The organism is Stenotrophomonas sp. STEN240, assembly GCF_056756175.1.
In genome coordinates, this window is sequence record NZ_JBRRBO010000033.1 from 1 (window position 1) to 47,495 (window position 47,495).

The following is a 47,495-nucleotide window of genomic DNA, read 5'->3' on the forward strand; positions in this document are numbered from 1 at the left end:
GGCTTTGCCGGTAACGCTGCCGAGCATGGCTCGGCACTACAATGCTCGTCGGCTTCGCGGCTCGCGCTGCCCCTACAAGACACCGTAGCCGCGGCAGCGTTCCCTCAGGCGCCAGCCATCCACTTCAGCATCAGGCCGGTCATGTAGGCGATCACCGTGCCGGTGGCATAACCCACCGTGCCGAGCAGCACACCCACCGGCGCAAGCGTGGGATGGAATGCCGCCGCCACCACCGGTGCCGATGCGGCCGCGCCGATATTGCCCTGCGAACCAATGGCGAAGAAGAACAACGGCGCCTTCAGCAAACGACCCACGATGTACAGCAGGCCGATATGCACGCCCATCCAGATCACGCCCAGCAGGAACAGCCACGGACGGTCGGCCAGCGACAGCAGATCCATCTGCATGCCGATGCAGGCAATCAGGAAATACAGGAACAAGGTGCCGATCTTCGATGCACCGGCCGCTTCCAGGTTGCGCGCGCGGGTGAAACTCAACAGCAGGCCAGCAAGCGTGGACAGCATCACCACCCACACGAATGAAGAATCCAGCGACGCCTTGCTCGCCCAGCTCACGTTCTGCCCGAACCAGCCGGCCAGCGGCGTGGCCAGTGCATGGGCAAGACCAACGATGCCCAGGCCCACACCCACGATCACCATCAGGTCGGTCAGGCTGGGGTTGCGCGCGCTTTTGGCTTCGTATTCGGCGATGCGACGCTTCATGTCATCAATAGCCGAAGTGTCGGCACCGCTTTTGGTATCAATCGACTGCGAACGGCCAGCCAGCCAAAGCAGCACCGCCATCCACAAACTGGCGCAGGCCACATCGACCACGGCGATCTGACCAAAGGTTGTCGCATCGACGTTGAAGGTCTCGCGCATGGCGGCCATGTTGGCGCCACCGCCGATCCAGCTGCCGGCCAAGGCGGCCATGCCGGCCCAGGTATCACCGGCCACGGTTTCCGGGTGGATGAACTTCATCACCTGGAACGACACCGCCGCGCCCAGCACGATGCCGACGGTACCGGTGACGAACATGATCAGCAGTTTGGGGCCCAGCTTTGCAATGCCCTTCAGGTCGATGGACAGCGTGAGCAGGACCAAGGCCGCCGGCAGCAGCACATCGCGTGCGATCGGGTTGTAGAGCTTGGTGCTGTGGCCGTCGATCAGACCGGTGGTGTTGTAGATGGCGGGGATGAAATAGCACAGCAACAGGGCGGGCACCCAGCTGAAGACCTTCTTCCAAAGCGGGGTCGGGCCACTGGCCAACCAGAAGATCAGGGCCAATGTGGCAGCAATCAGGCCGAGGCCGACGATGTCATTGGTGATGAGGGCGGTACTGGGTTCGGTCGGCATAAGGCCTGTTCCTGTCGATCGAAGGGAAATAAAAACGCCACGTTGGTGACGTGGCGTGGGAGGGTGGAGCCTAGCATGGTGGTGGATGCGGGTCTTGCTTGGGGAAAGCAGCGCTACGCGCTCCCCCTCTCCCCAACCCCTCTCCCGCAAAGGGGAGAGGGGCTTTGAAGCTGCAATTGCTGACGTTGCTGGCGCTCGCCATGATTTGAGCCCCTCTCCCCTCGCGGGAGAGGGGTTGGGGAGAGGGGAGCGCGCGAAGCGCGCACCAGAACTCACCCAGCCCCAGCCATCGCCCTCAAGGTAATCCCCACCACATACGCCGCACCGGTACCCACCGCATAACCCAGGGTACCCAGCAGTACACCTACCGGCGCCAGCGCAGGATGGAACGCCGTAGCCAGCACCGGCGCCGAGGCCGGGCCACCGATATTGCTCTGCGAGGCGATGGCGAAGTAGAAGAACGGCACCCGCAGCAGGCGGCCGGCCAGCCACAGCAGCACGATATGCACGCCGATCCAGATCACCCCCAGCGCGAACAGCCACGGCTTTTCCAGCAGCGCCAGCAGGTCCATCTGCATGCCGATGCAGGCGATCAGGAAGTACAGGAACATCGACCCCCACTTCGATGCGCCCACGCCTTCCAGCTCACGCGCGCGGGTGAAACTCAGGCCTAGGCCGATGAAGGTGGCCAGCAGCACCACCCAGACAAAGGGCTTATCCATGCTCACCGCGCTGGACCAGCTGACATGGGCCGCAAACCAGTCCGCCAACGGCGCAGCCAGACCATGCGACAAGGCCACCGCACCAAATGCCACACCGGCCATCACCATCATGTCGCCCAGCGCCGGGATGCGCGCATGCTGGGCCTGGTAGCTGGCCACGCGATCGCGCAGATCATCCAGCGCGCGCGTGTCGGCGCCACTGCGCTTGTCCATGGCCGGTGCACGTGAGGCGAAGAAAATCAGCACCGCCATCCACACGTAACCCACGCCAACATCCACCACCGCAAACTGGCCGAAGGTGGTGGCATCAACTTCAAAGATCTCCTTCATCGCCAGCATATTCGCGCCGCCGCCGATCCAGCTACCAGCCAGTGCCGCCATGCCGCCCCAGGTTGCACCGGCAACGGTTTCCGGATGCAGCCAGGCCATCAGCTGGAACGCGACCACCGCCCCGAGCATGATGCTCAGCACCGCCGCCACGTACATGGCCAGCATCTTCCAGCCCAGGCCGAGAATGCCTTTCAGGTCGATGGACAGCGTCAGCAGCACCAAGGCGGCCGGCAGGAATACATCGCGCGCGATCGGGTTGTAGAGCTTGGTGGTTTCGCCGTCGATCAGACCGAAGGTGTTGTACACACCGGGAATGAAGTAACACAGCAGCAACGCAGGCACGAAGCTGTAGAACTTCTTCAGCAGCCGGTTGCTGCTGCCGGATGTCCAGAAAATAACGCCGAGCGTGGCGGCAATCAGGCCGAACACGATGATGTCATTGCTGATGAGTGCGCCTGTTGCGGCTGCCGTCATCGTCTATCCCCTTGTTGTGCGTATGCGGGCAAGCCCCCTTGCCCAAGAATGAAACCTGCAGCCGCACCGCACCGTTAGGGAGACAGCAATTGCGCAGGACTGGATACGATGGCGCGTCCTGCACCTTTCCCCGGCCTTCCCGGCCTGGGATACAACACGCCTGCTTGCCGGAGCACCACGCCGCCGGCAGGCATCAAAGCCGGGTCACCACCGCCGCACGTTGCCGTGCGCATTCTTCGTCGGTGATCAGGCCCTGGGCCTTGAGTTCTTCCAGCTGCCGCAGGCGTTGTTGCGCCGTGGCAACCGGGTTGCCGGGAGCACGCGAGGCACGCACCGCCAGCCAGACAATCAGGCCGACCACACTGGCCGCAAGCGCGGACACAAACAGCAGAATCAACAAATACCAGATGCTGAACATTCCCATCGCACCCTCTCCTTGGCGACTGCTGCAGTGATGGCCCCGCGAACAACGCCGTCACCTTGAAAAAAGGGGCGCGCCACCGGCACGCCCCTTTCCATCCGCTTACTGGCCGATGTGCTGCTTCAACCAGCCATTGACCGTGTCATGCCACTGCACGCTGTTGTGCGGCTTCAGCACCCAATGGTTTTCGTCCGGGAAGTACAGGAACTTGGACTCGATACCCTGGCGCTGCAGCGCGGTGAATGTGGCCAGGCCCTGCTCCACCGGGATGCGGTAATCCAGCTGGCCCTGCACCACCAGCATCGGCTTCTTCCAGTTGCCGACGTGGTTGACCGGGTTGAACTTCTCGTAGTTCTGCGGCACGTCGTACGGCGTACCGCCCTGTTCCCACTCGGTGAACCACAGTTCTTCGGTGGCATAGCCCATGGCACGCTGATCGAACACACCGTCGTGGTTCACCAGGCACTTCCACGGCTCGTTCCAGTTGCCAGCGATCCAGTTGACCATGAAGCCGCCGTAGCTGGCGCCCAGCGCACAGGCCTTGTCGCCATTGAGGAAGCTGTAGTTCTGCTGCGCCGCGGCCCAACCCTTCTGCAGGTCTTCCAGCGGGCGGTCGCCCCAATGCTGGCTGATTGCATCGGTGAAGGCCTGGCCGTAACCGGTGGAACCGTGGAAATCGATCATCACCACCGCATAGCCCTGGCCTGCGTAGGTCTGCGGGTTCCAGCGATAGCTCCAGCCATTGCCGAAGCTGCCCTGCGGGCCGCCGTGGATCAGGAACGCCACCGGGTACTTCTTGCCTTCCTGGTAGTTGTGCGGCTTGACCACGTAACCGTGCACGGTCTCGTCGTTCCAGCCCTTGAACGAGAACTGCTCGAAGTCACCGAAGTTCACGCCGTCCAGCATTTCGCCAGCGCTCTGGGTGATGGCGCGCTGCGGTGCGCCGGCAGCGGTGCTGCTGGTGAACACCTGGTCGCCACTCTTCAGCGAGTTGCGGGTGAAGGCCAACGCGTCACCGGCGATATCGAAGGAGGAAATGCTGCCCTCGCCCACCAGCTTGGTCGGCTCGCCATTGGCAACGCTGACCGCGAACAGCGGGTGTTCGCCCATGTCCTGGGCGGTGGTGTAGATGGTCTGGCCATCGGCCGACAAGGTGATGCCATCGGCGGAACGGTCCCACTGCGCGGCGATTTCCTTGACCTTGCCGCTGGCCACGTCCATCGCCATCAGGCCGAAGCGGTCAGCCTCGAAACCCGGGCGCTTCATCGCGCGGTAGAACAGGGTCTTGCCGTCGGCGCTGAACACCGGGCCGGCGTCCCAAGCAGGGTTGGCTGCGGTCAGGTTGACCGGTGCCTGCTTGCCGGCAGCATCGAGCTTGTACAGATCGAAGTTGGTCGACCACGGCTCCTGGCTGCCCTGCACGCGGATGCTGGCCACGACGGTCTTGCCATCCGGTGCCCAGGCGAAGTCTTCGTTGCCGCCGAACGGCTTGGACGGTGCGTCACCGGCCAGCGTGGCGCTGATCGCCGAAGCACCCTTCACCGCAGCCGCGCCAGAAGCCGGCAGCGGTGCCACGAACAAGGTGTTGCGGCGGCCGTCAGCCCAGGTATCCCAATGGCGGACGAACATGCTGTCGTAGACCTGACCGCTGCTCTTGTCGGCCTTGTCCTTCTCCAGACGCTTGCTGGTGCAGGCCAGGTCCGAACCGCAGTCCTGGAACACGCCGGTGCTGAACAGCACGCGGTCGCCCTGCGGCGAAACCCGGTAGCTGTCCACGTCGAGTGCGAAATCGGTGAGCTGGCGCGGCTCGCCCCCCGCCAGCGGCATCACGTACAGCTGCTGGCTGCCGTTCTTGGCGCTGAGGAAGTAGACGTTCTGGCCTTCGATCGAGGCCGAGTTGACGTTCCAGCCGGCCGGGGTGAGCTGCTTCGGCGGTGCCATGTCGCGGGTACGCAGGTCGCGGATCCACAGGCTGCTGCTGGCCTTGAGGTCGGCATCGACAATGCGCTTGGCGAACACCACCTGCGCGCCATTGCCGCTGAGCAGCGGTGCGGACGCACGGTCCAGCTTGACCATGTCGCGGACTTCAAAACCGCGCGCACTGGCCAGTGACGGCAAGGCGGCCAGCAGGCATAGCGGCAACAGGGCGTGACGAAGCTTCATGGGCAACTCCCAGGCAAAGGCAAACCCCGATGGTAGGCGGCCAGGGCATCCGGCTGCAAAGGCTTGAAGTCATGGCTGGGCAACCGCCGAAAACAGCAAAGCCGCCCAAGGGCGGCTTTGTTGGTGTTGCTTTGCCTCGCTTCTGCCTAAGCCCCTCTCCTGCGAAGCGGGAGAGGGGTTGGGGTGAGGGCGCTCTGGCTTGGGCTTTAACCCCCTCCCTTTGGCCGCAGGCCAAGGGGAGGGTTGGGGAAGGGTGCTTTTGCTTTTGCTTTGGCTCTGAAGCTCTAAGCCACCAGCCAAGTCAAGATCAAAAACTCCCCCCATCCGCCCTTCGGGCACCTTCCCCCGCAAGCGGGAGAAGGGATTGCAGTCAAAAGCTGTCAGTCAGCCCTTAAGCCTTCGCCGCCGGCTCGCCCTTCTTGCCGATGCGGTACATCATCAGGCCAACCAGGAACAGCACGAACAGGCCAACCCAGGCCGACAAGCTCGCCCAGGTGTCAGCAAAACCACCCAGCGGCAGTGCCAACACATCGCCCTGCCCGCTGACCACGATCGGCACCGCAATGGCGATACCCATCAGCGCCTCACCGGTGATCAAGCCGGCAGCGAACAGCACGCCCGGGCGGTGCACACGGTCACGGCCTTCTTCGTCGTCGGCACGCAGCTTGTGGAAACGCTCGACCAGGTGGGCCAGCAGGCCACCCAGGAAGATCGGCACCATCAGTTCCAGCGGCAGGTAGATACCGATGGCAGCAGCCAGCACCGGCACGCGGAAGCGCTTGCCGGTCTTCTTCAGCCACTCATCGATGGCAATGATCACTGCGCCAACACCAGCGCCCAGCGCGATCATCCCCCACGGCAGTTCGCCGCCGAACAGGCCACGTGCAACCGAGGCCATCAGGTTGGCCTGCGGTGCCGCCAGCGAGTTCGGGTGCTCGGCGGTCGGTGCGCCGATGCCGTAGGCATGGGCCAGCAGGTTCAGCACCGGCGCCATGATCAGGGCACAGGAGAACGCGCCGATGCCCAGCATCAGCTGCTGCTTCCACGGGGTCGCGCCGACCAGGTAACCGGCCTTGAGGTCCTGCAGGTTGTCACCGCCGACAGCGGCCGCACAGCAGACCACCGCACCGATCATGATCGCGGCCACCGCACCCAGCGGTGCACCGCCCACGCCAACCGGAATCAGGCCGTCCTTGCCCAGCAGCAGCACCAGCACCACCGAGGCGAACAGGATGGTGGAAATGGTGATACCCGAGACCGGGTTGTTGGACGAACCAATCAAACCGGCCAGGTAGGCCGATACCGACACGAACAGGAAGCCGGCGACGATCATGATGATGGTCATCGGAATCGACACATGCCACTGGCCGACGATGGCCTGGTACAGGCCCAGCAACGGCAGAGTGAAGGCGATCAGGGCGATCAGCATCCACTTCATCGGCAGGTCGCGCTCGGTCTCGGCCAGGGCCGGGCCGCTGCTCTTGCGGGCTGCGGCAAAACCGCTCTTGACGCCGTTGAACAGCGACTTGCGCAGCGAGAACAGGGTCCAGACGCCGCCGATCAGCATCGCGCCGACGCCCAGGTAACGGATCTGCGAGCCCCAGATGGCGAAGGCCGATTCGGCCGAGCCGGCATTGGCCAGCGATGCCGCCAGGTCCGGGTTGCCGCCCAGGAAGAACGCCTGGTACAGCGGAATGGCGATGTGCCAGGACAGGATCGAGCCGGACACCACCACGATGCCGACGTTCAAACCAACGATGTAACCCACGCCCAGCAGCGCCGGCGACAGGTTGGTACCGATGAAGGCGGTGATCTTGGAGCTGCCGATATACGCCGACTGTGCCCAGGCATCCGGGAAGATGCGCAGGCCCGAGGCCGCAGCCAGCTTGACCAGGCCGCCGATGGCCGCCGAAATACCGAGGATCTTCATGCCCGGGCCGGGGTTTTCACCGGCCTTCAGCACTTCGGCCGCGGCCTTGCCTTCCGGGAAGGGCAGCGGATCTTCGACGATCATCGAGCGCCGCAGCGGCACCGAGAACAGCACGCCCAGCAGGCCGCCCAGGCCGGCGATACCCAGCACCCACCAGTACTTGAAGTCCGGCCAATAGCCCATGATCACCAGCGCCGGGATCGTGAAGATCACGCCGGCGGCAATCGATGAACCGGCCGAGGCACCGGTCTGGACGATGTTGTTTTCAAGAATGGTGCCGCCACCGAGCAGGCGCAGCACGCCCATCGAGACGACGGCCGCCGGAATGGCGGTCGCGATGGTCAAGCCTGCGAACAGGCCCAGGTAAGCATTGGCGGCAGACAGCACCACAGCCAGCACGATGGCAAGAACCACCGCGCGGAATGTGAGCTGCGCAGGCGCAGCGTTGTTCATGGAAAGCCCTTGAATGGCAAAAAAACCTTCGCCACGCTAACGCCCGCTTAACGGCAAGTCCAGCCTGAACGCCGGGCCAAAGCCCCGCATGCCCGCAATTCCACGAATCCGCACTTGTTGCAGGCCATATCGGCAAAGTCGCCCGTACCCAGCTCAAATGTTATGTTATATCTTTCCGTAAGACATCCACGCATGCCCCCTGCCCCCACAACCCGCCTGACCTCCATCGACCAGCTGCGCGGCACCGTGATGCTGCTGATGCTGATCGACCATGTCCGCGAGACCTTCTACCTGCAGCATCAGGTCAGCGATCCGATGGACGTGACCTCGGTTTCTCCGGCGCTGTTCAGCTTCCGCGTGCTGGCCCATCTATGCGCCCCGGTGTTTGTGCTGCTCACCGGCCTGTCGGCATGGCTGTATGGCCAACGCCAGTCAGATCCGCGTCGCGCCACCGCCGCCTTCCTGCTCAAACGGGGGCTGTTCCTGGTGGTACTGGAGCTGACCCTGGTCAACTTCGCCTGGACCTTCCAGTTCCCGCCGAGCACGCTCTATCTGCAGGTGATCTGGGCCATCGGCCTGAGCATGATCGCGCTGGCCGGCCTGCTGTGGCTGCCGCGCAAGCTTCTGCTGGCGCTGGCAGTGATCATCGCCGGCCACAACCTGCTTGATCCGCTGCAAGCACAAGGCAATGGCGTGCTGGCCACGCTGTGGAAAATCCTGCACCAGCGCGACTGGATCGAACTGGGCGACAGCCTGCGGCTGCGCACCTCCTATCCGGTGTTGCCATGGATCGGCGTGATCGCTTTGGGCTATGTGCTGGGCCCTTGGTACGCCAGCAATCGCCCGGCGCCGCAGCGCCAGCGCTGGTTGCTGCACGCTGGGTTGGCGATGCTGGCTGGCTTCGCGTTGCTGCGTGCCGCCAATGTCTACGGTGACCATCCCTGGCTGCGCTTTGCCGACGTCCAGTTGACGCTGATGAGCCTGCTCAATGTCACCAAGTACCCACCTTCACTGCTGTTCCTGCTGCTGACGCTGGGTATCGGCATGTTACTGCTGCGCCTTTATGAACAGCCCCGCGTCGCAGCTCGGCTGCAGCCGCTGGCATGGATAGGCGCGGCGCCGATGTTCTTCTACCTGCTGCATCTGTATGTGCTGAAGCTGTTGTATGTGGCCGCGATGGCGTATTGGGGTGCGAACCACGGCCCTTACTTCGCGGTTGAATCGGTATCGGCATTGCTGCTGATCAGTGTCGCGCTGGCCGTGCTGCTCTATCCCGCCACCCGCGCTTTTGCCCGCTTCAAGGCACGCCGCCGCGACCTGGCCTGGCTGCGCTACCTCTGAGCACGCAGCACCGGGGCAGCGGTCCTATACTCGGCCGCTGTCCCTGCCGGCACCATCGATGACCGCAACCGCCCTGCACAGCGCTCGCACCGACGACTTCCTCGGCCACCCCAAGGGCGTCTACGTCTGCTTCTTCACCGAGATGTGGGAGCGCTTTTCCTTCTATGGCATGAAGGCCCTGCTGCTGCTGTACCTCACCAAGTACCACCTGTTCGGCGACAAGGCCGGGCTGGACCTGCTTGGTGCCTATGGCGGGCTGGTCTATTGCATACCGGTATTTGGTGGGCTGCTGGCCGACCGCTGGCTGGGCATGCGCAAGGCGGTGGTGTTCGGCGGCATCCTGCTGGTGCTCGGCCATGCCGGCATGGCGTTTGAAGGCCATGCCGCACAGCGGGTGGCCGGCGAAGTGGTCCGCGACGAGGCCGCGCTGTCGGTCACCTACCTGTCGCTGGCGCTGATCATCATGGGCGTTGGCTTCCTCAAGCCCAATATCTCCACCATCGTCGGCAAGCTCTATCCGGAAAACGACCCGCGCCGCGACTCGGGTTTCTCGCTGTTCTATGCCGGCATCAACCTCGGTGCGCTGTTCGCCTCGCTGGTCTGCGGCTTCCTTGGTGAGGCCTATGGTTGGAAATACGGCTTCGGCGCGGCCGGCATCGGCATGCTGGTCGGCCTGGCGATGTTCCTGTGGGGTCAGAAATACCTGCAAGGCCATGCCGAGCCGGCGCAACCGGCCAGCCTGCGCGAGCGCGTGCTTGGCATGCCGCGCGAATGGTTGATCTATGCCGTGGCCATCGTGGGTGTCGTTCCGGTGGCCGCGCTGATGTGGGCCGCCGCCAATGGCGCCTTTGCCCTGGGCGGCGAGATCAGCCTGGCGCTGATGCTGATGATCGTGGTGCTGGGCGGCGTGCTGCTGTGGTTTGCCTGGTTCACCGGCACGCAATGCACAGCAGAACAGCGCCAGCAGATGATCGCGCTGATGGTGCTGATCTTCATGGCGCTGGTGTTCTTCACCTTATACGAGCAGACCTATGGCTCCTGGGTCACCTTCACCGACCGCCTGCTGACCAAGGATCTGGTGCCATCACTGGTCATCCGCGATGGCACGCCACTGCCGTGGTCCATCGTCTCGCTGCTGCTGGCGCCGCTGGGCTTTGTAGTGGCCGCGCGCCTGTCTGACCGCGATCCTTCCTCGAACGCGCCGCGCCTGCTGTTCGCCGTCATCGTTGCCGCAATGCTGGTGATGCTGATCCGCGACTGCCTGGTGTTGCCGCAGACCGCCGGCTCCCTGACCTATCTGGGCGCGCTGTTCCTAGTGTTGCTTGCGCCCTTGTTCGCCGCACTGTGGGCATGGCTGGACAAGCGCAGCCTCGACCCGTCCAAACCATTGAAATCCTCGTTCGGTCTGGTATTTGGCGCGCTGTCGTTCGTGCCCTTGGCCCTGGCCGCCCAACAGGTGGGCGCGACCGGGCAGATGGCCAGCGTGTGGTGGCTGGTACTGGCCTATCTGATCCTGGAAATTGGCGAGATGTGCCTGTCGCCGGTCGGCCTGTCAGCCGTCACCCAGCTGGCCGCACCGCGCGTGGTCAGCCTGATGATGGGCACCTGGTTCCTTGCCACCGCGTTCTCCGAAACCCTCGCAGCGTTGTTCGGCAAGCTGGCCGCCATCGATGTGCCAGAAGGCGAAGTGATGAATATCGCCGAAGCCGCTGGCCGCTACGAACACCTGTTCTGGCTGCTGATGTGGATTGGCCTGGGTTGCGCGGTGGTAGCGCTTATCGCCTCGCCGCTGCTGAAGCGGATGATGCACGGCGTGCGCTGACCTCGCGTACCGCCACAACCACGCCACTGCCTTGTAGTGCCGAGCCATGCTCGGCAGCGGCGTCACCGGCAATGCCGCAGCGGAACATGGCTCCGTCCTACCGCTGTGCTCGTTGCTCCGAGGCCTGAGCGCAAGCCCAGCTCAACCAGAAGCAACTCCCAACCACGTTCTACCCACATCCCACAACAGCCGCAGCGCAAAGCCCAGAAACACCAACGCCATGAACGCCTCCAGCCGCCCACCCATGCGCAGGAACTTCTGCCGCACACCGGGCTGGGCGAAGACCAGGCTGACCAGCACAAACCAGGCCGCATTGACGAAGCACATCCACGCGCCGTAAAGCGCCTGGATCTTCAGCGGTGTGGTCGCACTGACCACCGTGGTGAATATCGCCAGGAAGAACAGCGTCGCTTTCGGATTGGTGGCATTGGTCATGAAGCCCAACGCAAACGACCGCCACGCGCTGCCATCGGCTACCGCGCCCTGCTCCACTTCGACAACCGGCGTTTCCCGCCTGGCGCTGCGCAGGAAAGCAAATACCAGGTAGAGCAGATACGCCGCGCCAGCGATCTTGGCCACTGCCATCAACGACGGATGGGCATGCAACAACGCACCAACGCCCAGCAAGGTGTACAGCACATGGACCGAGATGCCGGCGCCAATGCCGATGGCTACCCAGATGCCGGCCAGCCGCCCCTTGCGCACGCTTTGCTGCACCGTGACGGCGAAGTCCGGCCCTGGCGCAATGACCGCCAACAGGTGGATAAGCGCCAGGGAAATGAATTCAGGGTAGTAGGCAGTCACGGCAGCGTTCCAGGATGCATTGGTTGTTGTAGCGGGAGGGGCTTGTGGGCGCGTTGTCCGGCTTGGCGTGCACGCCGCTCAGTACCCGGCCTTGTCCCGAACCAGATCCGACGGGGAAAGCTGGCCGTTGCGCACTGCGCCCACCGCCAGCACCCATTGGCGTGCCACAGCGCACTTCCGGCTGGAAAAAGTCTATTGCGCGGATCAGACTCGCGGAATCACCCGAAAAACCAAATCATTTTTGCGCCATGAGCACAAATAGCACCATCGGCCTGATGGCCGACATGGTCACCTTCGTAAAGGTGGTGGAAACCGGCAGTTTCTCCGAAGCCGCACGCCAGCTCGGTGCCACGCCTTCGGCTACCAGCCGCTCGGTTGCACGCCTGGAGAAGGCGCTGGGCATCCGCCTGCTGCAGCGCTCCACACGCAAGCTGCGGCTGAGTGATCTGGGCCAGCAGGTCTTCCAGCGCTGCAGCGACGTTTCCAGTGCCGCACAATCGGTGATGTCGATCTCGCACCAGCTCAGTCCAGAGCCGCAGGGGCTGGTGCGCGTCAGCGTGCCCAAAGCCGTCGGACGAGCCTTGATTCACCCGCACGTAGCCGATTTTCTGGCGCGCTACCCCAAGGTCGATCTGCTGCTGCGCTTTGAAGACCGGCAGCTGGATCTGATTGATGACGAGATCGATCTGGCCATACGCATTTCCGATCACCCCGCGCCGGGGCTGATGGGCCGCCCGCTGATCAGCATCGATCATCTGTTGTGTGCATCACCGCAGTACCTAGCAACACGGGGAAACCCCGTGCAGCCGCAGGATCTTCGCGAACACGACTGCATCTATCTGGGCGAGGAGCCCGGCGACGCCCGCTGGAAACTGCAGCGCCAAGGCAAGATGGCTAGCGTCACCGTGCGCGGCCGCTATGCGGTCAACCACACCGGCGCACGACTGGACGCCGTGCTCAACCACCTGGGCATCGGCAGTCTGCCCTACTTCACCGCCAAGGAAGCACTGCAGCAGGGCCGCATCGTGCAGGTCCTGCCCGACTGGAAATTTCACAGTAACTACGGCGGGCAGGCCTGGGTGCTGTATGCGCCGACGCGGCATTTACCGCCCAAGCTGACCGCCTTCATCGGCTTTATGGCCGAGCGCCTGGCCAAGGAACCGACGCTCAGCGAACGTCTGCGCAGCACGCCCTCAATCACAGCAGCAGGCTGAGCAACAGCTGCGACTTTGGCCGCGTGCTTTCACGCAGCCGGGTAGATTTCCAATGCGGCGCGTGCCCGCACAACGCAACTGCAGGCCTGGCAGCGCAGCCTGATGACGTCATGCGGAGACGAGCGTCAGCCCTTCTCCGCAGGTCACTCCGAAGCAGCTACTTGGCCTTCTCACCACCCAGATGCTGCGACAGAAAGCTCAACAGCCTGCCGTAATACTCGCGCTGGTGCGGCTCGGTATAAAAGCCATGCCCTTCGGTACTGAAGTACAGCGACTCCACCGGCACGCCGGCCTTCTTCAACCCGGCTTCCATCATCCGGGTGTGCTCGATCGGCGCGATCTCATCCTCGCCACCAGCGGCGAGAAACACCGGAATATTGATGCGCTCGGCAAAACGATTGGGTGAAGCTGCAGCCAGTGCGGCAGGATCCTCGCCCACCCAATCCTTGGACCAATTGCCCAGGCTGCGCGCGGTGCGCACATCCCCACGCTGCATCATCGGCAGGTCATACACACCGACGTAACCGGCCGCACAACGGTACAGCGACGGCTCCTTGGCCGCGCCCATCAAGGCGGCATAGGCACCATAGCTGGCACCGTAAATGCAGACTTTGGCTGCATCAGCCTGACCTTCGCGGATTGCCCAGCGGGTGGCGTCGCTGAGATCGTCCTGCATTGTTCCGCCCCATTGCTGCGCACCCGCACGACGGAACGCCCAGCCGTGATTGCCCGAGCCTCGATAGTTCACCTGCATCACCGTATAGCCCGCCGCCGCCAACATCTGCGCGTCGCGGTCGTAATGCCACTGGTCATAGATGCCGTAGGGGCCGCCGTGCGGCATCAGCACCATCGGCCGCGCGCCACTGACACCGCGCGGTTTGGTCAGGTAACCGTGGATCTTCAATCCATCGCGCGCCGTGAACTGGAACGGCTCCACCACCGCAGCGGCGTCCGGATCGATCCAGCTACCGCTGGCCACCACGAACGCCAGTTTCTTCGCGGCAGGATCGTACAGATAGAAATCGCCCGGATTGCTGCCAGACCACACTTTCACCATCAATAGCTGGCCGTCCCTGGTGCTGGACGTAATACGCACCGACTGCCCGGGAAACGCCGCTTCCAGGCTGCGGTACAAACGCACTTCAGGTGCCGCCTCATCGAAAAACACGCTGCGGTGGCGCCCATCCATCACCAGCGAACCGACAGGCACGTTGGTGCCGTTGCGGTAGATGATGGACCACGGGTCGGCGGCGTCGTCGCGCAGCACAGTGGTGCGCGCATTGGTGGCCGGGTTCCACGCCACGATGCTGTCCGGCCCCTGCCCGTCACCACGCACCCGGAGATACGCCACACTGTTGTCTGCCGAGAACCCCAGGGGTTCCTCAATGCGACCAAACGCATTCTGGTCGTTGATCAACCGCCATTCGGCACCTGCAGCGTCGCGGTAATACAGCTTGCTGACGTTGTCCATGCCCGAGCCCACCGCCAGCCGCACCTCGCCGGTGTTGTCCGTAGCAAAGCTGGCATTGCGCACTGGTGCCGTCGCTGCCATGGTCCGGCGGCCGCTGTTGACGTCCAGTTTCTCCGCACGGGTGAATGGCTCCATCGAACCCAATGGCCAGGTAGCGACCACTATGTTGCGGTCTTCAGCCGGCAGCGGATCCACCAGAAATGCCGCGATGCTTTCGACCTTCTTGGGCTGGATACGCGTACCCGGCCCATTACCCTGCACGCGGAACCCCACCAGCAACTCTGCCTGCCCGCCATCGGCATTGATGGCGTACAGCTCACCGGTCAAGCGCGGTTGATCCAACAGGCCGAATTTCTCGGCGAGCCCAATCAGTATCCGCTCGTCGTTCACCCAGTCAAAACTGTTCACATGCGCATTGCGCCCTGGCACGAAGGTGCCGGACTGTTTGTTGCCATCGCGAGTGAAGATTACAAGAGCGGTCTTGTCTTCAAGCGGCACGGTCGCCGCGTAATATTTGCCCGAGGGCGATAGCTTGATGTCGTTGAACTCATCCTTGCGAACGAACTGCCCCAGATCCACAGCAGCCCAGCTGCTGGCCGAACAACAGGACAGCAGCAACGCCATCCCAAGCTTCATCATCCGCATCGTGCCCCTTTGAACGGGCGTCCGGCCCGCGTTGGGCGATTCTAGCCGTCCGTAGCCAAGTGTTGCCACTGCCCCGTGCCCATCCCCGGGCACGCAGGAAACCGGGGTGCAACGCAGGGGTGAGCGCAGATGAAGCGCTTGTCCGAACAGTTGCAACGGTGCCGCGCATCAACGCTTCATCGCGCAACTGAGCTGTACGTTGGAGGCCGGCAAACTGTGCCCACCAATTGCTACAGCGTGGGAAAGTGTTTGCCGGGAATGGGATCGGCAGCGTCATAGACTGTAGTTCCTCTACCAAGCGCGCCGTGCCATGCCACAACAAACCTGGTCGCCGCCAACACACGCAGTGATGCATTGCGGGCAGAACCATTGCGCCTGCGCCAGAGCCACTTCATTCCCACCGTGCAGTGCTGGCCAACTGAAGTCCACACAGCGCTAAGAGCCGAACGCCACTCAACTCGCCCTGCCAACTGTCGAGGCCACATGGAAACCATTCATCCAATCGAAGGCAATCCCATCCTTGAGTCCATCGAACTGAGCTGGCCTTGGGCGACCATTGATCCCTTCCTGCTCTGCTCACCACAGATCGATCATTACCCGCCCGGCAACACTGCACAGAAACTCGATGCGGAGCATCTGCAAGGCCATAGGCGGGGCAACGATTTCGCAAACGCCGATGGCTTCAGCCTGTACTTCGGCAAGGACGGACTGCCCGGCTTCCCAAGCCACCCGCATCTGGGCATGGAAACCGTATCGATCCTGCGCAAAGGCTATGTGGACCATGCCGACTCGCTGGGAAACAGCGGCCGCTATGGTCCCGGCGATGTGCAATGGATGACTGCCGGCGGCGGCATCCAGCACGCGGAGATGTTTCCGCTGCTGCATGACGACCGCGTCAACGAATTCGAACTGTTCCAGATCTGGCTGAACATGCCGGGCCGCAGCAAATACGTCGCACCGGAATACCGGATGATGTGGGCGGAGAAAATTCCTCATCACTTGCATGACGGTGCGGATGTCACCATCATCGCCGGCGCCTACCAGCCGATGGAAGCGCCGGGGCTTGCGCTCATCCAATCGCTGGCGCCCACGCAAAGCACCTGGGCCGCCAATCCGGATTCGGAGCTTGCCATCTGGGTGATCACACTGCAGCCCGGCGCCCGCCTCACCCTACCCCCGGCGCTGCTACCGGCCAACCAACGCACCCTCTACACCCTTGCCGGACGCGGCATGTTTGTCGCCGAGCAGGATGTTGGCGGCAACCACCGCGTCAGGGTGGTCGCGCAACAAGCGCTATTGCTGGAGAACCGTGGCGCCAAGGAAAACACGCTGATCCTGATGCAAGGCGTACCACTGCAGGAGCCCGCGATCCGCTCAACGGTCTATGTCACCAATACGATCGCCGAGCTGCGCCAGGCCAAACTCGACTTCCAGCAGACCGAGTTCGGCGGCTGGCCCTGCCCAGGCCGCGAGCCCATGCACGGACCGGGCTTCCGTCGCTTTGCCAGATACGCGGAGGATGGAAGTGAGGAAGATCCGGCGGCTTGATTTTTGCTGGGTGAAGCGATGTTGGTGTTGCAGTAGGACGGCATGCATAGCAGCAAGCGGCTGCGTGTGCGGTGCTCGCGTGCTGATTCAGGTGGCTTTGGCTTTAATAACAAACATGCGGCCAGCTCCAAGGTCGACCGTCAGTGGCAATATCCTATGACGTAGGAATATGGGGCACGACACATGCAAACAGCGTCCACGCGCAAAAAAACAGAAACAGCTCCAATGCCCACCATTTCCGACGGACGAGCATTCGCACGAGAAAGACCAGTGTTAGAACAGGCAAAGAAATGCCAGCAATAACGAAATATTGGACTATAAATGGATCCACCAATCTACATACGGCTGCGACAATGGCGATCCGACCGTCGCACCCAAGAAAACCAAAACTCATCCGAAAGCTAAGAAGAACTGCCGCCCAGCTTAGGCAGCATACCGACCAAGCCAAGATATATAGATTCTTCAGCATTATTGCACCTTAAACCCTTGCAAAGATTTTCCCCATCGGCATCAAGGTCAGTGACCTGAAGCGATTCTGATTTACCCAATCGCTTCCGTGCAAATTTATTAGATGTAAACCAGACTTCACTAGCAAACTAATGCATGTCACCCCCATGGAAATCCAAAAGTTTCTGACTCTTGCCAGCAGCGACGGAATTTGCAGGACCAAGCTTCGCTCTACGATAATTGCAATAACCATCTAAAAACCGTTAGCGAATTTCAAATTTAGTTAAACGACCTTCCATTACTAGCTGGACGAAGCATGAAATCCTTGCTGTCAAATATATTTACTGTGACACTGGGATACCTAGCTTTAAACCATTCAACCACGCCCAATAAGCGTGCACAAACATGCTATTCGGTCAAATTCAAGTTACCCAACAACATAAACACCCCTCAGGTCCGCGCCATCTTTCATAACTCCATTCTCAACTATCATTAAATTGGCCAGCTCGACAGCGTAATCAGATAGATCCTCCCCATCCAATCGATCTACAACAAACTCATCAAGGCGCCATTTCTCCCCTTCCAATACTGCGATCGCATAAATGAGAACGGGAACACCTTCATCAACCGCAACCAGCTCCACAGGGAGTCGACTTGACTCTCCGCGCCCCCTGGAGAACGAAAGAGTCAACCCCGATCCAAATTCCTGAACCAACGAATCATCAAGGCCGTCCTTAAGTGACGACATCACGCGCGAAGGGAGGTTACTATTGACATCCAACAGATATCCTAAAAGACGCCTCTCCCTTTCTCTCATCCTCCGCTTAGACATATCAATACTCCTTGATAACTTCTGGGTCCGGTTCTGACGTGGCGTGCTGGATATGCACGTCTTCCACAATCTCGGAGAAGTACGCTAACAAGCGGGGCAGTGGCTGGCCGATTACAACACCGAGATACCGCACGACAGCCTCGGCGGGCTGACGCCCGCGGAATTCCGCCAATACCACGAACCGGAAACCTCTAATTTTGCCTGGCATTGAAATACGGGGAGTCGACACTACCACGCAGTGCGTCCAGCCAAGTACCCGCGGCGTTATCTGGCCGAAGCCGCCTATCGGTTCAATCGCCGATTTCATCTGGAGCAAATGTTGCCGCGACTGGCAACGGCGGTGATCCGCTGCAAGTCTTGTCCAGAGCGGCTTTGGGCGTGGCAAGCAACTTTCATCATTGAGTGATGGGGCTAATCAAGATATCTTTTCAAATAGGTCCCCACCACCACAATCGACCAAGGAACTAACGCAAAAATGGCAAAAAGAAGCAGATAAAGCCTAGTGTTATATACAGCGCCTTTACATTCCTTAAAATACATAAAAATACCAACAACGGCACACAGAACTCCGCACATTAGCCATAAGGAAAAACCCACCTGAATCCACCCTCGACCAATAAAACGGTAGACAACACGAATCAGCAAACTGACCTGTGCAACACACAGTATTGAATAGGAATAAAAAAGAAACCTTCCAAGCCATCTAATACTGTCATCCCTCACCAACAAAGCCATCAGAATCGCGGCAATACCGACAAAGCAAAGCAACACCTGGAAGAGTATTAAAAATATCTCCCAACCAATGCCCCCCATGATCACGGGTGTACTCCAATATAAGAATACAAGTTACTTATCACAAGAATCCTCCATCCCCATATTTCTGCACCCGGTCTTTACGCGCTCATCGGGACTCAACACATCTTTAACCCCACCGACAACCTCCATACCAAGCTTGGTCCCAACAGCCATTTTTGGAACAAATTTTTCGTGAATCCCCTGCAGCAGAGCATCCCTCTGCTCATTCACTAGCTGCTTAATACTCCATCCAATCGGACTCAGGGTCGAATCATAGTAAATATCTCTAAAATTAGCTAAACCGCTTTCCATAATCCTATTGCCCGCGGCGGATCTCCACTCCCCCATCACCTCACCTGCACCTAACCACCGATTAACCATCATAGCGGCATCGAACTTTGCCCCGCTCAGGTTATTTCTCGACTGACTTTCAGCGGCCTCAAACCAAACCGCATTGGTATGCGAATACATGGCACCAAAAAAATCCGATCTTGCATCAATATCATTTATAGCCCCATAGATCTGACTATCGCCGAATACGAGATCCAAAACCAGCTTTCGCGAGCTATCAACATCACCGTTCAACTGATAAATGCTCTGGAGGGCCACCTCCCTATCTATGCCTAGTGGCATGGAGGTGTACGACTTCCAAGATTTATCACCCACATAGTTCATCGCCTCCCTAATGCCATCCTGACAAGCACTGCCAGTCGGACTCTGCGCGCATGAATATGCCAGTTCAACATCATTGCTCCTCGATATGTCCAAATATTTTTTACTTACACGATCCAGGCAATTCTCGTCAAAATTGCATCTTCCAAGCTCCGACTGCAGGTCCGCAATCTGCTGATGCTTCAAGTAGTTGTTGGAAACCTCATTAATACCTGCGGCAGCTCCTGTTACGCCCCCAGCAGCAGCACCAGCTGCTGTTGAAGCTACCCCTGTCAGCACATCAGCCAACGGCCCGGTCACCCCTGCTTCGCGTAATACCTCGGCTACCTTGGGCGCGGTCAACGTACCAGCGGCTGCACCTGCCGCACCACCAACACCACCGGTGAGACCGCCAATCACGGTATGTGCGAGCACGCGCAAACTTCCGCTTTCGCCCCACTGACTATTCAGTTGATCGGCCAAAGCGTTCAACGCGTCCCTCTCAGCGGGATCAGTCGCCGTTGCGGCCTCCTGGCGCTTCTCCGCAGCAAGCTCCATCTGCTTCTGTGCATAGTCGCCAACCGCCTTACTAGCCTGCTGCCCGAACATCGCCGTGATCTGCGCCTGCGCTTCCACCTGCTGCTGCAGCTTCTGACCGTCCCAGGCCTTGGCTAGGCCATTGGCATCATCACCGGTGAGCACTTCACGGTTCAACGCGGCAAGCGCTTCTTCTGCGGTCTTGCTGGTCAGTGCCTGCTGGCCCGCCTGATCTGTGATGACTACCGTCCCGCCACTGATACCACTGGCGGTGGTCGAGCTCTCCTTTCCTTTCTCACTGCCGTAACCGGCGGCTGCGCCTTGCGCGCCTGTGTTGTAGTTCTGCCACGACCAGTTGCTGCCGTTGTTGGTGGTGCTCGGGCTGCTCTCGGCTCCACCACCTTCGCCAGCAACGCTGTAGCCGCCTGAAAGGCTGACGCTCTTGGCGCTGTACTGGCTGTGGTTCTCGATATCCGAGGACGTCAGCGTGCCGGTCTGCAGCCGATTCAAACCCGCATCGATTGCTTCCTGCGAACTGGCAATCACCGCACCCTTCAAATCGGTATTGCCCGCAACAGTGATATCGAAACCGCCTGCGCCGGTCTGGATGCCGCTCTGCTCGGTAACGCTGGCGTAGTCGCCATCGACCTTGCTGCTGCTATAGCTGGCACTGCCGCTGAACCCTGCACCGACGGTAACGCTGGCGCCCATGCTCTTGTTCTTGCTGTCATAGGTACTGGTGTCCTGCAGGCTCTCGATGTTCAGATCACCGCCGACATTGGCCACCACTCTATCTGCCGACAGCTGTGCGCCCTTCAACGTGGTGTCACCGCCGCTGATAACAGTGGCGGTATTGCCAGCGCTTACATGCGTGTTGCGCTGGGTGACATCCTTACCATCGGCATTGCCTCGCGATGCACTGGCACTTGCGGTTACGCCTATGGCGCCACCATCGCTACCATAGCTGGCAGCCACGCCCAGCGCCCAGCTACTGCTCTTGCTGCTGCTGTGTTGTTCGGCGGTGTTCTGGGCTGCTTCAAGCGTGATGTTGTTGTCAGCAGCAAGCAGCACATCCTTGCCGGCGGTAATGTCGCTCCCGCGAATCAGGATATTGCTGTCTTCGCCACCGCCGGTTGCGATCAAGCTGACATCACCACCTGCCTGCAGGCTGGAGCCCTTGGCTTGGCTACTGCTCTGCGTGCTCTGGCTTGAGCTCTTGCTGGCACCAATGGTGGCCGAGATGCTGACGTTCGCCCCCTTGGCCATGTCTGCCGGGTTGCCGCTGGCAAGACCATCCGCAAGCTGCCCCATGGCACCGGCCGAGTTGTAGGCGTTGAGCGCCGCTGTCCCCGCTGCCAGTGCCTGCATACGGCCGTCACCGCCGGATTGCTTCGCGGCTTTGTTCAGGTCATTGGCCGTTTCCAGCAAGCTCAGGGCCGGCGCACTGACTGCAACCGTCAAACCCGCCTGCTTGAATCGGGTCTGTTGCTCCGCCGTAGTTGTGTCGTGCACCTCGGTGATGGAGATGGACTTGGCCTTGCCGGTGATATCCCCCTGCAGGGCGATCACATCGCTGCCTTCAATCTTCAGTGCATTACCTGCCAACAGAGTCACGTCGCCGCCCAGGCTGCCTACCGTGCTGCCTGTGTGGCTTACCCCGGTGGTATCAGCCTATCGGTGCGCTGCTTACCTACAGTGAAACCGATGCCCCCGCTACCAAACAGACCAGACTTGGTCACGGTCTTGTCGTGCACCTCGGTTGAGGTGCTTTCTGCCGTACCGAGCGTAAGGTCACGCCCTGCTGCCAGCACCACATCCCCCGTACCCGCAATCTGCGCCCCCTGCGAGGTCAGGTCACGGCCGGCTGCCACGGTGACGGTCTCACCGCTCAACGTGGTGGTAACTGCAATGCTGTCATGCCACTCATCGTGAGTGGTGGTGGTCTTGGTCTTGAGGAAGCCCTTCTTCTTGCGCTGCTCGTCGATGGTCAGGTCGTGCTCTTCCTGCGCCGCAGTCAGGTTGACGTCGCGGCCAGCAGAAACACCGATGCCTCCGTCATCGCTGGCAACGGTTGTTGCCTGCAGCGTGACGTCGCGCCCTGCCTGCATCGCAATGTCACCGCCAGCAGTAATCTGCGTACCCTGCACGGTTTCGTCACTGGCTGATACCGCACGCGAGGACTTCTTGCCTGCATATCCGGTGTCGAAGGTGCTGACATCCACAGCAACGCTGCTGTTGATATCCCGCCCGGCCTGCACAGCCATCGCATTGCCGGCGCTGACGTTTGCGGCGGTCAGGTTGACGTCGTTGCCGGCCTGCAACACCACGTTGCCGGCGCCGCTTACGGTGCTGCCAACATGCGTGGTTTGGCTGGTGCGCAGGTAGTTGCGGCTGTCGGCGGTGAAATCCAGGCTTTGTTTCTGCGCGATGGTGTCCAGGTTGAGGTTGCCACCGGCCGCCAGCACGGTTGCGCCGTTCGTGCCGGCGTTTACCACCTGGGCACCGGTCAGGGTGACATCGCCCCCGGCATTGACGGTGAGTGCACCGATACCGCTGGGACTGGTGACGTACAGCCCGGCTACGCGGTCGATGCTGGTGCTGCTTTGCGCGTGAGTGCCACCGCTCTCCCAGCTGCGTGTGGTGCTGGCAACAGTGATATCGCCACCCGCCTTGACGCTGAGTGCATCGGTAGCGGTCACCTTGCTGCCGATGATGTCGATGTTCTGCTTGGCCTGCAGCCCTACCTGCTGGCCACTGATATTGGCACCAGCAAGATTGCGGATGTTGCCTGCGTCGATGGACACCAGCTTTCGACCAGCCACATCGCCTTCATTGACGAAGTCGCCGCGCAGCTTCAGGTCAACGTTGGCACCAGCCAGCAGCGCACCGTTGTTGGCGAGGTCACCCGGCTGCACGCGCAGATAAACCTGCGGCACCAGCGCGGTGGTGGTTGAGCCATCGGCGAGGGTGATGGTCTGCTCAACCAGCCAGACGATGTCGCTGGTCAACTGCGCCATCTGCTCGGCGGTCAGCGCGATGCCCGGGCGCAGGCCCCAGCCGCTGGCGACGGTAGCCCCGGCTTCCAGCAGGGCACGGTACTGATCCTCATCACTGGCATAGCCATCAAGGAAACGACGACCGGTGAGTTCGCCAATCTGCTCACGCACCAGCTTCTGCTCGTAGAAGCCATCGCCCAGGCGCTTCTGCGTGGTGACCGGGTCAAAGCCCATCTGCGCGAGCAGGTGGTCAGAGCTCAGCCAGTTGCGGTAATCCGCAAAACGCGGATCGGTTTCCACCAGGTGCTGGCCGCGATTGGCGTCCACCTTGAACAGGCTTCCGGTGGGTGCCTTGCCATCGATGGCGGTAGTCACGATGGTATCGGCGCCATCGCCGATGGCGCGCACCGCGGTGGTGCCGCCCAGGCCGGTTGTGCCCTGTGTATTGACTGTGCTGGCGTTGCCGGCTTGTGCGGCATCCGGGCCGTTGGCATTCGCGTCCGCGACAACCTGCCCCTTCACGACGCCAGGCCCCTGCACCTGGCCAGCGCCCGGTCCCACTGCGCCCGCACCCGGCCCTTGGGCATTCAAATTGGCAAGCCCAGCGCCATCCTGGACATTTGGCGCATCGCGGCCATTGTTGAGGTTGCTCAGGTCACCAACGTCCACGCTGAGCGTGCCACCCGCAGAAAGTACGCCGCCAAGTTCCCCCACCTTCTCGGAGATATCGGAGTTTTTCCAGGAACTGGAAGCGCCCCGATAGGTGTAGGACGTGTTGTTGAACGAATGCGTGCGGTAGAGCGACAAGCCTATGTTCTGCACGCTGGCGGTATCGCGGTTGATACCCACGATATCGAGATTCCCGCCCGCCGCAATGCGGCCATACTGGTTCAACAACGCATCGGTATCGATGCGCATATTGCCGCCGGCATTGATGGTCGCATCGGCCCCGGCTGAACTCACCACATCTTCAACAATGCTGTGGGTGGCAATACGGTACTGCTCGTTGCCAGAGGTATTGTTTGGATCACGCCGCATCTCGATCAGCATGTGATCAGGGTCGGTGTACTGGTACAGCGCAGTCAGCTGGACACAGTTGGTGGTACACGTGCCGTAGTTGCTGGAATAGGTGAGGTTGTCCTCTTCGTACCTGAATGCAGGCGCCCCCGGCTCGGAGGGAATGAGTTCGCGGAAGGGATCATCCGCACCTGTGGTCACAAGGTCGGGATTGGCTTGGCCATCCTGTCGGCCGGTGTAATAAATCGTCACCGTGCCATCGCTCATCACCAAGCGCGACCGCCCGCCTCTGGCACCGTACAAGCCGCCACGGCCAAACAGATAGGCAGTTGTCTGCGCATTCACGCGCAGCACTGCGCGGCGCACGACATAGCCGTCCGGGGTGATGTAAGGGGTGTCTTCCAGAATATCGTCGGGGCTTAGATAGTAGATCTCGTGCGCGACGTAGTTGCTGGTGGTCTTGTAGTCGGAGTTGCCGTTGCTGCCGTTCTTGAACCAGCTTGGCTGATCCAGGCGCACAGGAGCATTGACCGTCTTCACCTGCTCCACGACGACGTTCTGGCGGATGTTGTTGACCGCCAGCGCGTTGATATCCAGGTTACCGCCCACCTCGATGATGGAGCTGATGTTGTCTACCTGCTGGGCGGTTCCTGTCGCCAGCCGGTTTACATCCAGCACCTGGCCGATGGCAGCATCACCTCCGCTGTAAATCAGGCTTTGGTCGCTGTTGATCAGATGACCGGCGCCAAGATCGAGCCGGTCACGCGCAGCGATGGTTGCCGATGTCGCCACGCCCGCCAGGGTCTCGGCGCGGTTGAGCAGCTCCCTGGCCTGGATGGCAACGTGGTCGCCGTAGATTCGGCCGCTACCGGTGTTCTCCAGCGTATCCACCACAATGTGCGTGGTTCCACCATCAATCAGGCCACGGTTGACCACCTTGCCATCGGCCGACAGCTGGGTCAGCCCAAGGCTGCTGATCTCACCTTCGACGGCATTGCTGATGTTGGCTGCGCGCACTGCCACCGCGCCGCCCTGGATTTTGCCGTGGTTGTTCACATCCCCCGCAGTGGTGAGGCTGAGCGCGCCATTTGCCACCAGCTCCCCGGTATTGGTGAAGCTCTCGCCCAGCACAAGGGTCGCGTCGCCTTGTGCCAACACCTTGCCATCGCCACTGAGATTGCGAGCGGCCAAGCTTTGATCGCCGCCCGATACCAGCGTGCCGGCGGTATTGAGCACGGTATCTGCACTGATATCCAGGCGGTTGCCGGTAGATACCTGGCCGCCAGCGTTGTTCAGACCCGCCGTGAGTGTCAGCGTTGCGTTGCCATCGGCAATGACCTGGCCCTGACGATTGTCCAGCGACTGCGTCGTCAGCTGCATCGTGCCCGCCTGCAGGCCGAGGGCCTGGTCCGCTACAGCGGTGCTTCGGTTATCTACGCTGCCAGCGTTTAGTACCAGCGTACCGTTGGCGGCAACCAGGCCCGCTTGGTTGTCCAGCGTGTTCTGCACATTGAGGGTGGCATTGTTGCCCGCCTTGGCCACACCGCCGGCGTTTGCCAGCGATTGCGTGCGCACGGCCAAATCCGCCGCACTCACCAAGGAGCCGCCCTGGCTGTTGTCGATGCTGCTCGCATCCAGCTGTGCATTGGCTTGCGCGAACACGACACCGTTGCGGTTGTCCAAGGCACCGCTGCGGATATCCAGGGTGCCGGCACTCACGATGCCAGCACTGCCGGAGTTGAGGTTGAGCAAGGCGTTGCCTGCTGTATCCACAACCAGCGCCGCCGCGGATTGAATCAAGCCAGCATTGTTCTGCAGCATTCCGCTGTTGATGGTGAGCCCAGCTTCCAGGCTGGCTATCGTGCCGCCGTTGTTGTCGAGCAGTTGCCCACGGGTGTCGATGGCGGCCTTGCCGCCCAGTACCGTACCGCCCGCATTGCTGAGGCCACTGCTGGTCAGCTGCAAGTCCGTACCCGCCTGAACAATGCCGCCACTGTTGTCGATCCCCGTCTGTACGGTGAGCGCCAACGCTTGGCCTGCGGCTACGGTGCCTTGATTGTTGTTCAATCCGCCGGCTGCCACCACTGCATCGCCGCCGCTGGAGACCATGCCTTTTTCGCGGTTGTCCAGCAAGCCATCAACTGTCAGTTCGAGCGTGGAGGTACCTGCCACATGCAGGCTGCCGCCTCGGTTATCCAGGCTTGCCGCATGCACATCGGCGTCCCCTGCCGTCACCACGATGCCGCCGCGGTTCTCCATTGCACCGGCAACCGCAATAGCGCTTGCCGCCGCACCAGCACCCTGCAACTTGCCTTGGTTGTTCAGGAATGTTGCCGCGCGCAGATCAACCGCGCCGTTGCTGCCAATGCTGCCACCGCTGTTGTCCAACCGGTTGCGGACCTGCAGCAGCAGCGCATCGGCACCGGTTGACACCAGCTGCCCACCCGCCGTGGTCAGATCACCGGTCTGCACATTGATACGCTGCGCCGAAGTCGTGCCATCACGCAGGTCCGTCACCTGCCCGCTGATGTTCAGGCTGCCATTGCTGAGCAGGCTGCCGGCCTGGCCGGCGAGCGTGGCGGCAGTAATGGCCAGCGTGCCGGTGCCGGCGTGCTGCACGGTACCTGCCGCATTGCCGAAACTTGCTGCACGAATCGTCAAGTCGCTGTTGCTGGCAAGCGTGCCGCCATCGCCATTGTCCAGTACGCCCTGCACATCCAGCGTATTGGACTGGTCGCCGGTCATGACCACCGTGCCACCGCGGTTGTCGAAATCCACTGCATTCAACGTGAGCTGATTGGCGTTCAGCGTTGCGGCGCGATGGTCCACCACACCGGCGGTGAGCGTGAGCGCGCCACCCGTGGCAATGGTTCCCTTCTGGCCGTCCAGCCTGCCGGTGCTCAGCTGCAAACCTTGGGCACCTGCATGACTGATCACACCTTGCGTGTTCACCAGACTGCCTGCGCTCAGGTCCAGCATATCGGCGTTACTGGAGATGTTGCCCGAGGTGTTGTCGAGTTGACCTGCCACCTCAATATTGCTCGCCGATGTACCCGCTGAACTCAGCTTTCCTTCGCGATTGGACAGCGCGCCTGCGCTGAGCTCCAGGCCACCGTTGGCTGCAATAACGCCGCCGTCATTGTTCAAGCCATCGCGCACCTGCAGCTGCAGCGCGTCACTACCGGTGGACACCAAGGTGCCGTCAGCGGTGGTGAGTGCGTTCGCCTTGAGCTTCAGCTTCCGCGCTTGCGTGGTGGCGCCCTGCAGATCGACCGCATCGCCTTCCAATGTCAGGCTGCCATTGCCGACAATGCTTCCACCAGCGCCCAACAGCTCGGCAACCTCAACGCGGAGCTCTCCCTCACCGGCGTGCTCGATCGAGCCGCTGCGGTTGTCCAGGCGGGCAGCCTCCAAACGCATGTCACCCCCGGCTGCCAGTCGCCCGCCGCCGCTATTGTCCAGCAGCGCATCCACCTTCACCCGTAGGTCGGCGCCTTCGGCAACCACCACCGAGCCACCCACGTTGTGCAGCTGGCCCGCGTCAATCTGCAATGCGCCGTTGCTGGACACCGTACCGCCGCGGTTCTCCAGCGATTGCGCGATACGGATGCTTGATGCGGCATTGCCGGCAGCAATCAGCTTGCCTTGGTTGTTGATGAAATTGGCTGCACTCAGCGCAACCGCGCCATTGCTGCCGATGGTGCCGCCGGTATTGTCCAAGCGGTTCTGCACCTGCAGGTTCAGGGCATCGGTGCTGGTGGCAGCCATCTGGCCGCCGGCGGTGATCAGCTCTCCGGTCTTGATGGCGATGCGCTGCGCGGAAGTGTTGCCATCGCGCAGATCCGTGGTTTGCCCGGCGATGTTGAGGCTGCCGTTGCTGACCAGGCTACCGCCGTGCCCGCTGAGTTGGACGGCGTTGATTGCCAACGTGCCCTCGCCTGCGTGCTGCACGGTGCCGCCGGCGTTACCGAGCTCGGCGGCAGTGATGGTCAAGTCACCGTTGCTCGCCAAAGTGCCTTCACTATTGTCCAACGTCGTCTGGACGTTCAGGACATTGGCCTGTGAGCCGGTGGCAACCACCGTACCGGCCCGGTTATCAAATGCAGCGGCGTCCAGCGCAATCTGCGTGGCATTGAGCGTGGCATTGCGGTGATCAACCGCCCCTGCTGCGAGAGTGATCATGCCACTGCTGACAATGCTGCCACCCTGGCCAGCCACATTGCCCGTGGTCAACCAAAGGCCCTGCGTACCGGCGTGACTGATTGTTCCCTTTTCGTTGGCCAACGAAGCGGCGTTCAAGCGCAACGTGCTGGCATTGCTGGCCAGCGTGCCGCCGCTGTTGTCCAATGCACCGGCAACCGTCCATATGCCTGCATCAACGCCGCCATGCGCGATGCTGCCGCCGCGATTCATCAACGCGTCGGCGGAGAGTTTGAAACTGCCGGCAACGTTCAACTGCCCTTGGCTGTTGTCCACGGTGGCAGCACGCAGGTCAGCATCATGTACCGCCAGATTGCCGCCGATGTTGCGCAGGTCGCCGCCCTCCAGCTGCAGCGTGGCTACACCCAGTTTGCCGCCACTATTGTCCAGGCCTGCGCGCGCACGGATGTCCACAGCGCCCAGCGCGTCGATCCGGCCGCCATCATTGTTCAACGTGTTGCCGATGTTGAGTGCGCCGGCCGCCAGCGGCGTAACAGGCGGCGTGACCGTGCCGCCCGTACCACCGCCGCCTTCGCCTGGAGCTGGGCCACCACCGCCCACGGTGCCGCCGCCATTGCCACCTTCGGAGCCACCACCCGTGCTGCCGCCGGTACCGCCACCTGAGGTAGCGGCCTCCACCACGCCAATGCGGCCATCGTTGCGATTGCTGAGGGTTCCGGCCGAAAGATTGAGCTGCTGTGCGCCAACCTGTTCGATGGCGCCGCCTTGATTGCGCAGGGCATCCGCATTGACCTCGATACGTCGCGCATTGAGGGTGCCGCCGCTATTGTCCAGATCCGCAGCGGTACTGATGATGGCTTCGCGTGCTGCACTCACGGTGCCCCTGTTGGCAACGCCGCCGGCGGCGGAGAGCTTCGTATCCTGCTGTGACTGCAATGAGCCGCTGTTTTCAAGCCTGCCCTCGGCCGTAACCACCAGCTCACCGGCCTGCGCACCGATCTTGCCGGCGTTGCGCATGCCGACGCCGTGTTCGTTGCCGACCAGCCAGATCTTGTTGGCGTACATGCCGCCCAGTGCGCCCACGTCCAATGCGAACACCGGCGCATTGCCGCTGGCGGTCTTTGCGTTCACCTGGCTGTGGTCGGCGCTGACCACGTTGCTGCCAAGGCTGGCGTGCAACTGCTGTGCCCAGATGCCGGCATTCACTTCCAGCGAGCGGCTGATGATGTCGGTGTAGTCGCTGTCGGTCGCATCCAGACCCGCGCCGCTGATCCGCACCGCGCCGCCATCGACGCGATAACCATCCAGAACGCCGGCGTTGACGATGGCCGTACCGGTAGTCAGGGTGACGCGGCTGGCATTGAGGAAGCCGCCACCGTCCACCGAAATGCCGGCTGGGTTGGCGATCACCACCTGGGCGCGGTCACCGGCTACTTCCACATAGCCACGCAACTGGCTGGGGTTGGCACTGTTGACCTCATTGAGGATGACCCGCGCGGTGCCCTTGGCCAGCCAGGGATTACCCTGCACCCAGCCGCCAAGCTGGGTCTGCACGTTGCCGCGCGAATTGTTGAGGATGGCGCCGTCGCTGCCTACATCGAACTGGCTATACGTATTACGCGACACACCGGCCGCACTGGGCGTAGTGATATTTACCTGCGGCGTGCCGTTGGCCGAGGTCACCACCGTCGGGCGCTGCCGGTCCGGCGCGCCGGGATCGGCAACGATGCGGCCGGCCTGGGCGGTAGGTGCCTGCTGTGCGGTCACCGGCTGTACCAGCCCCACCCAGCCCATCAACAACCACAGGCCAAAGCTCATCGGATGCAATGCCGCCGTGGACAGGCCGGTGCCGCTGCTGCGGCCGCCCTTCGCTGCCTTCACCAGTTCCGACGCCACCTGCCACACACCCAGGGTACGGTTATAGACCAGACGGTAGACACGATTCATGGCATTGCTTCCTTTCGATGCTTGGATGTTTGATCTGCTGCCTTTCCGGTACGGATAACGGCAGCAGATTCCATTTGTAGGCGGCCGAGGTGACCGCCGGATATCAGAACGAGGCGCTCAGGCTGAAGCCGAACGTCGTGTATGCAGTTGGGAAACCCGCCGGTTTGTGCAGCGGGCTGCCGACAAAGACGTCCCATTGCGCGTGGGCAACGCCGCCGCGCAGGCCGACGGCCGCGCCCGCCAGGTAGTCACCCATCTGCCAGCGCGTGGCCGGGCCACCGACATGGCCGTAGTCCGCGCCCAGATAGGCCTCCTGCCCACCGCCGAGCGCAAAGCCCAGTTCGTTGCGCAGTACCCAGCCGCGTTCGCCACTCAGGGACATTTCGCCGTCAAAACCGCGCACGGTGTAGCGGCCGCCGATGGAGAAACGGTCCTGCGGCACCAGCAGGGAACGGTTCCACTGCGCACGCCAGCTGCCGGTGTAACGCACGGGCTGCTTGCCGAGTTTGAAAGGCAGCATCAGCTGCGCATCAGCGGTGATGATGCGGCCACGCGCGGTGCCTTCGCTGAAGGCCTCCTCCGGTGCAGGCAAGGCACCGAATGCTGCGGTACCTCGCCGGTAGGCGAGCCCGGCATCCAGCGTGTTGTTGCCGAAGAAGTGCTTGTGCGCCAGCCCCAACTCCCAGCCTGCCATGCGCCGGCGCTGCACTTCGATCTCGGTGTCGTCGATGAAGTTGTTCGAATCGCGGTACCAGGCCCGTGCATAGCCACTGGTCTTGAAGCTGGCGTTGCGGAACAGCATGCGGGTCAGGCGCACTTCCGCGTTGCGGCTGGCGCCGCTGTACACATAGGTTTCGTAGGCACCGGCAACGGACTGGCTGTAGTCGTACTTGCTGGCGTTGACGCCCACCAGCCACTTGCCGACCGGCACGCTGTAGTGCGCGGCCCAGCTCTCGGTGTCGCGGCCACTGCCGTTGAACACCGACTTGCCGGCGTTGAGATAGAACAGGTCGTTCAAACCGGCCAGGTTGTCCAAGGACACAGTAGCGCCGGCCTGCAGCTTGCCGGTGGACTGGCTGCCGGAATCGTCCAGGGTCAGGTTTGCGCGGACCTTGGAGCGCTGCTTCCAGCTGATAAGCAGATCGCTTTCACCCGGCTTGGCATCGGCCCCTTCGGCCGGCGGAGCAATCTGGATATCCACGGACGCGGTTGGCACACGCTGGAAATTCTCCAACGCCTGTTCGATGTCACGCAGGTTCAACAGGTCGCCAGGTGCCGCCGGCATCGCATTCCACAACGCAGGAGCCGACTGCGCGCTGTCGGCAAAACGAATTGCATGGATCCGGCCCGGCACCACGGTCAGCTGCAGGGCCCCGCTTTTCAGATCCTGCGGCGCGGCGAGGATACGGGTGGTGACATAGCCACGGGCGATGATCGCGTTCTGCACGCGCTTCATCACGATATCGACGCCGGCCGTACCCAGACAGCGACCGGTAACAGGATCGTCCTTGGGATCGGCGGCCTTCAAGGCCCAGCGGAAGCGATCAGCCTCTTCGCCGTCCAGGGTGATGTGGTTGATGACGAAGCAAGGCGCTTCATCAACGGGCAGGCGTCCGATGTTTTCTTCCGGCGTGGCTTGCAGACGCGCATCTGGCTGCGCTTCCTGCTGCTCACGCAAGACGCGCTCGCGCTCTTGTTGCCGCAGCAGTTCCTGCGCGTTTACGTCTGCTGTCTGCGCCTGTGCGGCGCCAGTTCCGAGCACGGCTGCACATGCAACCACCAACAACCGCGCACGCGTCATCAACGCGCCACGCACCCGCATTCCTTTGCCTTGCATATGAACCAACCGTCCTTGAGCAATTGCGGCCAGCGGCCGCGCGGAATGATTGGGGCCTGCGCACCATTCCGAAAAACATCGGCTGCACAACCAGAACCGGAAACCTCCCGTCCGCCCTGATTGCGCCTGCCCCCTGTAAGCACAACTCTGCCAGTTATTTTAGCAAACCCGCAGATTCGATTTGGTCACAAATAAGGAAATGTATTTTCGGACCAGATCCAATTGACATGTGGTCATAGCCACCTGTAATGCCGAATGTCTTCTTCGGGCATTGCATAAAAAAAGGCCATGCAGTGCATGGCCTTTGGCAAACAAACGCGCAAGACGATTATCAGAACGGAATATCGTCGTCGGCAAAGTCGTCCATCGGCGGAGCCGACTGCTGCTGCGGGGGTGCCTGGCGCTGCTGCTGGCGCTGACCGCCGCCGTAGCCACCGCCACCGCCGCCGCCCTGATCCTGGTTGCCGTAACCGCCCTGGCCGCCGCCCTGCTGCTGGCGCGGGGCCGACTGGCGCTGCGGACGATCGCCGCCCATGCCGCCACCACCACCGCCGCCTTCACCACGGCCGCCGAGCATCTGCATTTCGTTGGCGACGATATCGGTGGTGTACTTCTCAACACCGTCCTGGCCGGTGTACTTGTCGTAGCGCAGTTCGCCTTCGACATAGACCGAGCTGCCCTTGCGCAGGTATTCGCCGGCGATCTCGCCGAGCTTGCCGAAGAACACCACGCGGTGCCATTCGGTGCGCTCCTGCTGGTTGCCGTCCTTGTCCTTGCGCACGCTGGTGGTGGCCAGGCTGATGCGGGTGATCGCCATGCCGGCCTGGGTGTACTTGGTGTCCGGGTCGTTGCCGAGATTGCCGACGAGGATGACTTTATTGATGCCGCGGGCCATAGGTTCCTACTCTTCCGTTGGGGTCCACCCGCCGGATGCGGGCAATAGCCCACGTATTATATCGTTCCTGCGGCAGATATCAGTCAATCCGCAGATGCCTTGGCACGTAAGGCTTGCGCTCGCCCCGGAGCAGCTGAAGCGGCCCCCAGCCCACGCTCTGCCCGGGCCAGGCCGGGACCTGCCAGCGGTGCCGCCCATCCCGGTCCCGCATGGCCCATGGCATGATGCCTGACGTCTTCACATCACCAGGCATGATGGTCATCAAGGGCAAAGCCACCTCATTGGATATCGCACACATGGCGGGCGTTTCGCAGCCCACCGTGTCGCGAGCGCTGCGCGGCAGCCCGATGGTCAACGCCGAGACCCGCCAGCGCATCCTGGATATCGCCAGGCAGCTGAACTACAAGGTCGACAAGAACGCCTCCAGCCTGCGCTGCCAGCGCTCGGGCACCCTGGCCCTGCTGTTCTTCGAGGACCCGACCACCGATGACTCGCTGATCAACCCGTTCTTCCACTCGATGCTGGGCTCGATCACCCGCGCCTGCGCCTTGCATGGTCGCGATCTGCTGGTGTCCTTCCAGCAGTTGTCCAGCGACTGGCACGCCGATTTCGAGGACAGCAACAAGGCCGACGGCATCATCCTGCTGGGTTATGGCGATTACCACGAGTCGGTGGAGCGTCTGCAGCGGCTGGTCGAGCAAGGCACCCACTTCGTGCGCTGGGGCGCCGCCCTGCCCGGCCAACCGGGGGTGTCGGTAGGCAGCGACAACTTCCAGGGTGGCTACGACATCACCGCGCATCTGCTTGAGCAGGGCTGCCGGCGCATCGCCTTCCTTGGCCATGCCTCAAGCCATTACCCGGAGTTCGAAGAGCGCTATCGCGGCCACGCGCAGGCACTGCGGGACCGGGGACTGGCAGCGGATGCCGGCCTGCAGCACGACGCCATCACCACCGAGGAATCCGGCCATGCCGCCTGTCTGGCGCTGCTGGACCAAGGCATGGCGTTTGATGCGATCTGCGCGGCCAGCGACCTGATCGCCATCGGTGCCCTGCGCGCCCTGCGCGAACGCGGCCTGCAGGTGCCACAGGACATCGCGGTGACCGGTTTTGATGATATTCCGCTGGCAGCCTCGGTATCACCGGCGCTGACCACGGTGCAGCAGGACACCAAGCAGGCCGGCCAGCTGCTGGTCGACAAGCTGCTGGGGCTGATTGCCGGTGAAGCTGTGGACGGGCTCACCATTCCGGTGAAGCTGGTGGTGCGCGAATCTTCGCGACGGGGCTGAGCCAAGCGGGAATGCGGCACGCCTTGTTGCCCGGGCAAGCAAAGCACACCCGGGAAAAGCAGGACGATCAAATTGAAGCCGGCAACCACTTGCGCGATCAGGCACAAGCCCCGGGTGCGCTGCGCTTACCCGGGCTACGTTTGCTCGCGTAGCTGGGGCAGCGGCTCTATCAGGTGAAATCCTTGAGAATTTCGCCCACGCCCGATGGTGCGATTTCAAAGCCCAGCGGCGTGCCGGGATTGATCACCACGCCGTAGCCGCCCGGCACGCGCCGCAGCACCTCCAGCATCAGCATGCGGATGTTGTGCGGGGCCTGTTGCTGATGAAAGCCAACCCGCGCCATATCGGTGAACACCGCCACGTGCAGCACGCCCTGTTTGTCGAACAGCAGTGGATCAAAGCCGCTGCCGTCGGGCGTGACCAGGCTGCCGGTCAGCAGCACCACCTCGGACGCCACGAAGGCCTGCATGAAGGCGCGGATCGGCAGCTTGCCGTCCATTGCGGTCTGCAACAGGATTTCGATGGGGGTCTGCGGGGGGAGCTGGTTCATGGGGTGCCGCCGGGAATGCCTGGGGGCGGATTGTAGCGGGTGGGGCTGGTGGAGTCGCAAAGGCGGGAGCTGGAGGCTGGGGCTGGGGCTGGGGCTGGGGCAGAGGCAGAGGCTGATGCAGAGGCACGAGCAGAAGCAAGAGCTCTACCCCTCCCCAACCCTCCCCTTGCCTGCGGCAAAGGGAGGGGGCTTGGCTCCCTCCCTTTTGCGTAGCAAAGGGGAGGGTTGGGGAGGGGTGGCTTTTGGCGCGAAGCTGAAGCTGCCCTCACCCCACCCCCTCTCCCGCACGCGGGAGAGGGGCTTAAGCAGGCTTTACTGCGCCAATCGCTTATCCCGCGCGATCTGGTCCGCCATCGCCGCATCCAGCTGCGCCTGCAGCTCGCTCTGATTCACCTGCGCATCCAGCACGAACACCTTGACGCCATGCGCCGGCACCTCGGCCTTCAGTGCGTTCTTCACCTTTACGTTGCCGCCATCCAGCACATCGCGCCACTGCCCGGCCTGCAGGTAACGGCTCACCTCGAACGTGCGTGCCGCATCGCTCTTGTTCAACAGCACCAATACCGTCTGTGCGGTATCGCCCTGCTGCAGCACGCGGTAGAACACCGCTTCATCGCCCAGCAAGCGCTCGTTGACCTGCAGGCCGCGCTGCAACGCAGGCGTCGCTTCGCGCAGCTTGGCGATGCGCTGCAGGGGCGCGAAGATCGGGCTCTGCCCTGCAGCATCCACACGCTGCTGACCGAAGTACGCACGGTTGCCCGCATGCTCGGCACGGCCGCGCATGAAGCCGGTTTCCGAGCCGTAATAAAGCACCGGAATACCGCGTGCAGTGAACAACCAGTTGTGCGCGTCGATGAAGCCGGCGTCGCTGGCATCCAGACGCGCCATGTCGTGGTTGTCGTAGAAGCTCATCAACGCGTAGGGATTCGCATACGGGCCGCCACTCAGATGCAGCGGCTCGGCCAGTGCTTCAAAACCCTTCTGCTCTTTGCCGAATACCGAGGACATGGCACCGCGCAGCGGGAAATCGAGCACGCTGACGTTCGCGTTCGACGGCCAGGTGTGTTCGGCAATCTTGGCCGCGTCGTAGTCGAAGGCTTCGCCGAACATGAACATGCCCGGGTGCTCGGCGCGGATGCGCTGCACGAATTCATGCCACCACGGATGCGGCAACCAACCGATGGTATCGATGCGCAGAGCATCCACGCCCTGCGCCGTCCACTGCAGGTAGGCGCCAACCAGGTAATCCATCACCGCCGGGTTGTGCTCGTTGAAATCCGAGAGCTCGGCCAGGTTGCCGTCAAAGATCGAACCCTTGCTGCCATCGACCGGGCCGATGTTGTTGTAGAACGCGTGCAGCGGGTTGTGCTTCGGGTCGAGCTTGTCCGGCGCCAGGTTCTGGTGGTCGGCGATCAGCTTGCCGTCCTTGTCGAAAATCTGCCCGAACTGCAGCTGGCGCTTGGGCATGGTCCAGGCCGGTGAGCCGTGGTTGCCGACGATATCCAGCACCACCTTCAGCTTGGCGTCGTGCAAGCCCTTGGTCAGCCCGGCGAAATCCAGGTCGGCGCTGGGCAGGTGCTCGTCCAGCTTGTAGAAGTTGATGCCCCAGTAACCGTGGTAACCGGTCTTGCCACGATCGGTCAGCGTACTGGTGCAGCTGATCGGCTTGCTGCCGGTGAAGGCCTGGTCGGGGTTGTCGATGATGGGCGTGATCCACACCGCGCCAAAGCCGAGATTGCGGATGTAGTCGGCGTTGTCCAGCACGCCCTTGAAGTCGCCGCCTAGGTAGCCGATGTTGCCGTCGACCTTGTCCGGGCAAGGCACCGGAATATCGAAAGTTGGGTGCTCGCCACCCTGGTCGCGGTGATCGTTGCTGGTGTCGCCGTTGACGAAGCGGTCAGTGACCACGAAGTACACCGCATCACGGGCAAACGGCTCGGTGGTGCCGATGTAATCCGGCCGGTTACCGGCAAATGCCGTACCCGCCACCAAGGCCAGACCAACCGCTGCTGCCAAACGACTACGCATCACACCACCTCCTGTTGCGACGGAACCCGCAATACACACAACCCGGCCACGAACAGGCTGCAACCACCCAGCACCAGCACGTGGATGGGGTCACCGCCCAACCAGTTGCGCAGGGCAAAGCCCAGCGCGCTGGCTGCGACCAACTGCGGTATCACGATGAAGAAATTGAAGATGCCCATGTACACGCCCATCTTGGCCGCCGGCACGCTGTCCGACAGCAGGGCATAGGGCAAGGACAGGATCGATGCCCAGGCAAAACCCACGCCCACCATCGACAGCAGCAACCACTGAGGGTCCTTGATCAGCATCAGCGAGATCAGCCCCAGCCCGCCCAGCCACAGATTGATCAGATGGCTCCAGCGCAGGCCGATGGCGCGCACCATCAGTGGAATGATCAGCGCGGCCACCGCGGCGAAACCGTTGTAGGCACCAAACAGCACACCAACCCAGTTTGCGCCTTCGTTGTAGGCCGCGGTCTGCGTATCAGTAGAGCCGAAATGGGTGCCGGCTACCGCTGCGGTGGTATAGATCCACATCGCAAACAGCGCGAACCACGAGAAGAACTGCACCCAGGCCAGGCGCCGCATCGTGCCGGGCATGCTGCGCAGGTCATCGACGATGGTGGCCAGCATATGCGTGCCGGGCAGCACCCGCGCCACTGCCAGCAACAGACCGTAGCTGGCACACAGGCCAGCCAGCACATAGAGCATGCGGTCGCCTTGCCGCCACGCGATCAAGGCCGCCAGTACCACGCCAAGGCCCAGCCAGAGACCGATCTGGCGCCACTGCGGCGGGCCACCGACACGCTGTGCGGCATGCAGCGGCGATGGCTCGGCGTCGTCAAAGCCGGCCAGCTCGGCCGGTGAATACTCGCGCGTGCTGAACACCGTCCAGCTCATCGCCAGCAGCAACACCACGGCACCGAAATAGAACGCATAGCGCACGGTATCCGGCACTTCACCCGGGCCGGCGGTGTTGGCCACACCGAAGTAGGCCAGGATGAAAGGCAGAAAGCTGGCCACCACCGCGCCTACACCGATGAAGAAGCTCTGCATCGAAAACCCGGCCGGGCGCTGCCTGGGCGAAAGCTGATCACCGACGAAAGCGCGGAACGGTTCCATTGAGATGTTGATCGATGCGTCCAGCACCCAGAGCGTGCCGGCGGCGATCCACAGCGTCGGCGAATTCGGCATGACCAGCAGCGCCAGCGTGGTCAGCACCGCGCCGATCATGAAGTAAGGCCTGCGCCGGCCCCAGCGCGTCCAGGTGCGGTCGGACAGGTAGCCGATCACCGGCTGCACCAGCAACCCGGTTAGCGGTGCGGCGATCCACAGCCCCGGCACCGCGTCCATCGGCGCGCCCAGCGTTTCAAAAATGCGGCTGGCATTGGCGTTCTGCAGCGCGAAGCCGAACTGGATACCCAGGAAGCCGAAACACATGTTCCAGATCTGCCAGAACGACAGCTGCGGTTTGCTATTCATCAAGCGCTTCCCCCCTCCGGGAATCACGGATGCGATGGTTGGGCGCGGATGCGCTGCGGCCATGGTAGAGGGCGCACCTGTGATCTGCACCGCCGTTGCATACGTATTCAATGCGGCATAACGCCCACGGCGGCCTGCGCCGGGGAATAGTGGCGCCACGTGCCACCCCGCAGGGCCGGCGCGCCGACCAGAACCCGGAGTTGAGACCCGCATGGCCGATACACGCCCCATCCCTGCCCGCCTGTCGCTGAAAGCCGCCTTCGCGCTGCTGTTGATCAGCTGCCTGCCGGCCCACGCCGCCGATCTGGCGCGCGTCACCTCGCCCGACAAACACCTGGTGGTGATCGTCGAATCGCAGCACGAAGGCCGCCCCTCGTACCGGGTGGAGCGCAATGGCGAGGCGGTGATTGCGCCGTCGCGGCTGGGCATGTTGCTGGGCGATGGCCGGCTGGAGCGCAATGTCGCGCTGACCGGGCAGTCGCAGCGCAGCTTCGATGAAACCTGGGAGCAGCCCTGGGGCGAGCGCCGCCTCACCCGCAACCATTACAACGAACTGCGCGCCAGCTTCACCGAGAAGCCGGGCGCGGGCCGCAACTACGAGCGCCGCTTTGATGTGGTGTTCCGCGTCTACGACGATGGCATCGGCTTCCGCTACGAGTTCCCGCAGCAGGCAGGCATGAAGCAGGCGCAGATCCACGCCGAACTGACCGAATTCGCGCTGGCGCGCCCCGCTACCGCGTGGTGGATCCCCGCCTTCGAATGGAACCGCGAGGAATACCTGTACCACCAGACGCCGCTGAAGGAAGTTGGCACCGCCCAGACCCCGCTGACCCTGCGCAGCGACAACGGCCTGCATATCTCCATCCATGAAGCCGCGCTGGTCGACTATGCCGGCATGAACCTGGCCCGCGGTGACGGCGACATCCTGCACGCCACGCTGACCCCGTCCAGCAGCGGTGCACCGGTGGTGCGCGCCCTGCCCTTCAACACCCCGTGGCGCACCATCACCATCGGCGAAAAGGCCGGTGATCTGGCCGAATCCAGCCTGATCCTCAACCTCAACGAGCCCAATGCGATTGGCGATGTGAGCTGGTTCAAGCCGGCCAAATATGCCGGCGTGTGGTGGTCGCTGCACCTGGAAACCGAAACCTGGGCCACCGGCCCCAAGCATGGCGCCACCACAGAAAACACCCGCCGCTACATCGACTTCGCCGCCGCCAATGGTTTCCGTGGCGTGCTGGTGGAAGGCTGGAACGTTGGCTGGGACGGTGACTGGTTCGCCAACGGCGAGGCCTTCGACTTCACCCGCGCCACCCCGGATTTCGACCTGCCCGGACTTGCCAGCTATGCCGCCGGCAAGGGCGTGCACCTGATCGGCCACCACGAAACCGCGTGCGCGGTGAGCCACTACGAACGTCAGCTGCCGGCAGCGCTGGATCTGTACGCGCGCAACGGCGTGGACGTGATCAAGACCGGCTATGTCTGTGACGCCGGCGACATCCACCGCCAGGATCAGGCCGATGGCCCGATCACCCGCGAATGGCACGAAGGCCAGTGGATGAGCAACCACAACCTGCGCGTGCTGCAGCAGGCCGCCGCCAAGCACATCGCCATCAACTCGCACGAGCCGATCAAGGACACCGGCCTGCGCCGCACCTACCCCAACTGGGTATCGCGCGAAGGCGCGCGCGGCATGGAATTCAACGCCTGGGGCAACCCACCCAACCCGCCGGGCCATGAAGCCACGCTTGTGTTCACCCGCATGCTGGGTGGGCCGATGGATTACACCCCCGGCATCGTCAGCCTGAAGGGCCGCAACGGGCTGGCTCTGCGCAGCACCCTGGCCAAGCAGCTGGCCTTGTACGTGGTGCTGTACAGCCCGGTGCAGATGGTGGCCGACCTGCCTGAACATTACGCGCAGCACCCGGACGCCTTCCAGTTCATCAAGGATGTGGCGGTGGACTGGGAAGAAAGCCATGTGCTGAATGGCGAGATCGGCCAGTACGTGACGTTTGCGCGTAAAGCGCGCGGTAGCGAGGAATGGTTCGTCGGCAGCGTCGGCAGCGAGACACCGCAGGCGCTGGAGGTGGCGCTGAGCTTCCTCGGCCCGGGCAAGCGCTACCGCGCGGAAATCTACCGCGACGGCGACGGCGCCAACTGGCAAACCGCACCGTTTGCCTTCGTCCGCGAGACGCGCGAAGTGGGCAATGGCGACCGGATCAAATTGCAGCTGGGCGCCGGTGGCGGGGCTGCAGTGCGGTTTGTACCGCTGAATTAAGCCCCTGTCGCGCGGAAGCAAGGCGTTTCAGGCCTTGCTTCCCTGCCGTCATTACCCGCGCGAGTGGAGATGATGGCTTGAGGGCAGCGGCGCAGGTGCGCGCAGCCCCTCCCCGTACAGACATCCAAAACCACCGCAGAAAGCGTTTTCAGACCTATCTGCCGCTCCTGCACGCCATTGAATACGTATGCAGCCCAGCGCCACGGGCTTGCCTGCTGATTACCATGCGAGACAGTCGCAAGCAGCGAAAAAAACAACCGCGACGCATCCCCCGCAACATGCGTGGGAGCAAAAAACAACCAACCGACATCACCTGGGAGAGGGGAGTATGTTGAACACCAAGCGCAACCTGCTGAGCGTGGCACTGGCTTCGGCCATCACGCTGAGCGCAACCGCCGCACACGCACAGAGCGTGGACGACGAAGCCACTGCAAAAGCAAAGGCCCAGGCCACCGACCTGGATACCGTCACCGTTACCGGCATCCGTCGCGGCATCGAGAGCGCGATTTCGGTCAAGCGCGACTCGACCTCGATCGTGGAAGCCATCTCGGCCGAAGACATCGGCAAGTTGCCCGACGTCAGCATCGCCGAATCCATCGCCCGCCTGCCCGGCCTGGCTGCACAGCGCGTCGCTGGCCGCGCCCAGGTGATCAGCGTGCGCGGCCTGTCGCCCGACTTCGCCACCACCCTGCTCAACGGCCGCGAGATGGTCAGCACCGGCGACAACCGCTCGGTGGAGTTCGACCAGTACCCGTCCGAACTGATCAGCGGCGTCACCGTTTACAAGACCCCGGACGCCGGCCTGGTTGGCCAGGGCTTGTCCGGCACACTGGACCTGCAGACCGTGCGCCCGCTCAGCTACAACGAGCGCGTCATCGCCGTCAGCGGCCGCTACCAGAAGAACTCGCTGGGCGAAGCCGCCGGCGAAGACCCTTATGGCAATCGCCTCAATTTCAGCTATGTCGACAAGTTCGCCGACAACACCATCGGCCTGGCCATTGGCATCTCCCACTCGGAGATGTCCAAGCAGGAAAACCAGGTCGGCCTGTATGAGCCGTGGCAGGCAATCGGTGACAACTGGCGCCCCGGCGTGGCTGAAGGCACCTATTACTCCGACGGCATCAAGGCCCTGCGCCGCACCGGGCATTCCAAGCGCGATGGCGTGATGGCTACCCTGCAGTTCCGGCCCAACAACAGCTGGACCAGCACGCTGGACACCTTCTACACCAAGGCCAAGGAATACGACACCGCCAACCAGATGGAAATCCATCTTGGCGATTACAACGGTGGCTATGACCGCCTGAACGTCACCGACGTGGTGGTCAACGGCAATGGTAGCTTCGTCAGCGGCGTGGCGCACAACGTCTATCCGCTGGTACGCGGCATGTACAACAACCGCGAAGACACCATCAAGGCGGTTGGCTGGAACAACGAATTCACCTTCGGCGAAGTGCGCGTGGTGGCCGACGTCAGCTGGTCCAAGGCCGAGCGTGACGAGCTGAACCTGGAAAACAACCTGCAGCTGCTGCCGGCGCCGATGCTGGATTCGGTCAAGCTGAATTTCGCGGGCGGCAGCTTCCCGCAGTTCACGCCTGGCCTCGATTATTCGGACTACAGCAAGCTCTACCTGACCAACACCATCTATGGTTCGGGTTACGGCAAGACCCCGCATGTTGACGACGAGCTGAAGGGCTTCAAGCTGGCTGCCACCTTCCCGGTACCGGAAGGCTTCACTTGGTTCTCCGACTTCGACATTGGCGTCAACTACGCCGACCGCAGCAAGAACAAGACCCAGGCCGAAGGCAACATCAACCTCGGTGCCCAGGGCATCACCAGCATCGGCGCTGACCTGCAGTACAAGCCGGTCAACCTGGGCTTTGCCGGCGCGGGCTACATCCCCGCCTGGAACGTACCGGCAGCGGTTGGCCGCTACATGCTGTTCAACCCGACTACCACCGAAAGCTACCTGATTCCGAAGCAATGGACGGTGGATGAGAAGATCACCACCACCTTCCTGCGCGCCAACATCAGCACCCAGATCGGCTCGATCCCAGTACGCGGCAACGTCGGCATCCAGGCCCAGTACGCCGACCAATCCTCGCGTTCCAATTACTGGGACAGCTCACAGGGCGTGGGCAATGAAGTTGTGCCGATCGATGAAGGCGAGAAGTACCTGGACTTCCTGCCCAGCCTGAACCTGGCGTTCGAGCTGCCGGCGGAGAACACCTTGCGTTTCGCCCTGGCCCGCCAGGTAGCGCGCCCGCGCGTGGATGAGCTTCGCGCCTCGATGGAATTCGGCATGGACACCACGCTGGGCAAGCCCGGCGCCAGCGGCGGTAACCCGCATCTGCGCCCGTGGGTTGCGAACGCCATCGACCTGTCCTGGGAAAAGTACTTCGGCAACAAGGCTTACGTGGCTGCTGCGGTGTTCTACAAGGACCTGAAGAGCTACATCTACACCGAGAAGCGTGACGGCTACGATTTCACCGACCAGGTGGCGGAGTGGATGAAGGTCGACACCAATGCAGCCCAGCTGCAGGCACCGGCACAGATGACCGGCTACTACACCGCACCGTTCAACGGCACCGGTGGCAGCCTGCGCGGCGCTGAACTGACCGCCTCGTTGCCGTTGGATCTGTTCTCCGACGCCCTGCGCGGCTTCGGCGTGGTGGCCAGCGCGAGCTTCAACGACAGCGACATCATGATCAAACCGGATCCGGGCACCACCTCCAGCGTTGGCAGCGAACCGATCATGCTGCCGGGCCTGTCCAAGCGCGTTTACAACTTCACCGCTTACTACGAGAACAGCGGCTTTGAAGTGCGTTTGAACCAGCGCAAGCGTTCGGACTTCATCGGTGAGATCGGCAACTTCAACGGCGCCCGCACCCTGCGTTATGTGAAGGGCGAGAACGTACTGGACGCGCAGGTGGGCTACAGCTTCGCCGACGGCAACGCGCTCAGCGGCCTGAGCCTGTTCCTGCAGGCCAGCAACCTGACCAACTCCAAGTACGAAACCTATGCCGGCAGCAAGGATCGTCCGCTGGAAACCGTGGAATGGGGCCGCACCTACCAGGTGGGTGTGAACTACAAGTTCTGATTGGTTCTGGTCAGGCGCAAATTGAAGGCCCGCTGCTTTGGCAGCGGGCTTTTTTGTTTTGTCAGGGCAGCGTTGTGCGTGGCTTGCTGCTAAGAGAATGCTGAAGTTTTTTGTGATTGCCGCTTGGGGGGCTGGGGCTGGGGCGTTGGAAGTTATGCCCTCATTTCTAAGCAGGCGGTAATGGCTTTGGCTTTGGCTTTGGCTTTGGCTTTGGCTCTGGCTTTGGCTCTGGCTTTGGCTCTGGCTTTGGCTCTGGCTCTGGCTCTGGCTTTGACTCTGGCTTTGGCTCTGGCTTTGGCTTCGGCTTTGGATTTGGCTCTGGCTGTTTGGCACTTCCCTTCTCCCGCTTGCGGGGGAAGGTGCCCGGAGGGCGGATGGGGGGAGCTTTGGCTTTGGCTTTGGCTTGCTTTAAAAGCGCCCTCACCCCAACCCCTCTCCCGTAAACGGGAGAGGGGCTTAATCCAAGTCCAAGTCCAAATCAAAGTCAAAGTCAAAGTCAAAGTCAAAGCCAAACCCCAAACCCCAAACCCCAAACCCCAAACCCAAGCCCAACGCCAAAGCCCCAACCCAAAGCAAAATCAAAATCAAAAGCAAAATCAAAAAAAAAGGCGGAGATGCTATCTCCGCCTGCACAAAAGAGAGAACAACAAAAACTCAGCTGCGACGCGCGCAGTACACCGCGTGCCCAGGCAATACCAGCTCACCAGCGTCGACAGCACCAGCCACCGGGCCCGGCACGTCCAACGCCAGCCATTCACCCGTCGGCAAACCATGCCGAACCGTCTCGCCTGACAGATTGAACGCCAACAACAAGGTTTCATCCCCGGCCTGACGTTCAAACAGCAACACAGGCTCGGCGCTATCAAGGAAACGAATCGACCCTCCGACCAAAGCCGGGTGCACCTTGCGCCAGCTCATGAAGCTGCGGAACGAATGCAACACCGAATCGCCATCCACTTCCTGCGCCTGCACCGAAAGCGCCCGATGCTCAGCCGGAATCGGCAACCAGGGTTTGCCTGTGGTGAACCCAGCCAACGCTCCATCGGTCCACGGCATCGGCGTCCGACATCCATCGCGGCCCTTGAAGTTCGGCCAGAAGGTGATGCCGTAAGGATCCTGCAGCGCTTCGAACGGAACATCCGCCTCGCCCAGGCCCAACTCTTCGCCCTGGTAGATACACACCGAACCGCGCAGCGAGCACACCAGCGCGGCCAGCATCTTGGCCAGCGACGGCTTGGCAGGATGCCCGCCCCAACGGGTCACCGCACGCTGCACATCGTGATTGGACACCGCCCAGCACGGCCAGGCCTCGCCCATTGCCGCTTCCAACCGCTCGACCGTGCCACGGATGTAAGCCGCACTGTAATCGTCCACCAGCAGCTCGAAGCTATAGCCCATGTGCAGGCGACCCGGCGCGGTGTACTCGGCGGTAGTGGCCAGCGAATCCTCCGAGGAGATTTCGCCCAGCGTCACCGCTTCCGGGTACTGGTCCAGCAAGCCACGCAGGCGCTCGAGGAAGCCGATGTTCTCGGGCCGGGTGTTGTTGTAATAGTGGTACTGGAAGGCGTACGGATTATCCGGGCTGAAACCGCGGCCAATACGCTCGCTTTCCGGCTTGGGCGGGTTGTCGCGCAGCTGTGCGTCGTGGAAGCAGAAGTTGATCGAATCCAGACGGAAGCCATCCACGCCACGATCAAGCCAGAACTTCACATAGTCCAGCGTTGCCTGCTGCACCGCTGGATTATGGAAATCCAGGTCCGGCTGCGAAGCCAGGAAGTTATGCAGGAAATACTGTCGACGCCGTGGCTCCCACTGCCATGCCACGCCACCGAAGATCGACAGCCAATTGTTCGGCGGGCTGCCGTCAGCACGCGCATCGGCCCACACATACCAATCGGCCTTGGGATTGTCGCGGCTCTCGCGGCTTTCCTTGAACCAGGCGTGCTCCACCGAGGTATGGCTGAACACCTGGTCGATCATCACCTTCAGGCCCAGCGCATGCGCCTTGGCCAGCAAACGGTCGAAGTCGGCCAGGTTGCCGAACATCGGGTCCACATCGCGGTAATCGGCAATGTCGTAACCAAAGTCGGCCATCGGCGACTTGAAGAACGGCGACACCCAGATCGCATCCACGCCCAACGAGGCCACGTAGTCCAGGCGCTCGATGATGCCCGGCAGGTCGCCGACGCCGTCGCCATTGGTGTCCAGGTAGCTGCGTGGGTAAATCTGGTAGATGACGGCACCGCGCCACCATGGAGTTTTCGACATCGAGCGCCCCCCTACGGGCTTCAGCGCCCTGTTTCAGGGCCGCGAAATGTATGCCAGCCAGCTTAGCGTCGGCGCTTTGCCGACGGTGTTGCTTGCATACGTATTCACTGCGCAAAGGCCCGGTTCTGCTCGGTTTTCGGCCCCGACGGGCCGCCTACGCCGACTCCGCCTATAATCCCCGGGTACCCCCTGAAGTCTTCCTATGAGCATCGCTGAACATATCCGCCCCGCGCTGGGCCTGCCTGCCATCCAGACCCTTGCCGCAGCGGACATGGCTGCCGTTGATGCCCTGATCCGCCGCCGTCTGTCCTCGGACGTGGTGCTGATCAACCAGATCGCCGATCACATCGTCTCGGCGGGCGGCAAGCGCCTGCGGCCGATGCTGGTGATGCTGGCCGGCCATGCGGTCGGTGGCGCCGGCCCGGAACACCACCAGCTGGCGGCGATCATCGAGTTCATCCACACCTCCACCCTGCTGCACGACGATGTGGTCGACGAATCCGACCTGCGCCGTGGCCGCAGCACCGCCAACGCCTTGTGGGGCAACGCCCCCAGCGTGCTGGTCGGTGACTTCCTGTACTCGCGCAGCTTCCAGCTGATGGTCGAGCTGGAGCGCATGGCGGTGATGCAGATTCTGGCCGACACCACCAACCGCATCGCCGAGGGCGAGGTGCTGCAGCTGCTGCACGTACATAACCCGGACACCGACGAAGCCGCCTACCTGCGCGTGATCGAGCGCAAGACCGCAGTGCTGTTCGCCGCCGGCACCCGCCTGGGCGCACTGGCTACCGGTGCCGACGAGATCGTGCAGCAGAAGCTCTACGACTACGGCATGCACCTGGGCTATGCCTTCCAGATCGCCGACGATGTGCTGGATTACTCGGCCAATGCCGATGAGTTGGGCAAGAACCTGGGCGATGACCTGGCCGAAGGCAAGGCCACCCTGCCGCTGATCCACGCGATGGCGCATTCGGATGAAACGGTGCGCCAGCGTCTGCGCGAGATCGTGCAGGACGGTGACGCCAGCGCGATGCCGGAAGTATTGGCAGCCATCCACGCCACTGGCGGCCTGGAATACAGCCGCAAGCGCGCCGTGGAATACGCCAACGCCGCCGAGCAGGCCCTGGACGGGCTGCCGGAAACCGAAGCGGTTGCCGCCCTGCGCGGCCTGGCTCGCTACGCCATCGAACGCAGTCACTGATCCCGATGACGGGCCTGCAGCAGTTCCCTGAAGACGAGCGGGCGGTGTTGTTGGCGGTGAAAGGCGTAGGTGCCACCGTGGTGGCACGGCTGGAGCAGTTGGGCTTTCATTCGCTGCCGCAGCTGGCCCAGGCCGACCCCGGCGATATCGTCAGCCAGGCATCGGCGATGCTGGGCAGCAGCTGCTGGCGCAACAGCCCGCAGGCGCGGGCAGCGATCAGTGGCGCGATAGCGGCGGCGCGGGGCCAAGCCCTGTGGGAGCGGCGTTAGCCGCGAAGCTACAGATGTTTCCGACGTTACCGAAGGCGAACCACCAGCAGCGCATCCAATGCGGACAGCAGTTACCGCGATCTGACAGATAGTCAGCTTCGCGGCTTACGCCGCTCCTACAAACGTCATGGATTGCCGGTGAAGCCCCTGCCGAGCATGGCTCGGCACTACACGACAGCCCTTGCTGGTACCGCCCGGGCCGCTACTGACCGGGAAAGGTTCAACCGAT

The 47,495-nt window shown here is 62.3% G+C and carries 26 protein-coding genes and 2 pseudogenes; 11 read left to right on the forward strand and 17 right to left on the reverse strand.

Annotation, left to right across the window (positions count from 1 at the left end):
* Positions 1–104 precede the first annotated feature (104 nt).
* From ACVOKO_RS13780 to ACVOKO_RS13800, 5 genes are all read right to left on the reverse strand, one after another.
* Positions 105–1,355 carry a DUF819 family protein gene (locus tag ACVOKO_RS13780; RefSeq protein WP_346499474.1) on the reverse strand — a complete coding sequence of 417 codons (1,251 nt, stop codon included), beginning with the start codon at positions 1,353–1,355 and terminating at the stop codon, positions 105–107.
* Between the two features lie 272 nt (positions 1,356–1,627).
* Positions 1,628–2,881 carry a DUF819 family protein gene (locus tag ACVOKO_RS13785; RefSeq protein WP_346499475.1) on the reverse strand — a complete coding sequence of 418 codons (1,254 nt, stop codon included), beginning with the start codon at positions 2,879–2,881 and terminating at the stop codon, positions 1,628–1,630.
* Between the two features lie 193 nt (positions 2,882–3,074).
* On the reverse strand, positions 3,075–3,305 hold the full coding sequence (locus ACVOKO_RS13790; RefSeq protein ID WP_346499476.1) for an SHOCT domain-containing protein: 231 nt from the start codon (positions 3,303–3,305) through the stop codon (positions 3,075–3,077).
* Positions 3,306–3,404: 99 nt separating this feature from the next.
* Entirely contained in the window at positions 3,405–5,465 is a 2,061-nt protein-coding gene (locus tag ACVOKO_RS13795; protein WP_346499477.1) for a S9 family peptidase, read from the reverse strand.
* 391 nt (positions 5,466–5,856) lie between these two features.
* On the reverse strand, positions 5,857–7,848 hold the full coding sequence (locus ACVOKO_RS13800) for an OPT family oligopeptide transporter (RefSeq protein WP_346499478.1): 1,992 nt from the start codon (positions 7,846–7,848) through the stop codon (positions 5,857–5,859).
* A gap of 192 nt (positions 7,849–8,040) precedes the next feature.
* Here ACVOKO_RS13800 and ACVOKO_RS13805 point away from each other — a divergent pair, with 192 nt between their 5' ends.
* A complete protein-coding gene (locus ACVOKO_RS13805; RefSeq protein WP_346499479.1) occupies positions 8,041–9,189 on the forward strand; it encodes an acetyltransferase domain-containing protein in 1,149 nt (382 codons plus the stop codon).
* 58 nt (positions 9,190–9,247) lie between these two features.
* On the forward strand, positions 9,248–11,011 hold the full coding sequence (locus ACVOKO_RS13810) for a peptide MFS transporter (RefSeq protein ID WP_346499480.1): 1,764 nt from the start codon (positions 9,248–9,250) through the stop codon (positions 11,009–11,011).
* Positions 11,012–11,152: 141 nt separating this feature from the next.
* Here ACVOKO_RS13810 and ACVOKO_RS13815 read toward each other — a convergent pair whose 3' ends face one another.
* Positions 11,153–11,815 carry a LysE family translocator gene (locus ACVOKO_RS13815; RefSeq protein ID WP_346499481.1) on the reverse strand — a complete coding sequence of 221 codons (663 nt, stop codon included), beginning with the start codon at positions 11,813–11,815 and terminating at the stop codon, positions 11,153–11,155.
* Between the two features lie 248 nt (positions 11,816–12,063).
* Here ACVOKO_RS13815 and ACVOKO_RS13820 point away from each other — a divergent pair, with 248 nt between their 5' ends.
* Positions 12,064–13,029, forward strand: coding sequence for a LysR family transcriptional regulator (locus tag ACVOKO_RS13820; protein ID WP_346499482.1), 966 nt, complete (start codon positions 12,064–12,066; stop codon positions 13,027–13,029).
* A gap of 157 nt (positions 13,030–13,186) precedes the next feature.
* Here ACVOKO_RS13820 and ACVOKO_RS13825 read toward each other — a convergent pair whose 3' ends face one another.
* Positions 13,187–15,145, reverse strand: a complete 1,959-nt coding sequence (locus tag ACVOKO_RS13825; protein ID WP_430980785.1) for an alpha/beta hydrolase family protein — start codon at positions 15,143–15,145, stop codon at positions 13,187–13,189.
* Positions 15,146–15,628: 483 nt separating this feature from the next.
* On the opposite strand from ACVOKO_RS13825, the gene ACVOKO_RS13830 reads away from it, so the two are divergent.
* The gene (locus ACVOKO_RS13830) at positions 15,629–16,693 is read left to right on the forward strand and encodes a pirin family protein (protein WP_346499483.1); all 1,065 of its coding nucleotides are present in this window, start codon (positions 15,629–15,631) and stop codon (positions 16,691–16,693) included.
* Positions 16,694–17,567: 874 nt separating this feature from the next.
* Here the strand turns inward: ACVOKO_RS13830 and ACVOKO_RS13835 are convergent.
* Complete coding sequence (locus tag ACVOKO_RS13835; RefSeq protein ID WP_346499484.1) at positions 17,568–17,921, reverse strand: hypothetical protein; 354 nt, start codon at positions 17,919–17,921, stop codon at positions 17,568–17,570.
* 88 nt (positions 17,922–18,009) lie between these two features.
* On the opposite strand from ACVOKO_RS13835, the pseudogene ACVOKO_RS13840 reads away from it, so the two are divergent.
* Both ACVOKO_RS13840 and ACVOKO_RS13845 read left to right on the forward strand, forming a co-directional pair.
* Positions 18,010–18,183 (forward strand): annotated as a pseudogene (locus ACVOKO_RS13840) (integrase core domain-containing protein); the annotation flags it as partial.
* 18 nt (positions 18,184–18,201) lie between these two features.
* Positions 18,202–18,374: pseudogene (locus tag ACVOKO_RS13845) on the forward strand (IS1595 family transposase); the annotation flags it as partial.
* Between the two features lie 9 nt (positions 18,375–18,383).
* Here ACVOKO_RS13845 and ACVOKO_RS13850 read toward each other — a convergent pair.
* From ACVOKO_RS13850 to ACVOKO_RS13870, 5 genes are all read right to left on the reverse strand, one after another.
* A complete protein-coding gene (locus ACVOKO_RS13850) occupies positions 18,384–18,791 on the reverse strand; it encodes a hypothetical protein (RefSeq protein WP_346499485.1) in 408 nt (135 codons plus the stop codon).
* 27 nt (positions 18,792–18,818) lie between these two features.
* Positions 18,819–21,569, reverse strand: coding sequence for a hemagglutinin repeat-containing protein (locus ACVOKO_RS13855; RefSeq protein WP_346499486.1), 2,751 nt, complete (start codon positions 21,567–21,569; stop codon positions 18,819–18,821).
* 38 nt (positions 21,570–21,607) lie between these two features.
* A complete protein-coding gene (locus ACVOKO_RS13860; RefSeq protein ID WP_346499487.1) occupies positions 21,608–30,076 on the reverse strand; it encodes a two-partner secretion domain-containing protein in 8,469 nt (2,822 codons plus the stop codon).
* A 103-nt stretch (positions 30,077–30,179) separates the two neighbouring features.
* Positions 30,180–31,913: a ShlB/FhaC/HecB family hemolysin secretion/activation protein gene (locus tag ACVOKO_RS13865; RefSeq protein WP_346499488.1), complete on the reverse strand. Its 1,734-nt coding sequence runs from the start codon at positions 31,911–31,913 to the stop codon at positions 30,180–30,182.
* Between the two features lie 331 nt (positions 31,914–32,244).
* Complete coding sequence (locus ACVOKO_RS13870) at positions 32,245–32,808, reverse strand: single-stranded DNA-binding protein (RefSeq protein WP_346499489.1); 564 nt, start codon at positions 32,806–32,808, stop codon at positions 32,245–32,247.
* A 254-nt stretch (positions 32,809–33,062) separates the two neighbouring features.
* On the opposite strand from ACVOKO_RS13870, the gene ACVOKO_RS13875 reads away from it, so the two are divergent.
* Positions 33,063–34,094, forward strand: coding sequence for a LacI family DNA-binding transcriptional regulator (locus tag ACVOKO_RS13875; RefSeq protein WP_346499499.1), 1,032 nt, complete (start codon positions 33,063–33,065; stop codon positions 34,092–34,094).
* A gap of 169 nt (positions 34,095–34,263) precedes the next feature.
* On the opposite strand, the gene ACVOKO_RS13880 is transcribed toward ACVOKO_RS13875, so the two are convergent.
* The 3 genes from ACVOKO_RS13880 to ACVOKO_RS13890 form a co-directional block, all read right to left on the reverse strand.
* Complete coding sequence (locus tag ACVOKO_RS13880; RefSeq protein ID WP_346499490.1) at positions 34,264–34,644, reverse strand: SseB family protein; 381 nt, start codon at positions 34,642–34,644, stop codon at positions 34,264–34,266.
* A 312-nt stretch (positions 34,645–34,956) separates the two neighbouring features.
* Positions 34,957–36,672 (reverse strand): alpha-amylase family glycosyl hydrolase, encoded by a 1,716-nt coding sequence (locus ACVOKO_RS13885; protein WP_346499491.1) that lies wholly within the window; start codon positions 36,670–36,672, stop codon positions 34,957–34,959.
* The gene (locus tag ACVOKO_RS13890; RefSeq protein ID WP_346499492.1) at positions 36,672–38,153 is read right to left on the reverse strand and encodes an MFS transporter; all 1,482 of its coding nucleotides are present in this window, start codon (positions 38,151–38,153) and stop codon (positions 36,672–36,674) included. The genes ACVOKO_RS13885 and ACVOKO_RS13890 overlap by 1 nt, the downstream gene beginning before the upstream one ends.
* A 211-nt stretch (positions 38,154–38,364) precedes the next feature.
* Between ACVOKO_RS13890 and ACVOKO_RS13895 the strand changes: the two genes are divergently transcribed.
* A complete protein-coding gene (locus ACVOKO_RS13895) occupies positions 38,365–40,431 on the forward strand; it encodes a glycoside hydrolase family 97 protein (protein WP_346499493.1) in 2,067 nt (688 codons plus the stop codon).
* Between the two features lie 328 nt (positions 40,432–40,759).
* A complete protein-coding gene (locus tag ACVOKO_RS13900) occupies positions 40,760–43,528 on the forward strand; it encodes a TonB-dependent receptor (RefSeq protein WP_346499494.1) in 2,769 nt (922 codons plus the stop codon).
* A 654-nt stretch (positions 43,529–44,182) separates the two neighbouring features.
* On the opposite strand, the gene ACVOKO_RS13905 is transcribed toward ACVOKO_RS13900, so the two are convergent.
* Positions 44,183–45,796, reverse strand: a complete 1,614-nt coding sequence (locus ACVOKO_RS13905) for an alpha-glucosidase (RefSeq protein WP_346499495.1) — start codon at positions 45,794–45,796, stop codon at positions 44,183–44,185.
* 202 nt (positions 45,797–45,998) lie between these two features.
* Here ACVOKO_RS13905 and ACVOKO_RS13910 point away from each other — a divergent pair, with 202 nt between their 5' ends.
* Positions 45,999–46,997 (forward strand): polyprenyl synthetase family protein, encoded by a 999-nt coding sequence (locus tag ACVOKO_RS13910; protein WP_346499496.1) that lies wholly within the window; start codon positions 45,999–46,001, stop codon positions 46,995–46,997.
* 5 nt (positions 46,998–47,002) lie between these two features.
* Positions 47,003–47,266 carry a helix-hairpin-helix domain-containing protein gene (locus ACVOKO_RS13915; protein ID WP_346499497.1) on the forward strand — a complete coding sequence of 88 codons (264 nt, stop codon included), beginning with the start codon at positions 47,003–47,005 and terminating at the stop codon, positions 47,264–47,266.
* Positions 47,267–47,495 lie beyond the last annotated feature (229 nt).

Excerpts from the sequence above, each read along its gene's own strand:
- ACVOKO_RS13780 (WP_346499474.1), bottom strand. The coding sequence starts at position 1,355 with ATGCCGACCGAACCCAGTACCGCCCTCATCACCAATGACATCGTCGGC.
- ACVOKO_RS13785 (WP_346499475.1), bottom strand. The coding sequence starts at position 2,881 with ATGACGGCAGCCGCAACAGGCGCACTCATCAGCAATGACATCATCGTG.
- ACVOKO_RS13790 (WP_346499476.1), bottom strand. The coding sequence starts at position 3,305 with ATGGGAATGTTCAGCATCTGGTATTTGTTGATTCTGCTGTTTGTGTCC.
- ACVOKO_RS13795 (WP_346499477.1), bottom strand. The coding sequence starts at position 5,465 with ATGAAGCTTCGTCACGCCCTGTTGCCGCTATGCCTGCTGGCCGCCTTG.
- ACVOKO_RS13800 (WP_346499478.1), bottom strand. The coding sequence starts at position 7,848 with ATGAACAACGCTGCGCCTGCGCAGCTCACATTCCGCGCGGTGGTTCTT.
- ACVOKO_RS13805 (WP_346499479.1), top strand. The coding sequence starts at position 8,041 with ATGCCCCCTGCCCCCACAACCCGCCTGACCTCCATCGACCAGCTGCGC.
- ACVOKO_RS13810 (WP_346499480.1), top strand. The coding sequence starts at position 9,248 with ATGACCGCAACCGCCCTGCACAGCGCTCGCACCGACGACTTCCTCGGC.
- ACVOKO_RS13820 (WP_346499482.1), top strand. The coding sequence starts at position 12,064 with ATGAGCACAAATAGCACCATCGGCCTGATGGCCGACATGGTCACCTTC.
- ACVOKO_RS13825 (WP_430980785.1), bottom strand. The coding sequence starts at position 15,145 with ATGCGGATGATGAAGCTTGGGATGGCGTTGCTGCTGTCCTGTTGTTCG.
- ACVOKO_RS13830 (WP_346499483.1), top strand. The coding sequence starts at position 15,629 with ATGGAAACCATTCATCCAATCGAAGGCAATCCCATCCTTGAGTCCATC.
- ACVOKO_RS13860 (WP_346499487.1), bottom strand. The coding sequence starts at position 30,076 with ATGAATCGTGTCTACCGTCTGGTCTATAACCGTACCCTGGGTGTGTGG.
- ACVOKO_RS13865 (WP_346499488.1), bottom strand. The coding sequence starts at position 31,913 with ATGCAAGGCAAAGGAATGCGGGTGCGTGGCGCGTTGATGACGCGTGCG.
- ACVOKO_RS13870 (WP_346499489.1), bottom strand. The coding sequence starts at position 32,808 with ATGGCCCGCGGCATCAATAAAGTCATCCTCGTCGGCAATCTCGGCAAC.
- ACVOKO_RS13875 (WP_346499499.1), top strand. The coding sequence starts at position 33,063 with ATGGTCATCAAGGGCAAAGCCACCTCATTGGATATCGCACACATGGCG.
- ACVOKO_RS13880 (WP_346499490.1), bottom strand. The coding sequence starts at position 34,644 with ATGAACCAGCTCCCCCCGCAGACCCCCATCGAAATCCTGTTGCAGACC.
- ACVOKO_RS13885 (WP_346499491.1), bottom strand. The coding sequence starts at position 36,672 with ATGCGTAGTCGTTTGGCAGCAGCGGTTGGTCTGGCCTTGGTGGCGGGT.
- ACVOKO_RS13890 (WP_346499492.1), bottom strand. The coding sequence starts at position 38,153 with ATGAATAGCAAACCGCAGCTGTCGTTCTGGCAGATCTGGAACATGTGT.
- ACVOKO_RS13895 (WP_346499493.1), top strand. The coding sequence starts at position 38,365 with ATGGCCGATACACGCCCCATCCCTGCCCGCCTGTCGCTGAAAGCCGCC.
- ACVOKO_RS13900 (WP_346499494.1), top strand. The coding sequence starts at position 40,760 with ATGTTGAACACCAAGCGCAACCTGCTGAGCGTGGCACTGGCTTCGGCC.
- ACVOKO_RS13905 (WP_346499495.1), bottom strand. The coding sequence starts at position 45,796 with ATGTCGAAAACTCCATGGTGGCGCGGTGCCGTCATCTACCAGATTTAC.
- ACVOKO_RS13910 (WP_346499496.1), top strand. The coding sequence starts at position 45,999 with ATGAGCATCGCTGAACATATCCGCCCCGCGCTGGGCCTGCCTGCCATC.
- ACVOKO_RS13915 (WP_346499497.1), top strand. The coding sequence starts at position 47,003 with ATGACGGGCCTGCAGCAGTTCCCTGAAGACGAGCGGGCGGTGTTGTTG.